Annotated in this window: 54 protein-coding genes, 1 tRNA gene, 2 pseudogenes and 1 riboswitch (2 of these 58 running past the window's edge); of the genes and pseudogenes, 29 read left to right on the top strand and 28 right to left on the bottom strand. The window is 72.0% G+C overall.

What is annotated here, in order from left to right; genetic code table 11:
* A protein-coding gene (locus ACH4SI_RS12195; protein WP_398295563.1) for a universal stress protein crosses the window boundary here: on the bottom strand, window positions 1-88 show its 5' portion. It extends 806 nt beyond the left edge of the window; only the first 88 of its 894 coding nucleotides appear in the window; it begins with the start codon at window positions 86-88; the stop codon falls past the left edge of the window.
* Window positions 89-403: 315 nt separating this feature from the next.
* Here ACH4SI_RS12195 and ACH4SI_RS12190 point away from each other — a divergent pair, with 315 nt between their 5' ends.
* Both ACH4SI_RS12190 and ACH4SI_RS12185 read left to right on the top strand, forming a co-directional pair.
* Complete coding sequence (locus tag ACH4SI_RS12190; protein WP_398295559.1) at window positions 404-1,618, top strand: DUF6777 domain-containing protein; 1,215 nt, start codon at window positions 404-406, stop codon at window positions 1,616-1,618.
* A gap of 104 nt (window positions 1,619-1,722) precedes the next feature.
* Entirely contained in the window at window positions 1,723-2,091 is a 369-nt protein-coding gene (locus ACH4SI_RS12185; protein ID WP_398295556.1) for a hypothetical protein, read from the top strand.
* A gap of 86 nt (window positions 2,092-2,177) precedes the next feature.
* Here ACH4SI_RS12185 and ACH4SI_RS12180 read toward each other — a convergent pair whose 3' ends face one another.
* Both ACH4SI_RS12180 and ACH4SI_RS12175 read right to left on the bottom strand, forming a co-directional pair.
* On the bottom strand, window positions 2,178-2,417 hold the full coding sequence (locus ACH4SI_RS12180; RefSeq protein ID WP_398295553.1) for a DUF6411 family protein: 240 nt from the start codon (window positions 2,415-2,417) through the stop codon (window positions 2,178-2,180).
* Between the two features lie 91 nt (window positions 2,418-2,508).
* Window positions 2,509-3,051: a GNAT family N-acetyltransferase gene (locus ACH4SI_RS12175; protein ID WP_398295550.1), complete on the bottom strand. Its 543-nt coding sequence runs from the start codon at window positions 3,049-3,051 to the stop codon at window positions 2,509-2,511.
* A gap of 47 nt (window positions 3,052-3,098) precedes the next feature.
* Between ACH4SI_RS12175 and ACH4SI_RS12170 the strand changes: the two genes are divergently transcribed.
* Window positions 3,099-3,689 carry a helix-turn-helix domain-containing protein gene (locus ACH4SI_RS12170; RefSeq protein ID WP_398295547.1) on the top strand — a complete coding sequence of 197 codons (591 nt, stop codon included), beginning with the start codon at window positions 3,099-3,101 and terminating at the stop codon, window positions 3,687-3,689.
* Here the strand turns inward: ACH4SI_RS12170 and ACH4SI_RS12165 are convergent, their stop codons facing one another.
* Window positions 3,690-4,127, bottom strand: coding sequence for a nuclear transport factor 2 family protein (locus tag ACH4SI_RS12165; RefSeq protein WP_398295544.1), 438 nt, complete (start codon window positions 4,125-4,127; stop codon window positions 3,690-3,692).
* Between the two features lie 105 nt (window positions 4,128-4,232).
* Between ACH4SI_RS12165 and ACH4SI_RS12160 the strand changes: the two genes are divergently transcribed.
* On the top strand, window positions 4,233-4,802 hold the full coding sequence (locus ACH4SI_RS12160; protein ID WP_398295542.1) for a PadR family transcriptional regulator: 570 nt from the start codon (window positions 4,233-4,235) through the stop codon (window positions 4,800-4,802).
* 65 nt (window positions 4,803-4,867) lie between these two features.
* Here the strand turns inward: ACH4SI_RS12160 and ACH4SI_RS12155 are convergent, their stop codons facing one another.
* The gene (locus tag ACH4SI_RS12155; RefSeq protein WP_398295539.1) at window positions 4,868-6,064 is read right to left on the bottom strand and encodes a hypothetical protein; all 1,197 of its coding nucleotides are present in this window, start codon (window positions 6,062-6,064) and stop codon (window positions 4,868-4,870) included.
* Window positions 6,065-6,220: 156 nt separating this feature from the next.
* Here ACH4SI_RS12155 and ACH4SI_RS12150 point away from each other — a divergent pair, with 156 nt between their 5' ends.
* The gene (locus ACH4SI_RS12150; protein WP_398295536.1) at window positions 6,221-6,691 is read left to right on the top strand and encodes a DUF3592 domain-containing protein; all 471 of its coding nucleotides are present in this window, start codon (window positions 6,221-6,223) and stop codon (window positions 6,689-6,691) included.
* A gap of 26 nt (window positions 6,692-6,717) precedes the next feature.
* Here the strand turns inward: ACH4SI_RS12150 and ACH4SI_RS12145 are convergent, their stop codons facing one another.
* The 3 genes from ACH4SI_RS12145 to ACH4SI_RS12135 all read right to left on the bottom strand — a co-directional run bounded on the left by ACH4SI_RS12145 (window position 6,718) and on the right by ACH4SI_RS12135 (window position 9,417).
* A complete protein-coding gene (locus tag ACH4SI_RS12145; protein WP_398295533.1) occupies window positions 6,718-8,082 on the bottom strand; it encodes an SGNH/GDSL hydrolase family protein in 1,365 nt (454 codons plus the stop codon).
* A gap of 101 nt (window positions 8,083-8,183) precedes the next feature.
* Window positions 8,184-8,330: a hypothetical protein gene (locus ACH4SI_RS12140; RefSeq protein WP_398295530.1), complete on the bottom strand. Its 147-nt coding sequence runs from the start codon at window positions 8,328-8,330 to the stop codon at window positions 8,184-8,186.
* Between the two features lie 124 nt (window positions 8,331-8,454).
* Window positions 8,455-9,417 (bottom strand): NADP-dependent oxidoreductase, encoded by a 963-nt coding sequence (locus ACH4SI_RS12135; RefSeq protein WP_398295527.1) that lies wholly within the window; start codon window positions 9,415-9,417, stop codon window positions 8,455-8,457.
* 132 nt (window positions 9,418-9,549) lie between these two features.
* Here ACH4SI_RS12135 and ACH4SI_RS12130 point away from each other — a divergent pair, with 132 nt between their 5' ends.
* Complete coding sequence (locus ACH4SI_RS12130; protein ID WP_398295525.1) at window positions 9,550-10,536, top strand: GlxA family transcriptional regulator; 987 nt, start codon at window positions 9,550-9,552, stop codon at window positions 10,534-10,536.
* Between the two features lie 15 nt (window positions 10,537-10,551).
* Here ACH4SI_RS12130 and ACH4SI_RS12125 read toward each other — a convergent pair whose 3' ends face one another.
* Entirely contained in the window at window positions 10,552-10,902 is a 351-nt protein-coding gene (locus ACH4SI_RS12125) for a hypothetical protein (protein ID WP_398295523.1), read from the bottom strand.
* A 52-nt stretch (window positions 10,903-10,954) separates the two neighbouring features.
* Here ACH4SI_RS12125 and ACH4SI_RS12120 point away from each other — a divergent pair, with 52 nt between their 5' ends.
* The gene (locus ACH4SI_RS12120) at window positions 10,955-11,314 is read left to right on the top strand and encodes a hypothetical protein (protein WP_398295521.1); all 360 of its coding nucleotides are present in this window, start codon (window positions 10,955-10,957) and stop codon (window positions 11,312-11,314) included.
* 106 nt (window positions 11,315-11,420) lie between these two features.
* Here the strand turns inward: ACH4SI_RS12120 and ACH4SI_RS12115 are convergent, their stop codons facing one another.
* From ACH4SI_RS12115 to ACH4SI_RS12100, 4 genes are all read right to left on the bottom strand, one after another.
* Complete coding sequence (locus ACH4SI_RS12115) at window positions 11,421-11,732, bottom strand: SCO5918 family protein (RefSeq protein ID WP_398295519.1); 312 nt, start codon at window positions 11,730-11,732, stop codon at window positions 11,421-11,423.
* 55 nt (window positions 11,733-11,787) lie between these two features.
* Complete coding sequence (locus ACH4SI_RS12110) at window positions 11,788-12,192, bottom strand: CBS domain-containing protein (RefSeq protein WP_398295517.1); 405 nt, start codon at window positions 12,190-12,192, stop codon at window positions 11,788-11,790.
* Window positions 12,193-12,238: 46 nt separating this feature from the next.
* Window positions 12,239-13,750 (bottom strand): DEAD/DEAH box helicase, encoded by a 1,512-nt coding sequence (locus ACH4SI_RS12105; RefSeq protein WP_398295515.1) that lies wholly within the window; start codon window positions 13,748-13,750, stop codon window positions 12,239-12,241.
* A gap of 313 nt (window positions 13,751-14,063) precedes the next feature.
* Window positions 14,064-14,267 carry a cold-shock protein gene (locus tag ACH4SI_RS12100; protein WP_063730458.1) on the bottom strand — a complete coding sequence of 68 codons (204 nt, stop codon included), beginning with the start codon at window positions 14,265-14,267 and terminating at the stop codon, window positions 14,064-14,066.
* Between the two features lie 569 nt (window positions 14,268-14,836).
* Between ACH4SI_RS12100 and ACH4SI_RS12095 the strand changes: the two genes are divergently transcribed.
* Complete coding sequence (locus ACH4SI_RS12095) at window positions 14,837-15,397, top strand: hypothetical protein (RefSeq protein ID WP_398295512.1); 561 nt, start codon at window positions 14,837-14,839, stop codon at window positions 15,395-15,397.
* Window positions 15,398-15,530: 133 nt separating this feature from the next.
* Here ACH4SI_RS12095 and ACH4SI_RS12090 read toward each other — a convergent pair whose 3' ends face one another.
* On the bottom strand, window positions 15,531-15,920 hold the full coding sequence (locus ACH4SI_RS12090; protein WP_398295509.1) for a MerR family transcriptional regulator: 390 nt from the start codon (window positions 15,918-15,920) through the stop codon (window positions 15,531-15,533).
* An 841-nt stretch (window positions 15,921-16,761) separates the two neighbouring features.
* Here ACH4SI_RS12090 and ACH4SI_RS12085 point away from each other — a divergent pair.
* Window positions 16,762-16,890 (top strand): annotated as a pseudogene (locus tag ACH4SI_RS12085) (ATP-binding protein); the annotation flags it as partial.
* A 99-nt stretch (window positions 16,891-16,989) separates the two neighbouring features.
* Here the strand turns inward: ACH4SI_RS12085 and ACH4SI_RS12080 are convergent.
* The 6 genes and pseudogenes from ACH4SI_RS12080 to ACH4SI_RS12055 all read right to left on the bottom strand — a co-directional run.
* Window positions 16,990-17,541 (bottom strand): annotated as a pseudogene (locus tag ACH4SI_RS12080) (response regulator); the annotation flags it as partial.
* The gene (locus ACH4SI_RS12075; protein WP_398295507.1) at window positions 17,526-17,993 is read right to left on the bottom strand and encodes a sensor histidine kinase; all 468 of its coding nucleotides are present in this window, start codon (window positions 17,991-17,993) and stop codon (window positions 17,526-17,528) included. The gene ACH4SI_RS12075 and the pseudogene ACH4SI_RS12080, both read right to left, overlap by 16 nt.
* 102 nt (window positions 17,994-18,095) lie before the next feature.
* Window positions 18,096-18,182: transfer RNA gene (locus tag ACH4SI_RS12070), tRNA-Ser, on the bottom strand.
* 57 nt (window positions 18,183-18,239) lie between these two features.
* Window positions 18,240-18,740: a tRNA adenosine(34) deaminase TadA gene (gene tadA, locus ACH4SI_RS12065; RefSeq protein WP_398295505.1), complete on the bottom strand. Its 501-nt coding sequence runs from the start codon at window positions 18,738-18,740 to the stop codon at window positions 18,240-18,242.
* Window positions 18,741-18,759: 19 nt separating this feature from the next.
* On the bottom strand, window positions 18,760-19,275 hold the full coding sequence (locus ACH4SI_RS12060) for a hypothetical protein (protein WP_398295503.1): 516 nt from the start codon (window positions 19,273-19,275) through the stop codon (window positions 18,760-18,762).
* Window positions 19,276-19,491: 216 nt separating this feature from the next.
* Window positions 19,492-19,689 carry a hypothetical protein gene (locus ACH4SI_RS12055; RefSeq protein ID WP_398295501.1) on the bottom strand — a complete coding sequence of 66 codons (198 nt, stop codon included), beginning with the start codon at window positions 19,687-19,689 and terminating at the stop codon, window positions 19,492-19,494.
* Between the two features lie 167 nt (window positions 19,690-19,856).
* Here ACH4SI_RS12055 and upp point away from each other — a divergent pair, with 167 nt between their 5' ends.
* Window positions 19,857-20,492, top strand: a complete 636-nt coding sequence (upp, locus tag ACH4SI_RS12050) for a uracil phosphoribosyltransferase (RefSeq protein ID WP_398295499.1) — start codon at window positions 19,857-19,859, stop codon at window positions 20,490-20,492.
* Between the two features lie 26 nt (window positions 20,493-20,518).
* Here the strand turns inward: upp and ACH4SI_RS12045 are convergent, their stop codons facing one another.
* Window positions 20,519-21,190, bottom strand: a complete 672-nt coding sequence (locus tag ACH4SI_RS12045) for a LytR C-terminal domain-containing protein (protein ID WP_398295497.1) — start codon at window positions 21,188-21,190, stop codon at window positions 20,519-20,521.
* Between the two features lie 113 nt (window positions 21,191-21,303).
* The gene (locus ACH4SI_RS12040; RefSeq protein WP_009716657.1) at window positions 21,304-21,600 is read right to left on the bottom strand and encodes a type II toxin-antitoxin system VapB family antitoxin; all 297 of its coding nucleotides are present in this window, start codon (window positions 21,598-21,600) and stop codon (window positions 21,304-21,306) included.
* 164 nt (window positions 21,601-21,764) lie between these two features.
* A riboswitch (TPP riboswitch) is annotated at window positions 21,765-21,938 on the top strand.
* A 47-nt stretch (window positions 21,939-21,985) separates the two neighbouring features.
* Here ACH4SI_RS12040 and ACH4SI_RS12035 point away from each other — a divergent pair.
* Window positions 21,986-23,470, top strand: a complete 1,485-nt coding sequence (locus ACH4SI_RS12035) for an SDR family oxidoreductase (RefSeq protein ID WP_398295494.1) — start codon at window positions 21,986-21,988, stop codon at window positions 23,468-23,470.
* A 449-nt stretch (window positions 23,471-23,919) separates the two neighbouring features.
* Here ACH4SI_RS12035 and ACH4SI_RS12030 read toward each other — a convergent pair whose 3' ends face one another.
* The 3 genes from ACH4SI_RS12030 to ACH4SI_RS12020 are packed head-to-tail and all read right to left on the bottom strand — an operon-like array spanning window position 23,920 to window position 26,837.
* Window positions 23,920-25,167 carry a cytochrome P450 gene (locus ACH4SI_RS12030; RefSeq protein WP_398295492.1) on the bottom strand — a complete coding sequence of 416 codons (1,248 nt, stop codon included), beginning with the start codon at window positions 25,165-25,167 and terminating at the stop codon, window positions 23,920-23,922.
* 52 nt (window positions 25,168-25,219) lie between these two features.
* The gene (locus ACH4SI_RS12025) at window positions 25,220-26,614 is read right to left on the bottom strand and encodes an NAD(P)/FAD-dependent oxidoreductase (protein ID WP_398295490.1); all 1,395 of its coding nucleotides are present in this window, start codon (window positions 26,612-26,614) and stop codon (window positions 25,220-25,222) included.
* Window positions 26,604-26,837 (bottom strand): ferredoxin, encoded by a 234-nt coding sequence (locus ACH4SI_RS12020; protein ID WP_398295488.1) that lies wholly within the window; start codon window positions 26,835-26,837, stop codon window positions 26,604-26,606. The genes ACH4SI_RS12025 and ACH4SI_RS12020 overlap by 11 nt, the downstream gene beginning before the upstream one ends.
* Before the next feature lie 319 nt (window positions 26,838-27,156).
* On the opposite strand from ACH4SI_RS12020, the gene ACH4SI_RS12015 reads away from it, so the two are divergent.
* The 8 genes from ACH4SI_RS12015 to ACH4SI_RS11980 all read left to right on the top strand — a co-directional run bounded on the left by ACH4SI_RS12015 (window position 27,157) and on the right by ACH4SI_RS11980 (window position 38,216).
* Window positions 27,157-28,350 carry an acyltransferase family protein gene (locus tag ACH4SI_RS12015; protein WP_398295486.1) on the top strand — a complete coding sequence of 398 codons (1,194 nt, stop codon included), beginning with the start codon at window positions 27,157-27,159 and terminating at the stop codon, window positions 28,348-28,350.
* Window positions 28,351-28,524: 174 nt separating this feature from the next.
* Window positions 28,525-30,747 carry a germacradienol/geosmin synthase gene (locus ACH4SI_RS12010; protein WP_398295484.1) on the top strand — a complete coding sequence of 741 codons (2,223 nt, stop codon included), beginning with the start codon at window positions 28,525-28,527 and terminating at the stop codon, window positions 30,745-30,747.
* A 135-nt stretch (window positions 30,748-30,882) separates the two neighbouring features.
* Window positions 30,883-31,107, top strand: coding sequence for a hypothetical protein (locus ACH4SI_RS12005; RefSeq protein ID WP_398295482.1), 225 nt, complete (start codon window positions 30,883-30,885; stop codon window positions 31,105-31,107).
* Window positions 31,104-32,621 (top strand): sodium:solute symporter, encoded by a 1,518-nt coding sequence (locus ACH4SI_RS12000; protein ID WP_398295480.1) that lies wholly within the window; start codon window positions 31,104-31,106, stop codon window positions 32,619-32,621. The genes ACH4SI_RS12005 and ACH4SI_RS12000 overlap by 4 nt, the downstream gene beginning before the upstream one ends.
* 939 nt (window positions 32,622-33,560) lie before the next feature.
* Window positions 33,561-34,991: an amidase gene (locus ACH4SI_RS11995; RefSeq protein WP_398295477.1), complete on the top strand. Its 1,431-nt coding sequence runs from the start codon at window positions 33,561-33,563 to the stop codon at window positions 34,989-34,991.
* Window positions 34,992-35,132: 141 nt separating this feature from the next.
* The gene (locus ACH4SI_RS11990; protein WP_398295475.1) at window positions 35,133-36,281 is read left to right on the top strand and encodes a PucR family transcriptional regulator; all 1,149 of its coding nucleotides are present in this window, start codon (window positions 35,133-35,135) and stop codon (window positions 36,279-36,281) included.
* A 146-nt stretch (window positions 36,282-36,427) separates the two neighbouring features.
* A complete protein-coding gene (locus ACH4SI_RS11985) occupies window positions 36,428-37,672 on the top strand; it encodes an NAD(P)/FAD-dependent oxidoreductase (RefSeq protein WP_398295473.1) in 1,245 nt (414 codons plus the stop codon).
* An 85-nt stretch (window positions 37,673-37,757) separates the two neighbouring features.
* The gene (locus tag ACH4SI_RS11980) at window positions 37,758-38,216 is read left to right on the top strand and encodes an SRPBCC family protein (protein WP_398295471.1); all 459 of its coding nucleotides are present in this window, start codon (window positions 37,758-37,760) and stop codon (window positions 38,214-38,216) included.
* 40 nt (window positions 38,217-38,256) lie between these two features.
* On the opposite strand, the gene ACH4SI_RS11975 is transcribed toward ACH4SI_RS11980, so the two are convergent.
* Entirely contained in the window at window positions 38,257-38,679 is a 423-nt protein-coding gene (locus ACH4SI_RS11975) for a hypothetical protein (RefSeq protein ID WP_398295469.1), read from the bottom strand.
* A 74-nt stretch (window positions 38,680-38,753) separates the two neighbouring features.
* Here ACH4SI_RS11975 and ACH4SI_RS11970 point away from each other — a divergent pair, with 74 nt between their 5' ends.
* Window positions 38,754-39,521: an IclR family transcriptional regulator gene (locus ACH4SI_RS11970; protein WP_398295467.1), complete on the top strand. Its 768-nt coding sequence runs from the start codon at window positions 38,754-38,756 to the stop codon at window positions 39,519-39,521.
* An 89-nt stretch (window positions 39,522-39,610) separates the two neighbouring features.
* Complete coding sequence (locus ACH4SI_RS11965; RefSeq protein WP_398295465.1) at window positions 39,611-40,765, top strand: PP2C family protein-serine/threonine phosphatase; 1,155 nt, start codon at window positions 39,611-39,613, stop codon at window positions 40,763-40,765.
* A 14-nt stretch (window positions 40,766-40,779) separates the two neighbouring features.
* On the opposite strand, the gene gdhA is transcribed toward ACH4SI_RS11965, so the two are convergent.
* Both gdhA and nac read right to left on the bottom strand, forming a co-directional pair.
* Entirely contained in the window at window positions 40,780-42,123 is a 1,344-nt protein-coding gene (gene gdhA, locus ACH4SI_RS11960) for an NADP-specific glutamate dehydrogenase (protein WP_398295463.1), read from the bottom strand.
* Between the two features lie 145 nt (window positions 42,124-42,268).
* Window positions 42,269-43,177, bottom strand: a complete 909-nt coding sequence (gene nac / locus ACH4SI_RS11955; protein ID WP_398295461.1) for a nitrogen assimilation transcriptional regulator NAC — start codon at window positions 43,175-43,177, stop codon at window positions 42,269-42,271.
* Window positions 43,178-43,426: 249 nt separating this feature from the next.
* Here nac and ACH4SI_RS11950 point away from each other — a divergent pair, with 249 nt between their 5' ends.
* The 8 genes from ACH4SI_RS11950 to ACH4SI_RS11915 all read left to right on the top strand — a co-directional run.
* Entirely contained in the window at window positions 43,427-44,224 is a 798-nt protein-coding gene (locus tag ACH4SI_RS11950; RefSeq protein WP_398295459.1) for a LamB/YcsF family protein, read from the top strand.
* 1 nt (window position 44,225) lies between these two features.
* Window positions 44,226-44,939 carry an allophanate hydrolase subunit 1 gene (locus ACH4SI_RS11945; RefSeq protein WP_398295456.1) on the top strand — a complete coding sequence of 238 codons (714 nt, stop codon included), beginning with the start codon at window positions 44,226-44,228 and terminating at the stop codon, window positions 44,937-44,939.
* A complete protein-coding gene (locus ACH4SI_RS11940; RefSeq protein WP_398295454.1) occupies window positions 44,932-45,939 on the top strand; it encodes a biotin-dependent carboxyltransferase family protein in 1,008 nt (335 codons plus the stop codon). Before ACH4SI_RS11945 ends, ACH4SI_RS11940 begins: the two co-directional genes overlap by 8 nt.
* Window positions 45,940-46,047: 108 nt before the next feature.
* Entirely contained in the window at window positions 46,048-47,367 is a 1,320-nt protein-coding gene (locus tag ACH4SI_RS11935; protein ID WP_398295452.1) for an MFS transporter, read from the top strand.
* A gap of 54 nt (window positions 47,368-47,421) precedes the next feature.
* Window positions 47,422-48,165 (top strand): SDR family oxidoreductase, encoded by a 744-nt coding sequence (locus ACH4SI_RS11930; protein WP_398295450.1) that lies wholly within the window; start codon window positions 47,422-47,424, stop codon window positions 48,163-48,165.
* The gene (locus ACH4SI_RS11925) at window positions 48,166-49,377 is read left to right on the top strand and encodes an aspartate transaminase (RefSeq protein WP_398295448.1); all 1,212 of its coding nucleotides are present in this window, start codon (window positions 48,166-48,168) and stop codon (window positions 49,375-49,377) included.
* Between the two features lie 9 nt (window positions 49,378-49,386).
* Window positions 49,387-50,058: a 4-carboxy-4-hydroxy-2-oxoadipate aldolase/oxaloacetate decarboxylase gene (locus ACH4SI_RS11920; RefSeq protein WP_398295446.1), complete on the top strand. Its 672-nt coding sequence runs from the start codon at window positions 49,387-49,389 to the stop codon at window positions 50,056-50,058.
* A gap of 114 nt (window positions 50,059-50,172) precedes the next feature.
* Window positions 50,173-55,086: the 5' portion of a caspase family protein gene (locus ACH4SI_RS11915; RefSeq protein ID WP_398295444.1), read on the top strand. It continues 318 nt past the right edge of the window; only the first 4,914 of its 5,232 coding nucleotides appear in the window; its start codon is at window positions 50,173-50,175; its stop codon lies beyond the right edge, outside the window.

The raw sequence follows: 55,086 nt of genomic DNA, 5'->3' as shown, positions 1-55,086 counted from the left end.
ACTCCGCGGCCACCAGGCTGCGTTCTGAGCCGTCGACGCCCGCGACGACAGGCGCGACGGGGGCGACGGGGGCGACAGGGGCGGTCATCGCCTTCTCCCTCCCGGAGCGCGGACAGGGTTTTGCGTTTAGTCTAGATACGAGGGAAATATCCGCGATGTTCGGGGACGTTCGGGGATCCCTCCACAGAACCGCGAGGGGCAGCGGCCGCCCCCGGTCCGGGCCACCGGACCGGGGGCGGTTCTGCGTATGCCGGGTTTCGCGTGCGTCGCGTTCTGCGGGCCGCGTTCCGCGGATGGGGGCGCCGGGCACGTCCCCCGAAGGTGGGGGCGGATGTCGGGGGTTCGGGGGACGCGGCCGTGTGGGGGGCGCGCGCAGGATGGGGGCGAGGGAAGGGAAACGGACATGCGCTCGATCTCATGGCATCTCACCTCGCGCCGATCAGGACTTGCCGCCGGATCCGTCGCCGTCGTGTCCGCCGTGGCGGTCCTGGGGACGGTCACCCCCTCCGGGCGTGCCGCGGCGGCGGAATACCGCCGCGAACCGGTCGGGAAGACCTCTGTCCCGGCGTTCACCTCTGCCGTCGGTCACGACCGCAGGCATCTGGCCTCGCCCTCCAACGGGGGCCGGGCCTTCCAGGGCGATACCCCCGGCCTCTACGCCGGGGTTCCGGGCCGCCGGGCCTGCGACCGGCAGGAGCTGATCCGCGACCTCAACGCGACCCCGAAGAAGGCCGCCGCCTGGAGCCGGGTCCAGCACATCCGGCCGGAGCGCATACGGGCCTACGCCCACCGGCTCTCCGGCGTCGTCCTGCGGTCGGACACCTATGCCAGGACGTACGGCTACCAGGGCCGGGTGAAACCCGCGGCCACCGTTCTCCAGGCGGGCACCGCGGTGTTCGTCGACAGGAAGGGCATGCCGGTCGTGAAGTGCGCCTCCGGCAACCCCATCAGGGCGGCGAAGCCGCCGAAGGGCGCCGAGCCGACGTTCACCGGTCCCGAGTGGTCCGGCTTCTCCCGGAACGCGGTCACCGTCATCCGCCCGGCCCCTGACGCGGTCAAGCGGATCACCGTGGTGACGGTCGGCAAGTCGGAGCTGTTCCGGCGGGTGATAGGTGAAGCCAAGGGCAAGAAGGCACGGGACAAGGTGCTGTCCCCCGCCCACTACCCCAAGTACCTGGCGATGCCGGGCGAGCAGAACGCCCCGAACCTGGCGGAGGCGCCGAAGACGATGAAGCGTCACTCGCCCCTGGGCCTGGAGACCATCCCTCCGTCCGAGAACCCGTCAGCGGACCCGTCCCTGGAGCCGGATCAGTCCCAGCAGCCCACGGACCCGGGGCAGCAGCCGTCGGACCCGGGCCAGCAACCCTCGGATCCCGGGCAGCAGCAGCCCCCGCCCCCGCCGTCGTCCGACCCGGGCCAGCAGCCGCCGCCCAACCAGCCGCCGCCGTCTCAGCCGCCGTCCGACCCGGGCCAGCAGCCCCAGCAGCAGCCTCCACCGCAGCCGGACCCGAACCAGCAGAACCAGCAGCAGCCCCCGCCCCCGCCGCCGCCCCAGCAGCAGCCCCCGCCGCAGCAGCCGCCGCCCCAGCAGCAACCTCCGCCGCAGCCCCCGCAGTAACCCTCGGGGCCGCGCACGAAGAAGCCGTCCCTGCGCCCGGTCTCCCGGGCGCAGGGACGGCGTGCGCGCAAGGTCCGACGTTCCGGTTACGGCATGCTGTGCGCATGTCTTCCGAATCCATAGCCGCCTTACGCGAGGTCCACGACCTGATCGCGAGCTTCGACGACCCCTCCAGCATCCGCCGTGCCGCCGACGAGCTGCCGGGCGTCGCCGAGAAGCTCGTCTCCTGCGCCGCGGAGCTGGTCGACGTCACGCAGCCTGACAATCTGCAGCGGCGGCTCTCCTTCGCGGTCAAGGCCATCAGGGCCGCGGAGAAGGCGGCGCGGGCCCACCGCCGGAACCCGCTGACCCGCCCCCTCTCCCATGCGCGCTTCGCGCTGAACGCGGGCGCGGCCCGTGGCTGGCTCCAGGGGACGCTGGAGGAGCTGGACGGCGCCGCGAGCACGCCTCCGTCCCCGCCTCCGTCCTCCTGAACGGCGGCCTCAGGCGGTGATCGCCAGGTGCATCGCCCGGAGTTCGCGTACCGCGGCTCCAGGTATGGCGTCGTCCGCAGCCTTCGCTAGAACGGCATGTGGCCCCGGGCGCGCCGGCCGGCGGAGCCGCTGCGGGCAACTGCCTTGGAACTGCTGCGGAAGGGCTTGCTGAGGATCCGGCCCAGCATCCCGGGGGCCTTGCTCCCGGCGCGCGATCCGGCTCCCAGGGTGCGCTGGGTGCCCCGTTCGGGGTGACGGGACAGGCGCGGGACGAGGAAGGCCAGCACGGCCAGAACGACGCAGACGCCGACGATGGCGAAGATCATGACGAAGCACTCCTCTGTGAGGCGTTCCGGCCGGGTACCCGCCCCCCCCGGGCGCATGCCGCTCACATCGCTGCCCGTTGACAGGGTGGGGCTACTGCGCCGACAAGGGCCGCTGCAGCAGCACTGTGTCGACCCAGCGGCCGTGCTTGTGGCCGACGGCGGTCAGTCGGCCGGTGTCGGTGAAGCCGAAGCGCCGGTGCAGCGCCGTCGAGGCGTCGCTGCCGGTGGCGTCACCGGTGCCGTCGCTGCCGGTGTCCGCGATGACCGCGATCATCTGCCGCTTCCCGGCCCGCCCGGCCTCGGTGATCAGGCGGCCCAGCAGGGCGGTGCCCAGCCCCTGGCCGGTGGCGTCGGGGGCGAGGTAGATCGTGTCCTCCACCGTGTACCGGTAGGCGGGCTTGGGGCGCCACGGAGCGGCGTACGCGAACCCGGCGACGGCGCCGGACAGTTCGGCGACCAGGAAGGGCAGTCCCCGGACGGTGAGATCGCGCAGCAACTGCTCCCAGTCGGCGGCGGAGCGGGGCGTCTCGTCGAAGGTGATCACACTGTGGCGGACGTAGTGCGTGTAGATGTCGGCCACGGCCTTCAGATCGGCGTGGCCCGCCGGCCGGATGGCCGTTCCGGGGAGGGGCATGCGCGAACTCGTTTCGCTATAGAGAAATTAATCGCTATTATAGAGCAATGGACCTCGTGGCATTGGGCAGATGCATCCAGGGACTGCGGCGCGACCGGGACCTGACCCTTCAGCAGCTGGCCGACGCGGCCGAGGTGAGCGTGAGCATGCTGTCCTCGGTCGAGCGCGGCCAGAAGGCGCCCACCGTCGTCGTCCTCGCCCGCATCGCCGACGGGCTCGGCGTCCCGCTCGCCGAACTGGTCGACCGGCCGGAGGACCACCGGATGATCGTGCGCCGGGCCGCCGATCAGGACACCGTCGACGAGCCCGGAGGGTGGCGGCGGACCATCCTCACCCCCGTGGTGCCCGGCGTGAACTTCGAATGGATCCGCACCACCCTGCCGCCGGGCTGCGACGCGGGCCGGTTCCCCGCGTACGCCCCCGGCTCCCATGAGTTCATCGCCGTGGATTCAGGCACGCTGCGGCTGACCGTGGCGGACCGGACGGTGGACCTCGACGCGGGGGACTCGGTGTACTTCGCCGCCGAGGTCCCGCACGCCTACGCCAACCCCTCGGACGCGCCGTGCACGTACCACGTCGCCGCGCTCATCATGCGCCCCCGGACGCGGACCGACGCGGCCCGGGGGCACCGCCGTTGATCAGCGGTCGAGAGGGGCGGGGGCCGGGAGCAGGCCGTCGGCGACCAGTCCGTCGAGGACGGCCTCGCCCAGGGCGTGGACGGCGGACTGCGGCCGGACCATGACCGTGAACTCCTTGATCCGGCCGGTGTCGTCGAAGTGAAGCAGGTCGATGCCGTGCACCTGCTTGCCGCCCACGGTGGCCCGGAAGATCAGGACCGCCGAGGGGGAGACGCCGCCGTCGGCGCTCGTCTCGGCGGTGCCGTCGTGGTCGCCGACGTAGCGGAAGTCCTCGAAGGTACGCAGCAAGACCCCGAAGAGGCCCAGCACCATGGGCTTGCCCTCGAAGGGAGTGAACTTCACGGGGCTGTAGAAGCGGATGTCGTCGGTGAACAGCTCGTCCAGGGCTGCCAGGTCGCGGCTGTCGACGGCGGCGCGGAACCGTGCGGCTGTGGTCATGACTTCCACCTCATACTCATGAAAATGACTAATCAGAATCATGAGTATGATGAGGCGTTCCAGGGGCGGACGCAAGGAGAAGCGGCGCAAGAAGGAGGAGAGCCGATGGCATTGCGACACGCGGTTCTCGCGGCGCTTCTCGACGAGGAGTTGAGCGGATACCAGCTGGTCAAGGCGTTTGATCTCGGGGTGGCGAACTTCTGGCACGCGCAGCCGCAGCAGGTGTACGCAGAGCTGACGCGACTGGAGAAGGACGGACTGATCACCGGCCGGGAAGTGGTCCAGGACACCCGGCCCAACAAGCGCCTGTTCCAGGTCACCGACGCCGGCCTGGCCGAACTGGACCGCTTCGCGGCCACCGCGGCCAAACCTTCCTTCCTGCGCGACGACTTGATCGTCAAGGTCCAGGCCGCCGATCACGTCGACACCCCGACGCTGATCGCGCGGCTGACCGAGCGCTCGGCCCTCGCGCAGGCCAAGGTCGAACTGTTCGGCAAGATCCTGCGCGGCATGCGGGGCGATCGCACCGAAGAGGAGTTCCTGCGCCACGGCGAGCGTATCGGCCCCTATCTGACCTGCCTGCGCGGCCTGGCCTTCGAGCAGGGCAACCGCGACTGGTGCGAACGCACGATCACCGTCCTCCGGGAGCGGGGCGATGCCGATGTCCCCCGGTGACCCGGGCTACCCGCAGACCGAGACCGCATGGCACGCGCGTCCATGAGCGCAGCGCGCCGCGGGTCTCACCAGTAGGCCCGGTCGTCCCAGGGCTCGAAACCCGCGTGCTCGACGGGGTCGTCGTCCTCGTCCAGCGCTGCCAGCCCCTCGGTCACGAAGGTGCCGCGCTGCCAGGCGAGGAGTGCGTCGACGAGGCCGTGGTCCCATGGCCGGCCCTGTGGGGCGTGGCGGGGCCAGACGATCAGGGGCCAGGCGTCGGGGTCGTCGTCCTCGGTGAGCCAGCCCAGGTAGTCGCCGTCGATGGAGTTGGCGAAGGGCAGAAAGCCGCCGGGCTCGGGCCACATCGGGAGGGGAAAGTCCTCCGGGTACTTCTCCTTGAGCTGCCCGTAGCCGTCCAGGGTCGACTCGACGTGCCGGCCGAAGCCCCGGCCTGCCGGGCGCAGCGGGGTGTGGAAGCGCAGCCAGCCGCTCCAGCACCCGGCGCCGTACAGCGTCAGGAGGGTCACGTACTCGCGTGGCAGCCGCGTGCCCAGCTCCTCGAAGAGCCCGTCCCAGGTGCCGCTGCCCAGGTACGGGGCATCGGGCGGCGGGGAGAGCAGGCGCAGGGCGTCCAGCCCGGTTCCGGTTTCCAGGGCGACGCGGCGTTCGGCGTCGGTGAGGCGGGGGACGGTGGGCTCGGGCGGCGTCCACGGACCGGCCTCGCGGAGAAAGGCCGTGCGGGCAATGGTGCCGGGGAGCAGCATCAGGGGGCCGGGCGGGGAGGGGAGTTCCCAGCTTTCGCGGACCATGTGCCGCAGGTAGCCGGTGAGCGTGAGGTCGTACCGGTGCCAGGGGAGGAGCCCGCTGCCGGGGACGGGGCCCAGATGCCTGACCACCACCGTCCACTGGTTGGGGTCCTCCGAGACGGAGGTGTCCCAGAACAGCACGTCGCCTCCTCGGGTCCTGCCCCAGGCGAGGAGTCCGCCGGGGGCGGGATGGAGGTCCGGCCGTTCCGGCTCGGGCAGCGCGCGGGCCTGGATGCGGGCTTCCCGGTGCGTTTCGCGCAGCCAGTCCCCGTAGTCGAAGCTGTTCCCCTGGGCGCAGGGCACGTGGATCCACAGGTACTCGCCGAAGTCCAACGGCCCGCGGGCGTCGGCCAGCCGCTTGTAGTCGTCCGGCAGCGACACCCCCAGCCACGCCTCGACCGCCGCCCAGTCGACGGGAACCGCCGCGGGCGGCCGCTCCGGGCTGGGGGTGGTGAACGCGGCGATGTCCAAGGTCACGTGGGGTCCTCCGGATCGGACGGTCGGGCCTCCATCGTCGCCGCCGAGCCTCCACGTCCGCCTCGCGGGTACGCCGAAGGCCGCCCGGGGCGGGCACGCATTGGCCGGGCACCTGGGATAGCGTCCCTCTCAGTCCGGACGGGGGAGAGGGATTTCGTGCGACTTCAGGTGCGTGGGCGGGGCGCCCGCCGGTGGATCACCTTCGGGGCGATCGCCTTCGGAACGGTGTTCCTGGCCGTCGGGTTGATCATGGCCGGGGCGTCGGTCTCGTTTCTCAAGGATGCGGACCGTGCCCCGGGCACGGTGGTGGCGCTGGAGTGGCGGAACGACGACAGCGGCACATCCCGCAGGTCGAGGGAGCACGACGAGCCCGTGGCCTACCCGGTGGTCGAGTACAGGCCGACGGGCGGCACGCGGACGACGTTCCGTAGCTCGGTCGGTTCCAATCCGCCGTCGTACGAGCGGGGCGAGCGGGTCGGGGTGCTGTACCACGCCGATTCCCCCGAGGACGCGCGGATCGACGGCTTCGCCTCGCTGTGGCTGATGCCGCTGATCTTCGGCGGGATCGGGCTGGTGTGCGCGGGGATCGGGACGGCCGTCGCCGTGGTGGGGCGGCCGCGTTCCTGAGGTGGCGCCCGCTCCCGTTGCGGGTCTCAGAGGACGCCCAGGTCCACGGCGGAGGCGATGGCGTGGAACGCGGCTTCGTTGGGGTGCAGGCCGTCCCGGAAAACGTAGCCGGGGCGCGGCAGGGCGGCATCGGCCGGGTTCGCGAGGGCACGGTCGACGTCGAGGACGGCGTCGTACGCGCCGCTGGTGCGGATCCAGCGGTTGACGGCGGTCCGGACCTTCTCGCCCTGCTCGCTGTAGACGGGGAAGAGCGCGCCCTTCATGGGCAGGATGGTTGCGCCGACGGCCCTGACGCCGCGGGCGTGGGCGGCGCGGATCAGCTCCTTGTGGGCGTCGATGATCCGGCGCGCGGTCACGTGGGGCGCTGCGCCCATGCAGGGATCGTCCATCTCGGGGGCGCCGATGTCGTTGGCGCCCAGGTGGATGATCACCGAGCGCACGCCGGGGCGGTCGAGTACGTCGCGCCGGAAGCGGTCGGTGGCCTTGTCCCCGTAGCAGGAGGAGCCGTTGAGGATGCGGTTGCCGCCGATGCCCGCGTTGACCACGCTCAGCGGGCGGCGCGCGGCGACGAGGCGTTCGGCGAGCTTGTCCGTGAAACGGTCGTCGGCGCCGGGCGTGGCCCCCGTCCCGTCGATGAGCGAGTCGCCGAAGGCGACCACGGTGCCGCGCCGCGGGGAGGCGGCACCGGAGACTTCCACACCGCTCAGGAGGTACCAGGCGTTCGTGGACTCCTTGAAAGCGCCGCCGCCGGAGTCGGCGAGATGGCGCCCGGAGGCGCGGTACGAGGTGGCGGTGGTGAACCGGTGGAACGTGGCCGGGCCGGTGCGGTCGGCGAAGTAGAGGGTGACGGTCAGCTTTTCCAGCGGAGAGGTGCTCAGGGCCGCGGCATCGCTCACGACGTCACGCCCGGGAGCGATGGTGGTGCCCTGGCGGTCGCCGAATGTCAGCCTGCGCGCCGTGCCGGGCCAGACCTGGGCGTCGCCGGCGGACCGGCCGACGGTCGCGGCGGTGATCCGCAGTGGTGTGGTGCCGTACGAGTGGGACAGCCTGATCCTCAGCCGGGAACCGCCGGTCGCGACGCGGACGACTTGGCGTACGGACTGGTCGGCGAAGCCCTGTCGCGACCAGTTGGGCCCCCAGTCCTCGCTGCCCTCGACCGGCCGCTGCATGGCCGTGCCCCAGGCCCCGGTCCACACCGGCCCTTTGGCGGCGCGCGGCTGCTGTCGCGGCTGCCGCGCGTCCTCGTGTGCCTCGTGTGCCACGGCTGTCGCCGAGACGACGAGGGCGGTGAGCACCGCCGTCATGGCGGCGAGCATGCCTCGTCGTCCCGTCTTCGTCCACGGGTTCCACGGGTTCCACGGGTTCCACGGGCGTGGCGTTGCTGGATGCATCGGGGATCTCCTCGGTGAAGCGTGATGAGGAAATCTCAGCGTCCTTCGAGCCCGAGATCATCGGGGCTGTCCCCCGAATCCGTCCTCGGGCCGGCCCCATGTCATCCCGCGGCGGTGCCGTCCCATCCGGTGGTGGTCAACCAGTCGCCGAAGGCGGCGAGTTCGGGGTGCAGGGCGCGCAGGGTCGGCAGGTCACGGTCCCGGGAGAGGAGGTCGCGGTCCTGGAAGAAGGCGAACATCGCGGCCACGTCGTGGCCGATCCCCGGCAGGGACCGGCCACCCGTACGACGGTGCCGGGCCGTGCGGCGAGGGCGCGGACGACCCGGGCGCTCGTGGTCCCGGTGCCCCCGACCACGAGCCCGGTTGTCGACGTCACCGCGCCACCTCCAGCACGAGCTTGCCGCGGGTGCGGTTGGTCTCGCCCAGCCTGTGCGCCTCGGCGGCCTGTTCGAGGGCGAAGCTGCGTTCGACCTCGACCCGGACCGCGCCGGATTCGACCAGGTCGGCGATGGCCGTCAGCGCTGCGGCGTCCGGCTCGACCAGCAGCGGGCTGGTGCGCACCCCCGCCTGTCCGGCCGCAGCTGCCAGGCCGTCCGAGACACCGCCCGGGATGGAGACGATCAGGCCGCCGGGCCGGGTCACCGACACCGATCGCACGTCGGTGTCATCCGCGGCGCCGATCAGGTCGAGGACGACATCGACGTCGCCGGTGGCCTCCTCGAACCGCTGCCGGGTGTAGTCGATCGTCTCGTCCGCGCCCAGTTCCCCGAGCCAGGTGTGCCGGGGCTCGCGGGCGGTCGCGATCACCTCTGCGCCGAGGTGCTTGGCGAACTGCACCGCCAAGTGCCCCACGCCACCGGCCGCGGCGTGCACCAGCACCCGCTGCCCGCGGGTGACGTGCGCCGTGTCGACCAGGGCCTGCCAGGCGGTGAGCGCCGCGAGCGGCAGGGCCGCGGCCTCGACGTGCGAGAGCGAGGCCGGCTTGCGGGCGAACTGGCGGGACGGTGCCGTGACGAACTCGGCGTACCCGCCGGCCGGGCGCGGGAACCACGGCATGGCGTAGACCTCGTCGCCGGGGGCGAGCGTGGTGACACCGAAGCCGGCCTCCTCGACGACGCCGGAGACGTCCCAGCCGAGGATCAGCGGCAGCGTCTGCAGCCCGGCCATGCCGTGGCCCGCGCGGGTCTTCCAGTCCACCGGGTTGATTCCGGCGGCGTGCACGCGCACCAGCACCTCGGTCGGCAGCGGCGCGGGGCGCGCGACCCGGTCGGCGGTCAGGACTTCCGGTCCACCGAACTCCTTGACGGTGACAGCGCGCATCGTCTGCTCGCTCATACTCTCCTCGCTCGTATCCGCATCGCATGTTCTTCGGCCCGAGGCCGGGAGCCCGGGCACGTGCTTCCAGCCTCGCCGATGCCCAGAGGCGTCGTGAGTGGCCGGAGGGCCACCTGTCGTTCCATTCCGGCCATGCCGCATCGTGTTGCCGTTCTCGCCCTCGACGGGGTCATGCCGATGGACCTGGGCATCGCGTCCCGGGTGCTCAACGAGGCCCTCGATCCGGCCGGGGCACGGCTGTATTCCGTGACGACCTGCTCGCTCGGCGGCCGGCCGGTCCGCACGAACGAGGGCTTCCGGATCGTCGTCGACGACGACGAGTCACTCCTGGAGGGTGCGGACACCGTGGTGATCGCCACCCAGGAGCCCGGCGCACACCTGCTGGCCACCGGCGAGCTGCCCACCGGGGTCGCCGCGGCCATCAACCGGATCGGGCCCGAGACCCGCATCGTCAGCCTGTGCACCTCGTCGTTCCTGCTGGCGGCGGCCGGTCTGCTGGACGGGCTGCGGGCCACCACCCATTGGGCGCTGTGCGGCCAGTTCACCCGGCTGTTCCCCGAGGTCGAGGTCGATCCGGACGTGCTGTTCGTCGACAACGGACGCATCCTGACGGCCGCCGGCGGGGCGGCCGGCATCGACCTGTTCGTCCACCTGGTCCGCAGGGACCACGGCGCGACCGTGGCCACCTCCGCGGCGCGACGATGCGTGGTGGCTCCCTGGCGCGAGGGCGGGCAGGCGCAGTTCATCGAGCACCCGGTGCCGAAGGATGCCGACCGTTCCACCTCGGCCACCCGCCAGTGGGCCCAGAGCCGCCTGGCCGAGCCGCTCACGCTGCAGGACATGGCCCGCCACGCCCACATGAGCGAGCGCACGTTCACCCGGCGGTTCCGCGCCGAGGTGGGCACCAGCCCGCTCCAGTGGCTGGTGCAGAGCCGGCTGATCCAGGCGCGCCGCCTGCTGGAGTCCAGCGATCTGACCGTCGCGCGGATCGCCACTGCCTGCGGCTTCGGGGATCCCGTCGCGCTGCGCAAGCACTTCCACACCCACCTCGGCCTGTCCCCACTGGCCTACCGCCGCGCCCACCGCGTTCCAAGTCCCCTCGCACCGCCCGGTCTTTGAGCCGGGGGAGCCAGGTCAGCCCGCAGTGCCGTCGAGCAGCCAGTTGTGGCGCATCCGCAGCGCCCGCTCCGCATCCCGGGTGACCTGTTCGGCAAGCTGAAGGATCAGGAGAACCACGCCGATGACGAGCACGATCACCGAGAGGAAACCGAACCAGCGGCTCAGTGCGGGGTGCGACCGGTCGAAGCGCCCGCGGCGCCCCTCGGCGGAGGCGGGGTCCGGGATGAGCTGGAACTCGGACCCCTCGGCGGTGACGTAGTGGCAGCGCTTGAGCCCGAAGCCGCTCGCCCTTACTTCGACGGTCGGGGGTGCCGTTCCCCCGCCCCGCGTGGTCCTCGTCTGCGCAGTTCGGTCTTGCATCTTCATGTAGCACCACTGCTTCAGCTGCCCGGACGGCCGGTGATTAAAATCGTCTCTCATGTCGAAGCCTGACGAACTGCTCGTTGACGTCGCCGCCCTGGTGGAGTCCGGGCACAGCAATCAGATGTCTCTGACCGTGGTCGCGGGCGGTGCTGTCATTACGGGGCGGCTGGCTCCGGAAGCCGTGTGGAGGCAGCGGGTGTCGGAGGTTTTGGCGGACTCGGCCCGCCTGAGCGATTTCTCCGCCGTGTTCACCGCTGCGACGCGCGAGGCGGAACCGCCCACGCATCTGCATTTCCATGTGGCGCGGATTCTGCAGGGCGCGGTGGGGATCCCTGAGACGGGTGGGATGTACCGGGTGGCGATCGAGGACGTCAGTGCCTGGACCATGGGCGACTTCAGCTACTCCGACCGCTGACCCACTGCGGCGCCGAGAATCCCCCGTTACGCGGTGAGGGTCCGACCGGCGCATTCCGGTCGGACCCTCACCGCTGCTTTGATGGCGGCTCGCGCCCGCCCGTCGGTCAGATGGCCGCGGGGGCGCCGAGCATCGCGGAAGCCTGTTGGAGCGGGTTGAGAGCGCGTGTGGGCGCGGCGGCCTGGGGAAGGCCGCGGCAGGTGAAGCCGAGCTGGGTCATGGCCCGGAGGACTTCGCCGGCACTGAAATCGCGGCGGTCCTGGCGCGTGATGACCTGGCCGACCTGTTTGACGGGGTAGGTGTGGCGGCCGATGGTCACGGACTCGCCGAAGATTTCCTCGGGCTTGACGCCCTTCATGGATTCCAGGACGCCGCTTTTGGTGAGGTCGAAGGGGAAGCGGGCGATGACACAGCGCATGATGCCTCACAGGGAGAAGAACGAAGGGGGATGGTTCTGCTGCGGTTGAGACGGTTCACCGGGCAAGGGCGAGGACGCCCAAGGCGCTGCCGTGTTCGTCGACCACAGGCAGGGCATCGAGGCGGCGGTAGCGCATCGCGTGCTGGGCTTCGGCCATGGTGGTCACGGGAGAGGTGAACGGGCCGCGGTCGCCGAGGACGTCGCGCAGCTGGATCCGGTCCGTGTACGCGGAGCTGTCGCGGACTGCGGTGAGCTGGGCCAGGGTGAGCAGACCGGTGCACAGGCCGTCGTTGTCGCTGACGAGGAGGTGCACGGTGCGGGCGCTTGCCATGACAGACAGGGCGACCTCGATGGTCATGTCATCGCAGACCTGCGGTCCGGCGGTGTCCATGGCGTCGGCCACCGTCCTGTGCACGGGGGTGGCATTGGCCGAGCGGGGCTGCATCTGAATCAGCGTCACAATGTGCCTCCTGTAGGGGTGGGTCATTTTCCTGATCACGAAGGTTCTAGGCCGCCGCGTCGAACGAGGACTTCCGCGCGGTCGCGCGCCGGGCAGCCGAAGCGGGGCTGCGTCGGCCGCGTGAGGCCGCGCTGCGCTTACGCCGCTCGGCCACCGGCGCGGTGATCGTCACGGGGATGCCGGAGGGAGTCTGGGCGCCGGTGATCCGGCTGAGTGCCTCTTCGCCGGAGCGGACCTGGGTGGTCTGGGGCACGATGCCGCCAGCCGCCATAAGGCGGGTCATGTCGCGGCGCTGGTTGGGGGTGACCAGGGTGACGACGCTGCCGGACTCCCCGGCCCGCGCGGTACGGCCGCTGCGGTGAAGGTAGTCCTTGTGGTCGGTCGGCGGGTCGACGTTGACGACGAGATCGAGGTCGTCGACGTGGATGCCGCGGGCCGCGACGTTCGTGGCCACGAGCACGGTGACGTGCCCGGTCTTGAACTGGGCCAGGGTCCGGGTGCGCTGCGGCTGTGACTTGCCGCCGTGCAGGGCGGCGGCCCGGACACCGCTGTTCAGCAGGTCCTGCGTCAGCCGGTCGACGGCGTGCTTGGTGTCCAGGAACATGATCACCCGGCCTTCGCGCGCTGCGATCTGCGTCGTCGTCCGGTGCTTGTCGGCGCCGTGGACGTGCAGCACGTGGTGCTCCATCGTGGTGACCGCGCCTGCGGACGGGTCGACGGAGTGGACGACGGGGTCGGTGAGGTAGCGGCGGACCAAGCGGTCGACGTTACGGTCGAGGGTGGCGGAGAAAAGCATCCGCTGGCCTTCGGGGCGGACCTGGTCCAGGAGCGCGGTGACCTGGGGCATGAATCCCATGTCGGCCATCTGGTCGGCCTCGTCCAGGACGGTGATCGCGACCTGGTTCAGCCGGCACTCACCGCGGTCGATGAGGTCTTTGAGGCGGCCCGGCGTCGCGACGACGACCTCGGCGCCACCGCGCAGCACATTGGCCTGCCTGCCGATCGGCATTCCGCCGACGACGGTGGCCAGGCGCAGCTTCACCGAGCGGGCGTAGGGGGTGAGCGCGTCGGTCACCTGCTGGGCCAGCTCACGCGTCGGCACAAGGACAAGGGCCAGCGGCTGGCGGGGCTCGGCGCGCTGTCCGGCGGTGCGAGCCAGAAGAGCCAGGCCGAAGGCGAGGGTCTTGCCGGAACCGGTGCGTCCGCGTCCCAGGGCGTCGCGGCCCGCGAGGGTGTTGGGCAGGGTCGCGCCCTGGATCGGGAACGGGACGCTCAAGCCTTGCGCGGTCAACGCTGCCAGCAGCTGCTTGGGCATGCCGAGGTCGGCGAACGCCTCGACCGCGGGCAGCGCGGGAGTGATCGTCTCCGGCAGGGCGAACTCGCCCTGCACCGTGGCGGGCCGGCGGCCGTGGCCGCGCGAGCGGCTCTGACCGCCGGAACGGCTAGGTGCGGGCGAGCCGAAGCGGGCGCCCCGCCTCGAACCGGTGCTGGAGCCGAAAGCGGGGCTGTCGGTCCGGCGGGGGCGGGAAATGCGGCCGTTCGTACGTGTGGGGTTCATTCAGAACCTTCCTTGATACGGCACGCATCAAGGAATTCCCGCAGCAGAAGAGTAGCGCGGGGAATCACAAGAACGGGCCGAATAGAATGCGAAAGCGAATCTGGCTTGCAGCGAATCTGGTGCGGGCGCAGGCGATGAAATGTGTGACGTCATGTGGACGTGAAATCCAGGACGTCGACCGGTATAGCTCCGAAGAGGCCCGCTCCCCGGAGAGGGGGCCACGGGCGGCGCCATCCCACAGGTGAAACCTCGGAGAATGCCCGTAGCTGGGCCCGCGCCCCGAGGGGTGCCGGCCCCAGCTACAAAGTGCGCGTCAGGCGAGAACTATGTTCTCGGCCGTCGGACCCTTCTGGGTCGGCGCGATATCGAAGGTAACCCTCTGGCCTTCGAGCAGCTCACGGAAGCCCTGTGCGGCGATGTTCGAGAAGTGGGCGAACACGTCAGGGCCGCCACCGTCCTGCTCGATGAAGCCGAAACCCTTGGCTGTGTTGAACCACTTCACGGTGCCTGACGCCATGTCATATCTCCTTTGGGGCAGTACGCCGGGACCCGCGGTGCACGGATACCGGGTCGCCGCGATGATGCCCCGTCCGGAAAATGACCGGCAACACGAAAACGCTTCCGATGGCTGAAAATGCCGGCGAAGGCGCTTGAAGCTTTGGGAACCACAACTGCAACTGAGATCGACAGTAGCATGGAATGGTGGCCCGTGTACGGTTTTTTTCACTCTGTTAGTTGCGGTAAAAACGCTCCCCGCACGGCGCGTTTAACCCTCACTTCGCGGTCATAGATATTGGCCCACCCGGAGCGCAGCGTTTCAGGAAGAGAGGCTGTTGGAGTGAGCAGGCGACGGTAGGGCCTGCGCGGGGCAGCCGTACCCTCCGAGGGCGGGCGGGAAGGTCGGACAGGGCTGATGTTCTCGGCCTGGGGTCCTTCTGGCCCTGGGCTCTCTCGCCTCCGTGTGGACTCCGGCCCCTTGGTCTCACCGCGAATTGGGCCACCCGAAGCCGAGTAGATCGGCTGGTCGTGGGAACGATCAGGGCTTCCGAACGGGCATCTCCGCTCGCCTACTCGTAAGGATCGTCGATGCTTCCTGAGGTCCGTCCCCACGTATCCGACCCCCTCACAGACCAGTTGGAACACCAATTGGGCTTGGCTCCAGACCTCGAAGCCGGCCATCTCGATGTGGAGCGCGTCGCAGGCATCGCAGTCGTCGCAGCTGCCCACTCCGGTGGCTACGCGGCCCTCGGCCATCTCCTCGGACTGCTGGCCGCGCTACCTGCCCCCACCAAGGCAGGCGAACGCTTCTGGTCGGACCTGTGGAGGTCCTCCGGCACCGCCTACCTGCTACCCGCCAACATCAAGGCTGAGGTACTGCAATCCATGGCAGGCGAAGGGACCGCCCTGGCCCGACAGATCCTCTCAGCTGTCGATGAGATGACCCCGCCCCAACGCTTCGCGGCCGGGGAGGTGATCGGTCAAGCCCTCGCCGAGTCCGACCATCTTCCCGACCTCAAGACACAGGTCATCGGAGAACTGTGGCTCCGAGATCTCGAACTCACCGCCTGGCGCGTCTTGCACGCCGACCGCAGGTCGGACGACCCCGCTGGACGGAAAGCCTTCCTCGATGCCTGGACGAGCGTCTAAACGTCTGATCCTCCAACTACACTGAAAGCACGGCTCTCACGGGCGACGGCAGCTACCGGACGCGGTGTGCGCGATCCATTGGGCAGGGTCTTCCGCGCGTTGCGGGAAATCACCATGGGGAACGACCCATGCGTCACGCCCTGACATGTGTGTGCCGGGGCCCGTCGGTAGCCGGCGGGCGCACCGTCTCAGGCCGGGGGCGGCCGGACGCTTCGGCGGTGCGGCGGTATTCGGCGTTGATGCGCTGGGCTTCTTCGAGCTGGTCTTCGAGGATGATGATGCGGCAGGCGGCCTCGATGGGAGTGCCCTGGTCGACGAGTTCACGTGCGCGGGCCGCGATGCGCAGTTGGTAGCGGGAGTAGCGGCGGTGGCCGCCCTCGGAGCGGAGCGGGGTGATCAGGCGGGCTTCGCCGATGGCGCGGAGGAAGCCCTGGGTGGTGCCGAGCATCTCGGCGGCCCGGCCCATGGTGTAGGCAGGGTAGTCGTCGTCGTCGAGACGGCTGTACGAGTCGTCTGCTGTCATTGCACCTCTCTGTGGAACGCGTGGAGGGGCCCTGGTGCCATATGGCACCAGGGCCCCGAAGGAACTGCTACACCATCTGCCGACCCTGGTACTGCGCCGGCCTTCTGTTTTCGCAGACCCGACCTGAATGCTGTCGGGGGTGCGGGGATCGCGGTTGCTTGACCGGAGACCACCTCACTATCGATGTCCCGCGGTACCCGGGCTCAAGACTTCCGCCCGGGCGATCCTGATGGCGCTCAACTCCTCCGTTCTTTCCCTCTGGATGAACTACTTACCAAACGGGAACCGCATACTGCTCGTGGCCTCGAACAGCGCCACTCTTCGGCAGCCAGCCCCGTCGCCGTCCTGCATCTGCTCTGGCTTGGGACCCCACTGCCGAACCTCCCGGCACGCGCGCCCGCAGCCGACGCCTTTGCCGAGGAACCACTGACAACCGCAGTGCTGTCGCACTTGCTGAGCTGCCACTGCGGTACTGCTCACGGCGGCCCCTGATCACTGCGGGCCACCCGGTCCGGTCGTCAGCCTCGTCGCCGTCTTGCACAACTCTGGCTTCGAAGCTCCACCACCGCACCGTCCTACGAACTGCAGCTGCGTGTACTGCTGCCCGGCAGTTCATCTCTGCCGGGCCCTGCTTGATCTCGGCTACGAGAGAAACCATAACCACACCACCACCCAATGTCTACTCCGGCCGACGCAGATTTCCGTGCGCTGGCCAGAGAGATAGTCGACCTCGAGCACAGAACGGCGCGTGGTGGCCCCGCTCCAACCACGGACACCTGCTTTGAGCAGCGACGTTGCGCCGGCCTCGATGCCGCGAACCCACAGCTTCCCTGCCTGACATCCGCAGGCACCGCGCATGCGCACCCCGGACCTGAACGGCGGGACGGGAGGCTCCGGCCGGCCCATGGTCAACCGCCTCGCCCGCACCACCGCGGTGACCCGCCGGACGGCTGGCGGCAAGGTCATAGCCGGTTCGGCGGGCGCGAGCAGGACCTGGCCGCCGCCGGCTTCGGCACGGCCGCCTGACCCGCGGCCGGGCCGGCATCACGACGCCACGGGCCGGACGGAGCCGACCGATGGCGCTCTCGCTGAGAAAGAGGCGGCGGCCGATGGCCTGGTTGGACAGTCCCTCGGCAATGAGGGCCAGCACGGAGTACTCGCGTTCGGTGAGCCGTTCGAGTCCCGGGATCGGGGAACTGCTGGACAGCAGTTTCGCGATGACGGCCGGGTCCATGGCGGTCCCGCCGCCCGCGACGCGCTCCAAGGCGCCGATGAACTGGTCGGCGTCGAACACGCTCTCCTTGAGGAGGTAGCCGACGCCGCCGGAGCCGTCGGCCAGGAGCTCACGGGCGTACGACTGCTCGACGTGCTGGAAGAGGATAAGGACCGGCAGTCCGGGCATCTCGCTGCGGGCGGCGAGGGCTGCCCGCAGGCCCTCGTCCGACTGGTCCGGTGGCATGCGGACGTCGATGACGGACACATCCGGGCGTCACGTCCGCAGCGCGTCGAACGTTTCAGGTCCGGTGGTCGCTGTCGCCACCACCTGGTGCTCGTACGCCTCGATCAGGCGGACCATCCCGTCACGCAGGAGGTAGAGGTCTTCGGCTACAACGATTCGCATGGCAGCGCCATCCTGACGCGGGTCGGGCCGCCCGGTGGGCTGGTGATCTCCAGGGTGCCGTCAAAGACCGCGAGGCGGCGGCGCTGGCCTGCGAGGCCGCTGCCGACTCGCTCGTCGGCCCCGCCCCGGCCGTCATCTTCAACCTCGACAACGAGGTCGGCCTCGTCCCTGGCGAGGCCGACGAGCACCCGCGACGCGTGGGCATGTCGGACCGCGTTGGTCAGCAACTCAGCGACGCCGAAGTAGACGGCCGACTCGATCGGCGGGTTCAGGATCAGCCGGCCGTCAGCGCTGACGGCCACGCCGAGTCGATCTGCCTGCATGAGGGTGGCGACGTCGGCTTCGCAGGCACGTCGGCTGTTCGTCGTTCCCAGAAGCTGAGGGGCCGATGGGTCGGATCCCACGGTAGGCGCCTTCATCGACGGCCGTTTCAGCAGGCCAGTTGGGGTCATGCGGGACTCACGTGCCGGGACGTGTCCACGCAACTGGTGGACGTGTCCACACGCAGAACACCCCTCTGCCCTGCGTTTCCGCAGGACAGAGGGGTGTAAGAGCGGTAGCGGTGGGATTTGAACCCACGGAGGAGTTGCCCCCTCACGCGCTTTCGAGGCGCGCTCCTTCGGCCGCTCGGACACGCTACCGAGGCAGAGCCTAGCGGACGAAGGGCCGAGATCGAAAATCGGTTCCGGGCAGGGGGATCAGGAGGTGCGGAAGAAGGCGATGAGGGGGGCCGCGCACTCGTCGGGGAGGACGTCGTGGATGACCTCGGGGCGGTGGTTGAGGCGGCGGTCGCGGACGATGTCCCAGAGGGAGCCGACGGCGCCCGCCTTCTCGTCGATCGCGCCGTAGACGACGCGGTCGAGCCGGGACAGCACGATGGCGCCGGCGCACATGGCGCACGGCTCCAGGGTCACCACCAGGGTGCACCCGGTCAGCCGCCAGCCGCCGAGGCGGCGGGCCGCGGCGCGGAGGGCGAGGACCTCGGCGTGGGCCGTGGGGTCGCCGTGGGCCTCGCGCTCGTTGCGGCCGCGGCCGAGCACCGTGCCGTCCGGGCCCAGCACGACGGCGCCGACCGGGACGTCTCCCGTCTCCGGTGCCCGTACGGCTTCCTCCAGCGCGAGGCGCATCGGGGCGCGCCAGGGGTCACGCAGGGGGTCGGGGTCGGGTCCGGGCAGGATGCCGGTCAGCGGATCGGTCATGACACCAGTGTGGCGGCGGTCAGCGCACCGCCTCCAGGCTCTCCATGCTGCAGCCCAGCATGTCGGCGATCGATTCGAGCGCGTCCCCGTCGAGGGCCTTCAGCTCCTTCTCCTCCATGCCCAGGTCGGTCAGGATGTCGCCGTCCCCGAGCGGGCCCACCGGGACCGGGGCGTCGGGGTCGGCGTCGTCGTCCTCATCGGGCTCGCCGTCCTCGGTGCCGTCCAGGTCGACGAGGCTGTCCAGGTCGTCGTCGGGGTCCTGGCCGAGCAGCTCGTCGGTGAGCATCGAGCCGTATGAGGTGCGGGCGGCCGCGGCCGCGTCCGATACGTAGATGTGCGGGTCCTCCTCGCCGTCCACGCGGACGACGCCGAACCACGCGTCTTCGTGCTCGATGAAGGCCAGAACAGTGTCGTCGTCCTTGGCGGCCCCACGAGCCAGATCGATCAAATCGGTCAGAGTCTCCACGTCATCGAGCTCTGTGTCGCTCGCTTCCCACCCTTCTGCGGTGCGCGCGAGCAATGCGGCGAAGTACACCGTGACTCTCCCACTGGTCATAGGCGTGCCGGGGCGGGCGGGACAATGTCCAGCCCCAATCGGAATCGTGGCAGAAACCGTCGCTTCGCGAGAGGTCTTCCACGCTGCGTCGTGCACCAGTCCAAAGAGATGTGGCTCACGTGAAACGAAACAGACAGACCTGATCGCTCCATCGGCGGTGCATCGGGGTCGGTTACGGGTTCGGGTACGGGTTCATCAGCGGAATGTACGCAGCAGTATCGCCTCGCGCATCCGGGCGGCGCGGGTCAGCCGCGGCCGCACGGCGTCGCGCACCTGCCGTGCCTGGTTCAGCGCGCGCAGGAAGCGTTCGCGACGGCGGCGGCGCTCCGCGGCGCTCTCGCGTGCGGGCCCCTCGCCCATCGTCCTGCCGGCGGGCATGTCGGTGTCGGCCATGGCCTCACCCCTCGTGCCGAGGTCTCCGCCCGGACTGGGGGCCCGGGCGCTCCTGCCCACTTTCCCTCGAAACAGCGCTTTGATGCCAGTACAGCGACAGACTGTCGGCGCGTGCCGGGGGTTACCGGCGGGAGCTGCGGCCGGAGGGCTCCGTTAGTGTCATTGCCATGCGGATCCACGTCGTCGACCACCCGTTGGTGGCGCACAAACTCACCACGCTGCGCGACAAGCGCACCGACTCCCCCACTTTCCGGCGGCTCGCCGACGAGCTGGTGACCCTGCTCGCGTACGAGGCCACCCGCGATGTGCGGACCGAGCAGGTCGACATCGAGACCCCGGTGACGGCGACGACCGGGGTGCGGCTGTCGCATCCGCGTCCCCTGGTGGTGCCGATCCTGCGGGCGGGCCTCGGGATGCTCGACGGCATGGTGCGGCTGCTGCCGACGGCCGAGGTGGGCTTCCTCGGCATGATCCGCGACGAGGAGACGCTGCAGGCGTCCACGTACGCCACCCGGATGCCCGACGACCTCTCCGGCCGTCAGGTGTACGTGCTGGACCCGATGCTGGCGACCGGCGGGACGCTCATCGCGGCGATCCGCGAGCTGATAGCGCGGGGCGCCGACGACGTCACCGCGCTGTGCCTGCTGGCGGCGCCCGAGGGCGTCGAGCTGATGGAGAGCGAGCTGGCGGGAGCCCCGGTCACGGTGGTCACCTCGGCCATCGACGAGCGGCTCAACGAGCACGGGTACATCGTGCCGGGGCTCGGCGACGCGGGCGACCGGATGTACGGGACCGCGGGCTGAATCTCGTTACGGGCGCCCGGGCCCGCTCAGCAGGGCGAGCCCGACGGGCGGGGTGAGGGCTTGGTCAGCGCGGTGAGCGCCTTGTCGGCGTCCTGCTGCTTGACCAGGTCCTTGAAACCCGAGCCGATGATCAGATCGACATCCTTGCCGCGGCGGCCGTCGTTCTTGGCCTGGGTCCCGGCGAGCTGGGTCGAGAGCACCCGGAAGGCCCCGTCGGTGGAGCCGGGTGCGCCCAGGAGTATCCCCGGGGCCTTGACCTTCTTGTCGTACGGGTTCGGCGCGTTCCCCACGTCCCCGATCTTGAAGCCGCGCTTCTTCAGCTCGTCGGCGGTGTCCTTCGCGAGCCCCGAGCGCTTGGTCGCGTTGTAGACGTTGACGGTGATGTCGGAGGGCTTCGGCAGCTTCTTCACCGCCGTACGTGACGACGACCCGGAGCCCCGGTCGCGGCCCTTGCCGGGCTCGCGCTTGCAGTCCGTGCTGCCGCGGGCCGCGCGCACCGTGTCGCCGCCCTTGCCGCCGCCACCGGAGAAGACGTCGATGAGCTGAAGCGTTCCCCAGCCGGCCAGGCCGAGCGCCACGACCGAGCCGAGGGCCGCGAACGCCAGGCGCCTGCGGCTCCGGGGCCGGCGCATGCGCGGGTAGCGGTCGCCCGTGATGCGGTACTTTCCGCCCATGCCAGGAGGGGTCAGCATGCTCATGTGCGCAGCGTAGTGCGGCCTGGTGAAGATGCCTACTAAATGATCAATGGTTGGTGTGCAGTCCAACCCGAAAGGGCCAACGCGAAGGCCCCGCGACCCCTTACGGGGTGACGTCAGTCGAGCTCCAGGACGCGTGCGTGCAGCACTTGGCGCTGCTGGAGCGCCGCGCGCACCGCGCGGTGCAGCCCGTCCTCCAGATAGAGGTCGCCGTCCCACTTCACGACGTGGGCGAAGAGGTCCCCGTAGAACGTCGAGTCCTCCGCGAGCAGCGTCTCCAGATCGAGCTGCTGCTTCGTCGTGACCAGCTGATCAAGACGTACCGGGCGTGGGGCGACGTCCGCCCACTGGCGGGTGCTTTCCCGGCCGTGGTCGGGATAGGGCCGACCGTTTCCGATGCGCTTGAAGATCACACGGAAAGCCTACCGGGCAAGCGGCTTCCGGCGCAGCCAAGGCGCGGGAGTGCCGGGACCGGTGCCCGGAACGGGGCTCCGCGACGCGCTGGCAAAAGGGTGAAAAATTCTCGAAAGGGGACTAGTCGCCCAAGGAGGTCAGGAGTAACCTGAAAAACAGCCTGCGGGGCGAGCGAGGGAGCTCGACCGGAGAGGCGTTCAGGACAGAGGACCTTGCGGTTCTCCGGAACGTCTCGTTGATGGCCGGGCTGAGAGGCCGGAAGGTCGGGGAGACCGGAAGGCGACCTCCACAACCTGATCCGGACAATGCCGGCGAAGGGAGCCCACCTCGCAGGTTTCGCGCTGCCCGCTTGCGGGGGCGTCCGGTGCGTTCGAGCATGGCCGCATGCGCTGTCTGGTCACCGGTGCCACCGGGTACATCGGCGGCAGGCTCGTGCCCGAGCTGCTGGGCGCGGGGCACGCGGTGCGCTGTGTGGTCCGTTCCCCGGGGAAGCTGCGCGGTCACCCCTGGGCGGGGCGGGTCGAGATCGTACGCGGCGATGTGACCGACGAGGAATCCGTCGGGGCGGCCATGGAGGGCGTGGACGTCGCGTACTACCTGGTGCACGCGCTGGGCGGCGGACCCGGCTTCGAGGAGACCGACCGGCGCGCCGCCCGCCTCTTCGGCGAGCGGGCGCGGGCCGCCGGGGTCCGGCGGATCGTCTACCTCGGCGGGCTGGCCCCGGCCGGGGTCCCGGACGAGGACCTCTCCCCCCATCTGCGCTCCCGCGCCGAAGTGGGCCGCGTGCTCCTGGAATCCGGGGTGCCGACCGCGGTGCTCCGGGCCGGTGTGATCATCGGGTCCGGCTCGGCGTCGTTCGAAATGCTGCGCTATCTGACCGAACGGCTTCCGCTCATGGTCACCCCCCGCTGGGTGCGCACCCGCACCCAGCCGATCGCCGTCCGCGACGTGCTCCGGCTGCTGGTGGGCTGCGCCACGCTGCCGTACGAGGTGAACCGGGCCTTCGACATCGGCGGCCCCGACATCCTCACCTACCGGGACATGATGCGGCGGTACGCGGCCGTCGCCGGGCTGCCCCGGCGCGGCATCCTGCCGGTGCCGGTGCTCACCCCCAGGCTCTCCAGCCTCTGGGTCGGCCTGATCACCCCCGTACCCGGCACCCTCGCGCGACCCCTCGTGGAGTCCCTGCGGCATGAGGTGGTCTGCGCCGAGCACGACATCACGGCCTACGTACCCGAGCCGCCGGGCGGCCCCCTCGGCGTGAACCGGGCCCTGGAGCTGGCCCTGCGGCGGATCCGCGAGGCCGACGTGGCCACCCGCTGGTCCTCCGCCGCGACCCCCGGCGCGCCCAGCGACCCGCTGCCCACCGACCCCGACTGGGCGGGCGGCACCCTCTACACCGACCACCGCCGCCGCGCCGTGAACGCCTCCCCGGAGGACGTGTGGCGGGTCGTGGAGGGGATCGGCGGCGAGAACGGCTGGTACGCCTTCCCCCTCGCCTGGGCGCTGCGCGGCTGGATCGACACCCTGGTGGGCGGCGTCGGCCTCCGCCGCGGCCGCCGCGACGCGGCCCGGCTGCGGGTCGGGGACAGCCTCGACTTCTGGCGCGTCGAGGAGGTCCTGCCGCCCCGTCTGCTGCGGTTGCGGGCCGAGATGCGGCTGCCGGGGCCGGCGTGGCTGGAGATGCGGGTGGACCGGGACGCGGAGGGCCGGACCGTCTTCCGCCAGCGCGCCGTCTTCCACCCGCGCGGGCTGGCAGGGCACGTCTACTGGTGGGGCGTCTCGCCGTTCCACGCGCTGGTGTTCGGCGGCATGGCCCGCAAGATCGCCGCCAGAGCGGAGGCAGCCCAGTCGGCTGGGTGCCGTTGACCGGGCTGCCGGGTGCGCTGTTGCCTACGGCCGGTGGTTGCTGTTCCCCTAGCCCGCCCCTTCCCGAAACCGGGGCTCTGCCCCGGGCCCGGAGGGCCCGGTCCGCGCCGCACGAGAAGCGGCCATCGGCCACTGCGCCGACGGGGTATTGCGGGGCCGGGGTGCCGTGCGGGCGGGTGGCTACGGGGACTCGGCGTGGGCGTCTGGCGGCTGCTCACCGGGCGGGCGCGGGGGTGTTCGGGCGCATCGTGTGCTGGGGCTGCCGGTGCTTGCGGTGGCTCGCGCTCCGGGACGACGTACGCGGCCCGGCCTGGGCGGGCGGGACGCTGCCAGGCCGGGGCCCGGGGCAGAGCCCCGGTTCGGGAAGGGGCGGGGCTGGGGAACAACGGCCGCACCGCCCACGGCCAGCTGCTCGCCAGGTGGGGCGGGGCCCGGTTTCGCCGCGCCGCTCAGCGCAGGCCGTCCAGGGTGAGGGGGAGGTGGCGGGGGCCGCGGAGGACGGCGTTGCGGCGGTAGGGCGGAGGGTCTTCGAGCAGGCGGGGGTTCTCCAGGCGCCGGGCCAGCGCGGTCAGGGCCAGCTGGGCCTCCAGGCGGGCCAGCGGGGCGCCGAAGCAGCTGTGGATGCCGCTGCCGAAGCCGAGGTGCTGGTTGTCGCGGCGCCGGGGGTCGAAGCGGTCGGGGTCGAGGAAGCGCTGCGGGTCGCGGTTGCCGGAGGCCAGGACGAGCCAGACGGAGGCGCCCTTGGGGATCGTCACCCCGGCGATGTCGATGTCCGAGAGCGGGGTGCGCTGGGGGAGCAGCTGGACGGGCGGGTCGTAGCGCAGCAGCTCCTCGACCAGGGGAACGGCCAGATGGGGCTTGGCGCGCAGCCGGGCCAGGACGTCGGGGTTGCGGAGCAGGGCGAGCATGCCGTTGGTGATCAGGTTGACGGTGGTCTCGTGGCCCGCGACCAGCAGCAGCGCGGCGGTGCTCAGCAGCTCCGTATGGCTCATGCCGCCCTCCGGGCCGTGCCCGGCGACCAGGGCGGAGAGCATGTCGTCGCCGGGGGAGCGGCGGCGTTCCTCGATCAGTTCGGAGAGGTAGCGGCCGAGTTCGGTGCGCGCCTGCTGGGTGATGCGGCGCCGCGTCGCGGCGTCCTGCCCGGGGTCCGGGTCGAGGCTCGCGGCGAGGGTGTCGGCCCAGGCGTGGAAGCGGGGTTCGTCCTCGCGCGGCACGCCCAGCAGCCGGCAGATGACGGTGACCGGGAAGGGGTACGAGAAGTCGTCGACGAGGTCGATGCGCTCCCGGTCCCCGAAGCCGTCGATCAGCTCGGTGACGATGCGGGACAGCTCGCCGCGCATGGCGTGGATCCGCCGGGGGGTGTGCGGCGGGCCGAAGGGCGTCATGGCCAGGCGGCGCAGCCGGTCGTGCTCGGGAGGGTCGAGCTTCAGGAAGGCGGGCGGCAGCCCGGGGTCGTCCTCCTCGGCCTCGCTCTCGGCGTCGGCCGGTTCCCCGGCGGCCCGGGGGTCGAGGTTGCGCGCGTCGGAGCTGATGCGCGGGTCGTGCAGCAGGGCGTGGATCTCCCAGTAGGTGCTGATGATGTACGGGCCGTCCTCATCCTGCACCACGGGTGTTTTGCGCAGTTCCGCGTAGATCGGGTACGGGTCGGCGCGGTTGGCGTAGTCGGTGATCTTCCGCAGGAGGGGGCCGTGGGCCATGGCGGAGTCCTTCCGGGATCAGGGCCGCGGAGCAGGGCCGGGGAGCGGGTGGTCACACGCGCGAGGGGGTGAAGACGATCCGCCGGTCGGCGGGCGAGTAGCCGCTGAGCGTGACGGTCGGGCCGTGGGTGGGCAGCGTGGGGTCCGGGAAGCCGGCCGGGACCGGGCGCAGCCCTTCGGCGCGGCGGTCGACGGTGGTGAACGGCGGCGGGAAGGGGGCGGCCGTCTCGATCAGTCGCTGGTAGAACGCCAGCCACTTGGTCTGGTCGAAGGTGACGGCGGCGATGACGCGCCCCTGGTATCCGTAGACCGCGGTGAAGCGGCGCTCGGCGAGCGACCCCTGGGCGATCAGGACCTCCTCGCCCAGCGACGGCACCCCCACCGACTTGATGTTCACCCCGAACTGGGAGGACCAGAAGGCCGGGACCCACAGATGCGGCCGGCGGTCGGCGCTCGCGCTGATCATGTTGTGGGCGGCGATCCCGGCCTGGGCGACCGCGTTGCCCCAGTGCTCCAGGGACAGGAACTGGTAGCCGAAGAGCGGATGCGGGGAGCGGGCGACGTCCCCGGCCACGAAGACGTCGTCGGTGACGATGCCCGTCACGTCGAAGGCGCGGCAGCCCGCGTCGCAGGCGATGCCGCGGGGCCCGGCGGCGAGCCCGGAACCGGCCAGCCATTCGATGTTGGGGGTGATGCCGAGTGAGACCACCGCGACATCGGCGTCGAGGGCGGTGCCGTCGGACAGATGGGCCCGCCGCAGCCGCCCGGCGGCGTCGCCTTCCAGGCCGGTGACCATGACACCGCAGCGCAGGTCCACGCCGTGGGCGCGCTGAAGCCCTGCGGCGACCTCGCCGAGTACGCCGCCGAGCGCGCCGACCAGGGGGGTGGGGCCGCGTTCGGCGACGGTGACCGGCAGCCCCCGCTCGCGGCACGCGGAGGCGATCTCCGAGCCGGTGAAGCCCGCGCCGATGACCAGCACCCGGCGCGGCGCCGCCGACAGCCGGCGGTGCAGCGCGGCCGCGTCCTCGCGGGTACGGAGCACGAACACGCCGTCCAGCTCGGCCTCCAGGGGATGCGGCCAGGGCCGGGCGCGCACCCCGGTGGTGATGAGGAGCCGGTCGTACGGGACCTCGTCGCCGTCGGCCAGCCGCACCCGCCGGGCCGTCATGTCCAGCCCGGTGGCGGCGACGCCGAGCCGCCACGTCGCGTCCACCGCGCGGCGGCGGGGCAGTGCGGTGTGGTCGGCGGGGGACCGGCCCAGCAGCACCTGCTTGGACAGCGGTGGCCGGTCGTACGGCTCATGGGGCTCGTCGCCGATCATCGTGAGCGACCCGGCGAACCCCTCCTCGCGCAGCGTCTCGGCGGCCCGCAGCCCGGCCAGCGAGGCGCCCACGACCACGATGCGCCCCTCGCGCGGCGGCGGGTGCGGCGCGCCGTCAGCGGACACCGGACAGGTCCTCGTCGCCGGCCGGCCCGTCGGCCAGTTCATCGACCAGGATGGCCTGGACCGGGCAGGCCGCCACCGCGCGCGCCACGTTCTCCCGCTGGGATTCCTCCGCGCGCGGGGTGTAGAGCAGCGCCTCCTCGCCGTGCAGGGTGAAGACGTCGGGGGCGAGGAACGCGCACTGCGCGTATCCCTGACAGCGGTTGAGATCGACGACAAGCCTCATCGGGGCCCTGCCCTTCGCACGCCTTGGGTCGCCGGGTCGCCCCCTCCTGGGCCCAGCATGGGCGAGGCGGCCGGGGACCGCGCGCACAGCCGGGCCAATGGGGCGATGCCTCACCGCGACGGGGCTCGGCGGCGGGTGCGGGGGCGCAGTGTGACAGTGAGGGCGGGGGCGTGAACCGTCGTGCGCAAGAGCTGAGCCATTCCGCCCGTGGCCGTCTGGCCGCCACTACTGTGCGTGGAATGTTCCACTCCGCAGCCCTCTCCTCAACCCCACAAAGAGGCGGGATCGCCGCTGTCGGTTCCACGAGGTGGCGTATGTGATGAGCATCTCGTCCTTACGTCGCGCGCAACGCGCCCCCGCTCCCACGCCCGCCTCGCCGCCTCCCGAGGCGGCCCCGCCCTCCGCCGCCCCCCAGCAGCGTGACGCGTTCTTCGACAACGCCAAGTACCTGGCCATCGTGCTGGTCGCGATGGGGCATTCCTGGGAACCGCTGCGGGACGGCAGCAGAGCGGCATCCGCCCTCTACATGTTCGTGTACGCCTTCCACATGCCGGCGTTCATCCTCATCTCCGGCTACTTCTCGCGGAACTTCGACCTCCGGCCGGATCGGCTGAAGCGTCTCCTCACCGGGGTCGTCGTCCCGTACGTGATCTTCGAGAGCGCGTACAGCCTGCTCAAGGGCTGGGCGAGCGACGACCCCTCGTACCCGATCAGCCTGCTCGACCCCTGGTACCTGACCTGGTTCCTGGTCGCGCTCTTCGTGTGGCGGGTCACCACCCCGGTGTGGCGGATCGCGCGCCATCCCGTGCCGCTCGCGCTCGCGATCGCCGCGCTCGCCTCGTGCTCGCCCGACATCGGCGACGATCTCGACCTCCAGCGGGTGCTGCAGTTCCTGCCCTTCTTCGTGGCGGGACTGCACATGCGGCCGGAGCACTTCCGGATGGTGCGCCGTCGCGCGGTGCGGCTGATGGCGGTGCCGGTGACGGTCGCCGCGCTGGTCTTCGCGTACTGGGCGGTGCCGCGCATGAACGCCGGGTGGTTCTACCACCGGGACAGCGCCCAGGAGCTGGGGGCGCCGTGGTGGAGCGGCATCGTGATGACGTTCGCCCTCTTCGGCTGCTCCATGGTGCTCACCGCGTGCTTCTTCGCCTGGGTGCCCGGGCGGACGATGTGGTTCACCGCGCTCGGCGCCGGAACGCTGTACGGGTACCTGCTGCACGGCCTGCTCATAAAGGGCTCCCACTCCGCGGGCTGGTACGACCCGTCCTGGCTGCACACCCCGGCGGGCGCGATCCTGGTCACGGTCATCGCCGCGGTGGTGGTGACGGCGCTGTGCTCCCCGCTCGTCCAGCGGATCTTCCGCTTCGCGATGGAGCCGCGGATGGAGTGGGCCTTCCGGCCGGCGGCGGGCGGGTCGACGGCGGAGAGTTCCGGGGCTGCCGGGGCCGTCGTGTCCCGGTCCGCCTCGACGCCGCAGACGGCCGTCGTCCCGTCCCAGGCCACGAGACCGTAGCGCGATCCGCTGTTTCCGGCTCCGCGCGGCGGGGCCGGAAACGCTCGCACGCTTATGCCACTCGTCGGACTGTCGGATAGGCCGTCAGGACCCTGGGTAGGGCCGAGCCGATCAGCCCGTAGGCCCTGCTCACGGCCGCGGGCAACCGTCGCACGGAGAGGTGCCGGCCCACCAGTGACACAGCCCTTTCAACTCCCCGACTTCTACACGCCGTACCCGGCGCGGCTGAATCCCCATGTCCAGGAGGCGCGGGAGCACTCCACCCGGTGGGCCCGCGAGATGGGAATGCTCGAGGGCTCCGGGATCTGGGAGCAGGCGGATCTCGACGCCCACGACTACGCCCTGCTGTGCGCCTACACCCACCCCGAGTGCTCCGCCGCCGAGCTGGCGCTGATCACGGACTGGTACGTGTGGGTGTTCTTCTTCGACGACCACTTCCTGGAGCGGTTCAAGCGCTCGCAGGACCGTGCGGGCGGCAAGGCGTACCTGGACCGGCTGCCGCTGTTCATGCCGATGGAGCCGATGGGTCCGGACGCCGTCGTGCCGGAGGCGGTCAACCCCGTCGAGGCGGGCCTGAAGGACCTGTGGGCGCGTACGGTGCCCGCGATGTCGCCGGACTGGCGGGCCCGGTTCCGGGAGTCCACGGAGAACCTGCTCAACGAGTCGCTCTGGGAGCTGTCCAACATCAACGCAGGGCGGACGCCCAATCCGGTGGAGTACATCGAGATGCGCCGCAAGGTCGGCGGCGCCCCGTGGTCGGCGGGGCTCGTGGAGCACGCGGCGGGGGCCGAGGTCCCGGCGGTGGTCGCGGAGTCGCGGCCGCTGCGCGTGCTGCGGGACGCGTTCTCGGACGCGGTGCATCTGCGCAACGACCTCTTCTCGTACCAGCGGGAGATCGAGGAGGAGGGCGAGCTGAGCAACGGGGTGCTGGTCCTGGAGACGTTCCTGGGCTGCACCACCCAGCAGGCGGCGGATGCCGTGGGCGACCTGCTCACCTCGCGGCTCCAGCAGTTCGAGAACACCACGTTCACCGAGCTGGCCCCGCTCTTCGCCGAGCACGGCCTGGACGCGGCGGCCTGCGCGCGCGTCATGGCGTACGTCAAGGGGCTCCAGGACTGGCAGTCCGGCGGCCATGAGTGGCACATGCGTTCCAGCCGCTACATGAACGGCGGAGGGGCCGGGAGCGAGCCCGCCTGGTCGCCGTTCTCCGTCAGCGGTCTCGGCGGCAGTGGTCTTGGTGTATCCGCTGCTGACGTACGGCTCACCACCGGCCGGGCGGAGCGGGCCAGGGCGCGCACTTTCAGCCATGTGCCGTACCAGCGGGTCGGGCCGTCCCGGCTGCCGGACTTCTTCATGCCGTTCACCGCCCGGCTCAGCCCGCATCTGGGCCGGGCGCGCCGCAATCTGGTCGAGTGGTCGCACCGGATGGGCATCCTCGGGCCGCAGCCCGGCGTTCCCGACTCGGACGTCTGGGACGAGCGTCGGCTGCTCGCCGCCGACCTGCCGCTGTGCGCGGCGGGGATACAGCCGGACGCGTCCCCCGACGATCTGGACCTGACGTCGGGCTGGCTCGCCTGGGCGACGTACGCGGACGACTACTATCCGCGGGTCTTCGGCCGGAAGCGGGACCTCACCGGGGCCAAGGTGTGCAACGACCGGCTCAAGACCTTCATGCCGGTCGAAGCGGGCCCCACCCCCGTCCCGGCCAGTGGCCTTGAGCGCGCCCTCGCCGACCTGTGGGCGCGTACCGCGGGGCCGATGGAGGAGGGCGCGCGCCGCGCGTTCCGCACGACCGTGGACGACATGCTGGACAGCTGGCTGTGGGAGCTGGCGAACCAGGCGCAGCACCGCATCCCCGACCCGGTCGACTACATCGAGATGCGCCGCCACACCTTCGGCTCCCACCTCGTCATGAGCCTGCGCCGGCCGGCCATCTACCGCAGCGGGCCGGTCCGTTCGCTGGAGAACGCCGCCATGGACTACGCCACACTGCTGAACGACGTCTTCTCGTACCAGAAGGAGATCGAGTTCGAGGGCGAGGTCCACAACGGCGTCCTGGTCGTGCAGAACTTCTTCGACTGCGACTATCCGAGCGGGGTGGCCATCGTGCATGACCTGATGGCCTCGCGGATGCGGCAGTTCCAGCACATCGCGGCCCACGAGTTCCCGGTCCTGTACGAGGACTTCGAGCTGTCGGCGGAGGGCCGGGCGGACCTGGAGGGGTACGTACGCGACCTCCAGGACTGGATGACCGGGATCCTGACCTGGCACCGGGAGACCGCCCGGTACCGGGAGGAGGAGCTGCTGCACGAGGCGGGTGGGGCGCCGCGGCAGCTGTTCGGGCCGACGGGTCTTGGGACGTCGGCCGCGCGGCTTCCGGTGGGCGCGCGCCGGTAACGCACCACGATGTGGTGCCCCGCCTTGTCCGCGCGGACAAGGCGGGGCCGTCGCATGTTGGCCGCTGGTGACGAAGCCGGGCGCGGCGCCGGGTCTGTTGAATGCCGCGCAGTCCCCTCGCGCCCTGGAGGTACCGTGTCGTGGCGCAAACTTCTCCTGCTTCTGCCCGTGGTCCCTGCGCTGGCCCTGCTCGCGTCGGTGTGGCTGCCGTTCGTCAACGCCGAGCGGCTGTGGTTCGGCATGCCCTCGCTGTACGTATGGGTCGGCGGCTGGGTGCTCTCGCTCACCCCGGCGCTGGCCGCCGTCGAGTGGGGGCTGTTCCGGCACCGTGAGCGGGCGATGGCGGGTGAGGGACAGTGAGCGTCGTCCTCGCCGTATCGCTGCTGGGCATGTGCGCCCTCGCCCTCTGCGGCTTCCTCGGCCGGCGCGGGCGCTCCGCCGACCTCGCCGAATGGGCCGTCGGACGGCGCAACTTCGGCACCGCCGCCATGTGGTTCCTCCAGGCGGGCGAGGTGTTCACCACCTTCAGCTTCCTCGGGGTCGCTGGGGTCGCGTTCACCGGCGGCAACGCCGCCACGTACGCCGTCGTCTACCTGGCGCTCGCCTTCCTGGGGCTGTACTTCGTCCAGCCGAGGCTGTGGCGGCTGGGCAAGGAGAACGGCTACCTCACCCAGGCCGACTACTTCGCCGACCGCTACCGCAGCCCGCTGTTCGGCAAGGTCGTCGCCGTCATCGGGCTGATCTTCCTGCTCCCCTACATCCAGCTCCAGCTCACCGGGCTCGGCATGGTCGTCGGGCTGGTCACGGGCAGTACGGCGTCGGGGCGGCTGAGCATGGTGCTGGCCTCGGCGCTGACGGCGGCCTTCGTGCTGTGGTCCGGGATCCGCGGGCTGAAGAACAGCGCCTACTTCAAGGACGTGCTGACGGTCGGCGTCATGGCCGTGCTCGCCGTCGTCATCCCGCTGCACTACGTCGGCGGCGGTGTGGGCGAGGTCTTCCAGCGGGTGCACGAGGCGCAGCCGCAGATGCTGACCGTGCACGGCGGGGAGCAGGACCAGGTGTGGTGGACCACCAGCGTGCTGGCCTCGGCCATCGCGGGCGGCATGATGGCGACGCCGCACCACTGGCCGCCGTTGATGGCCGCGGGCGGGCCGCGGGCGATCCGCACGAACAACATCTTCATGCCGCTGTACCAGGTCGCGCTGATGATCCCGATCATGGTCGGGCTCACCGGGGTGGTCGTACGGGCCGACGGGGACGGCGACGGGGTGCTGCTCACCCTCGCCCAGGGCGCCCTGCCGGACTGGGCCACCGGGCTCGTCGTGGTCGCCGCCGCGGCCTCGGCGATGGTCCCGGCCGGGGCCATGTGCATCGGCATCTCCACCCTGGTCGCCCAGAACCTGCTGCCCCCGGGCCGGGAGTCGGCCCGGATGCGGGTCAACCACAGCGTCGTCGTCCTGGCCATCGGCCTCGCCCTCACCCTCGGCATCCTGCGCCCCGGGCTGCTGGCCGACCTGCAACTGCTCACGGTGAGCGGCTTCATCCAGCTCGTCCCCGGGCTGCTCGCCGTCCTCGGCGGCCGCCGCCTGCTCACGGCCCGGGCCGCCCTGGCGGGGCTGGCGGCGGGCGAGGCCGTGGTGACGTGGCTGACGCTGGCCGAGGTGGACGTGCGGCACGTGAACGCCGGGCTCGTGGGGCTGGGGGTGAACGTGGCGGTGGCGCTGCTGGTGCGGCTGCTCTTCCCCCACCCCGCCCCTGCCCGAACGGAGACCCCCGCCCCGGGTGCCGCGGCCCCCGGGCCCCACGGTGCCTCGGCCCCGCACGCCGCCGCGGCCACCGCCCCGCGGAACCCCGACGCATCCCCCCGCGGATAACCGCCCGCCGCGCCCCGATGCCGCTCTCCCGCCCCGGGAAGGCCGCCCGCCACACGCGCGGGCGGCCTTCCCGGCGGCGCCCGGAAGCGCCGTTCGGCACCGCGCCACCTCGCGCGTGGGGTCTGCCGGCGGTGCCGATGCGGCGACGCTGTGGCTGCGGTTGTTCCCCACCCCGCCCCTTCCCGAACCAAGGGCTCCGCCCCTGGACCCCGCCCCGCTGCAACGCGCCGTCGTCCGGCCCGCCGACGCCGCTGCGCCGTGCGCCGCCGCGCCGCCGCACGGCGACGCTCACCCCCGAACGCTGGATCGGCAGCGGCAGCAGTGCCAGGGCGTTCCCCTCACGCCGGGGTGGCGGGCGGCCCGGCGGCGGCCGGTCGTGGTCCCGCCGGGCCTCACCATGCCCCAGCAGCCGCCTGCCGCTGCGCCGCGTCTGCGGGCCGTGGAAACCACGCCACGGCCGCCCGCTCCCGGACTCTGGGGCGGCAGCCCCGCGGGTCCAGGGGCTTGCCCCTGGTTCGGGAAGGGGCCGGGTGGGGGACCAACCCCGGCCGCCTGCTCCCCTGCGCGGGTGGTTTCGCGCACGGGGCGCAGGAGTGCCCGATGGCTTCGTTCGCGACGCGGGGCCGGAGGCGGCAGCCGGTGCGGGACGGCGCCCGGAGGGGTGGGATGGGGACCAACCCCGGCCGCCTGCTTTCCGCTGCCGCGCGGCGTCGACCGTGCCCCGGCTGCGGAGGCCCGACGACGCCTGCGGCCACGCCGCGTGGGGCCACCCGTACCGCGCCCCGGGACCTCCGGCTACGCCGGGTCGGGCCGGTCCGGGAGCGGGCGCCCGATGGCCCCGCCCGCTGGGGCGGAGCCCCGTGGGGTCCAGGGGTTGGCCCCTGGTTCGGGGAGGGGCGGGGTGGGGGACAATTCGGCAATCTACGAGAGCGAGCTACCGTGACGGACCACAACGACGACCTCTGCTACAAGACCGCCCTGGAGCTGAGCGCCCTGCTCCGGCGTCGCGAGCTGTCCGCGCGCGAGGTGGTGCGGGCGCATCTGGACCGGATCGAGCGCGTCAACCCCGGGGTCAACGCCATCGTCACCCTCGTCGCCGACCGCGCGCTCGACGCCGCCGCGGCGGCCGACGAGAAGATCGTGGCGGCGGGGCCGGACGACGTGGGGGTGCTGCACGGGCTGCCCATCGCGCACAAGGACACCCACAACACCGCGGGCATCCGCACCAGCCACGGTTCGCCCCTCGCCGACGGCATACCCGACCAGGACGACCTGATCATCGAGCGGATCCGGGACGCCGGGGCGATCACCCTGGGCAAGACCAACGTGCCCGAGTTCGCCGCCGGTTCGCACACGTTCAACCCGATCTTCGGCGCCACCCACAACCCGTACGCCCCCGACCGCAGCGCGGGCGGCAGCAGCGGGGGCGCGGCCGCCGCGCTGGCCGCCGGCATGGTTCCGCTCGCGGACGGCAGCGACACGGGCGGGTCGCTGCGCAATCCGGCCTCGTTCAACAACGTGGTGGGGCTGCGCCCGTCGCCCGGGCGCGTCCCGACCTGGCCCGCGGCGAACGCGTGGACCACGCTCTCGGTCAAGGGCCCGATGGCCCGTACGGTCGCGGACACCGCACTGCTGCTGTCCGCGATGGCGGGCCCCGACCCCCGGTCGCCGATCGCGCTGGAGGAGCCGGGCGCCCGGTTCGCCCGGCCGCTGGACCGGGATCCGACCGGGCTGCGGGTGGCCTGGTCGCCGGACCTGGGCGGGCTGGTGCCGGTGGAGCCGGAGGTGGCGGCGGTCGTGGAGGCGGCGGCGGGCGTCTTCGAGGACCTCGGGTGCGCGGTGGAGCGCGCGTGCCCGGACCTGTCGGAGGGCGAGGAGGTCTTCCGTACGCAACGGGCCGCGCTGTTCGAGGTCGCGTTCGGCCCGCTCATGGACCGCCACCCGGAGGGCCTGAAGCAGACCATCCGGGAGAACGCGGAGGTGGGGCGCCGCCTCACCGGGCCCGAGGTGGCCCGGGCCGAGGTGCTGCACACCGCCCTCTTCCACCGCGTCCGCGCCTTCTTCGAGCGCTACGACGTGCTGCTGCTCCCGGTCAGCCAGGTGCCGCCGTTCGACATCGGCATCGAGTACCCGACCGAGGTGGCGGGGGTGGCGATGCGGGACTACCTGGAGTGGATGCGTTCCGCGTACCTGGTCACGGCGACGGGCAGCCCCGCCCTGTCCGTCCCGGCCGGGTTCACCCCCGCCGGGCTGCCGGTGGGGGTGCAGATCGTCGGACCGCACCGGGCGGACTTCGCCGTCCTCCAGGTCGGCCACGCCTTCGAGCAGGCCACCGGGTACGGGCGGCGGCGCCCGCAGGCGATCGGGTAGCCACGGCGAGGACGGCGGAGGAGGATTACCGGCCGCCAGGCCATGGATAATCTCCGCCTCGGAGCTTCGACGGAGCTTCGATACGGCCCGGCCCGGGTAGGCGCCCCCGGAACCGGCGGCGCGCTCATGAGCGGAGGAGCCATGTACGACGACTCCCCGGACGACCTCCTCGCCCTGGCCAACAGCATCGCCGGGCTGGTCGGCGCGCCGGTCACCATCGAGGACGACGCGTCCGAGCTGATCACCTACTCGCCCGGCCAGGAGAACTCGGACGACGCCCGCGTCGCGATGATCCTCAACCGCCGGGTGCCCGAGCGGTACCGGCCGCTGCTGCGCAACGACCGGCTGGATGTGCGGCTGGCGGGCTCGTCCGCCCCGCTGTACGCGGACTTCCGCGCGTCCGGGGTGCTGCCGCGGGCGATCATGCCGATCCGGGTGGACGACCTGTCCGTGGGGTCGATCTGGGCGATCGTGCCGACCGCGCCCTCCCCGGAGCAGCGGGCGGCGCTGGAGGAGTCGGCCGCGCTGGCCGCCCCGGTGCTGGCCCGGCGGATCGCCCGTCGGCGCGGCGAGGAGGCGCGGCGGGCCGCGGCCGTACGAGCCCTCCTGGGCGGCGGGGCGGCGGCGGTGGAGGCCGCCGCCGAACTGCCGCCGGCGCCCGGCCCGCTGGCCGTCGTCGCGCTGCGGCCATCGGCCCCGGCCCCGTCCGGCGAACCGCTGCGGCGCGCGCTCGCGGGGCTCGACGGGCTGACCGGGGAGATCGACGGCGCGGGCTACGCCGTGCTGCCGGTACGCGACGAACAGCGGCTGGCGCGCGTGGTCCGGGAACTTCACGACCGGACCGGGCTGGTGGCCGGGGTGGGCCGTACCGTCCCAGGGCCCGAAGGGCTGGACCGTTCACGGGCCGACGCCGACCTGGTCGTCCGGCTGCTCACCCGGCTGGGCGGCACGGGCGGCGCCGCCGCGCACATCCGCGACGTCCACCTGGACGCGCTGCTCATGCAGACGGTCGACCTGGCCGACGAGGCCGGGCACGACCCGCTGGGCGCGATCGCCGACCTGGAGCGCTACGACCGCGAGCGCGGCACGGACCTGCTCGACAGCCTGGCCCGCTATCTGGCCGTCGGTGAGGACGCCCGGCTGGCCGCCCGGCAGCTGCACATCCACCCCAACACCCTGCGCTACCGCCTGCGGCGGGCCCACGAGATCGCGGGGCTCGACCTCGCCGACCCGGCCGCCAAGTTCGAGATCCAGCTCCGCCTGCGCCTGCGCGCGCTACGTCTCCCCTAGGCCGTACCCCACCGCGGTCTTGTGCCGTACGACAACGCCCGGCCCCGCGCAATCGGTCCCGCGGACAGTGCGTCGGGCGCCCCCGTCCGCCCATGATGCGTACGCAACCGGGGAACCATGGGAAACAGGGGAAGGGGAACGCCACCGTGTCCACACCACGCAGCGCCGTCGTCGTCGGGGCCGGGATCGTCGGGCTCGCCACCGCCTGGGCCCTGCAGAGCCACGGCGTCGAGGTCACCGTCGCCGAGCGGCGGCGGCCGGCGGCCGGGGCCTCGTGGGGGAACGCGGGGTGGCTGACGCCGGCGCTGGCCATGCCGTTGCCCGAGCCCGCCGCGCTGCGGCACGGGGTGCGCAGCCTGGTCACGCCGACCTCGCCCGTCTACATACCGCCCCGGGCCGATCCGCGGCTGGCGCGGTTCCTGCTGTCGTTCACCCGGCACTGCACCCCGCGCCGCTGGCGGGTGCTGGCCACGACGTTCGCCGGGCTGAACCGGCACGCGCTCGCCGCGTACGACGACCTCGCGGCGGGCGGTGTCGCGGAGCCGACCGTCCCCGTCGACCCGATGCTGCTCGCTTTCAATACGGCGGCCGAGCGGGCGGCGATGGTGGAGGAGTTGGAGCACGCCCGGGCGGCGGGCTACGAGATTCCGTACGAGACCATCGACGGCGACCGCGCGCGTGACCTGGAGCCGGTGCTCAGCGACGCGGTCGGCGCGGGCATCGCGCTGCACGGGCAGCGGCGGCTGAACCCCGGGAACTTCGTGCGGGCGCTGGCGGAATCGGTCCGGGAGCGCGGCGGGCGGATCGTGGAGCGGGCCGAGGTGACGGGGATCCGCGATCTGGGCACGGGCGTCGCGGTCGGCACGTCCCAGGGCGACCTGCGCGCGGACGTCGCCGTCGTCTCGACCGGGACGTGGCTGAACCGGCTGGTCCGCCCGTTCGGGGTGCGGGTGCCCGTGCAGTCCGGGCGCGGCTACAGCTTCAGCGTCCCCGCCGCGGGCGCGCCGGCGCGCCCGACGTATCTGGCCGGCCAGAAGGTCGTGTGCACCCCGCTGGGCGACGGCCGGGTGCGGGTCGCCGGAATGATGGAACTGGCGCCTCCGGAGCGGCCGGTCGATCCGCGCCGCATCCAGGCGATCATCGGTGCGGCCCGTCCGCTGCTGCGGGACGTCGACTGGGACGCCCGCCGTGACGAGTGGGTCGGGTCGCGCCCGTGCACCGCCGACGGGCTGCCGCTGGTCGGCCCGACCGCCTCGCCGAGGGTGTACGTGAACGGCGGCCACGGCATGTGGGGCGTGGCCCTCGGCCCCCTCACCGGACGGCTGCTGGCCGACGCCATCGCGACCGGCACCGCCCCCGCCGAACTGGCCGCGCTGCATCCGCTGCGCTGAGGCTCTGCGGGCACGCCTTGCGGGCACGTTTTACGGGCGCGGTCCCGGTTACCCGGTGCGGTGACAGCGTCGAAAGGAGTCACCCATGAGCACCGTGCGGGAGACCGTCGAGGTTGAGGTTCCACTGCACACGGCCTACAACCAGTGGACGCAGTTCACCGAGTTCCCGCGGTTCATGGAAGGCGTGGACCAGGTGACGCAGGTGGACGACCGGCACAATCACTGGTCGACTTCGATCGCCGGTGTGCACCGTGAGTTCGACACCGAGATCGTCGATCAGCTCCCCGACGAGCGCATCGCCTGGCGCACGACCTCGGGCGAGGTGCAGCAGCAGGGCCTGGTGACCTTCCGGTCCCTGGACGACAACCACACCGAGGTCAAGCTGGCCATGGTCTTCGAACCGACCGGGATGGCGGAGAAGGCCGCCGACATGACCGGGACGCTCGACCGCCGGATCAAGGGCGACCTGCACCGGTTCAAGGACTTCATCGAGCACCGGGGCCAGGAAGAGGGCGGCTGGCGGGGCCGGATCAGCCCCGGCTGACCGCCGCACCGCCTTCCCCCGGTCCGAGGGCGCCGGCCGACTATCCGGGTCGGTCGGCGCCCTCGTCGTGCGGAGCCGGCGCCCCCGCCGCCGCCCGGTACTCCCGGGTGACGGCGTACGTGCCGCCGCCCAGCAGGACCGCCCCGGACAGCACACCGCTGACGAACGGCACCCAGTCCACCGCCGGGGTCGCCGCCATCGCCAGCCCGGCCGCTCCCAGCACGGTCAGCGCCGCACCGGGCACGGCGATGCTGCGCTGCTTCCAGACCGCCATCAGCACCAGGAAGTGCGCCCCCCGCCGCCCCACCAGCACCATGATCGCCACGAGCCCGGTGAGGGCGGCCAGGGCCAGCACCCGCAGCGCCGTCCCGGCCGCAGGGGCCAGCGGGGCGTGGGCGTTGGCGAGGACGAAGACCGTTCCGAAGACGGAACCGATGAGAATCCCCGATAAGCGTCTCGGCATCCGGCGAACCTGGCAGCCGCGCCCGCGGGCGATACGCCCTTGCCCGGCCGCCGTACCGGGCGCAAGCTGGTCATATGGGTACTCCAGGAGGCCCTACGCTCATCACCTCCGTGCAGCGAGCCTTCCGCCTGATGGAGGCCGTGGGCGCACATGAGGGCGGTGCGCCGGCGAAACGGCTGGCGCGGGAGGCGGGGCTGCCGCTGGCCACCGCGTACCACCTGCTGCGGACCCTCGTTCACGACGGCTATGTGCACCGGCTGCCCGACGGCGGCTTCGTCGTCGGCGACAAGCTGCACACGCTCCAGGGCGGCAGCCGCGGGCAGGCGCTGCTCAACCGGGTGCGGCCGACGCTGGCCGGGCTGCGGGACGAGCTGTCGGTCGCCACGTATCTGACCTTCTACGAGGACGGCGAGATCCGGGTCGCGGAGATCGTCGACAGCCCCCGGGCGCCACGGGTGGATCTGTGGGTGGGGTTCGAGGACGCCGGGCACGCCACCGCGCTCGGCAAGTGTGTGCTGCGCGAGCTGGACGACGAGGCCCGCAGCGAGTACCTGTCCCGGCATCCGCTCGCCGATCTCACGCCCCGCACCGTCACCAGCCCCGCCGAGCTGCTGCGGCGGCTGGACGCCTCGGCCGCCGACGCGCCCGTGACCGACCTGGAGGAGTACGCGCTGGGCACGGTCTGCCTCGCGGTGCCCGTCTACAGCGGGGACCGGCTCGGCTCGCTCGGGGTGTCGTTCCAGGCCGGCCGGACGGGCCGGGACGCGCGGCTGGAGGAGATACGGGAGCGGCTGCTGCCGACGGCCGACCGCGTGACCAGGGGCCTTTCGCTCACTATCTGAAATCCCGGCCCTTGTCGCTCACCGCGAACCGCTGGTTCTCTGGACGAAACGGACAGCCCAGTGAGCGAGAGAGAGCAGCAGACCCGGACATGATCCAGGCCCGCACCCATCTGGACCAGCCCTATCCCCCCGCGCCGTTCGCGGCCGGAGTGCCCGTACTCATTCTGGCAGCGGTGGCGGTCATCGCCTTCGTCACCGGCGACGGGTCGAGCTGGCTGCCGCTGCTCGCCGTCGGCCCCGCGCTCGCCGCCGCCGCGTGCCGGCCGTGGGGGGTGTTGCGGATCGGGTTCCTCGCCGTCGCGCTGGGCGCGGTGCTCGGCGCATGGCTCGACGCGCCCGTCCACGACCAGGCGGTCGCCCTGTCCACGCTCGGCGCCGTGACGCTGGCGAGCTGCCTGGCCGGCGTGTTGCGCAGGCGCCGGGAACGGGTGCTGGCCGCGGTCCGCTCGGTCGCCGAGGCCGCGCAGAACGCGCTGCTGCGACCGGTGCCCGCCAGGGTCGGCCGGTTCCAGGTGGCGGTCCGCTACAGCGCCGCCGCGGCGGAGGCCCGGGTGGGCGGCGACCTGTACGCGCTGGCGTCCACCCCGTACGGGGTCCGGCTGATCGTCGGCGATGTGCGGGGCAAGGGGCTGCCCGCCGTGTCCACCGCCGCGCTGGTGCTCGGCGTGTTCCGGGAGGCCGCGTACGACGAACCGGACCTGCTGGACGTCGTCGGCCGCATCGAGCGCAGCCTCGCCCGGAACCTCGCCCCGGACGACTTCGTCACCGCCGTCGTCGCCGGATGCCCCGCCGGCGGGCGCATGGAGATCGTCAACTGCGGCCACGCGCCGCCGCTGCTGATCGGCCCGGCCGGGACCGTCGTACCCGTCGAGCCGGTGCGCCCGGCGCCGCCGCTGGGCCTGGCCTCGCTGGGCGGCGAGGCGCCGAGCCTCCAGGTGGTGCCGTTCGCCGACGGCGACCAGATGCTGCTCTACACCGACGGCGTCATCGAGGCGCGCGACCACGGCCGGGCGTACTTCCCGCTGGCCGAGCGGGTGCCGGGGCATCTGTGCGACGAGCCGTCCCGGACCCTCGCCGGGCTGCACGACGAACTGCTGGCGCACGTGGGCGGTCGGCTGCACGACGACGCGGCGCTCCTGCTGCTGCGCAAGCCGGCCACGGACCGGGCGGACCGGGCGGACCGGGCGGACCGGGTGCTCGACGCGACCTCCGACACGACCGCCGCCGACGCCACGGGTGTGTGACCGCCGGTCAGGGTTCAGATCACCCCGTGCGCGTCCATGGCCTCCGCGACCCGCAGGAACCCGGCGGCGTTCGCCCCCAGGGCGTAGTCGTCGGGATCGCCGAAGCGGTCGGCGGTGGTGCGGCACAGGGTGTGGACGTCGGACATGACGGTGGCCAGGGCGGACGCGGTCCGCTCGAACGGCCAGCTGTCACGGGAGGCGTTCTGCCGCATCTCCAGGGCGGAGGTGGCGACGCCGCCCGCGTTGGCGGCCTTGCCGGGGCCGAAGAGGACACCGGCCTCGCGCAGGATCTCGACGGCCGCCGGGGTGCACGGCATGTTGGCACCCTCGGCGACGGCCAGCGTGCCGTTCTTCACCAGGGCGACGGCGTGCTGGTCGTCCAGTTCGTTCTGGGTGGCGCAGGGGAGGGCGATGTCGCACGGGACGTCGAAGACCGAGCCGCGGACGGAGTGCGTGGCGGTCGGCCTGACCTCGGCGTAGGCCGACAGCCGGGCGCGGCGGTTCTCCTTGATCTCCTTGAGCAGCTCCAGGTCGATGCCGTCGTCGTCCACGACATAGCCGCCGGAGTCCGAGCAGGCCACGACGCGGCCGCCGAGCGCGTGGACCTTCTCGATCGCGTACACGGCGACATTGCCCGAGCCGGACACCACGACCCGGCGGTCCGCCAGGTCCTGGCCGCGGGTGCGCAGCATCTCCTGCGCGAAGTGGACGGTGCCGTAGCCGGTGGCCTCGGTACGGGCGTGGGAGCCGCCCCAGCCGAGGCCCTTGCCGGTGAGGACACCGGCCTCGAAACGGTTGGTGAGCCGCTTGTACTGGCCGAAGAGATAGCCGATCTCCCGGCCGCCGACGCCGATGTCCCCGGCCGGGATGTCGGTGTGTTCGCCGAGGTGGCGGTGGAGTTCGGTCATGAAGGACTGGCAGAAGCGCATGATCTCGGCCTGGGAGCGGCCCTTGGGGTCGAAGTCCGCGCCGCCCTTGCCGCCGCCGATCGCGAGCCCCGTCAGCGCGTTCTTGAAGATCTGCTCGAAGCCGAGGAACTTCACGATGCCCAGGTTGACGCTGGGGTGGAAGCGCAGGCCGCCCTTGTAGGGGCCGAGCGCGCTGTTGAACTCCACCCGGAAGCCGCGGTTGACCTGGACGACGCCGTGGTCGTCGACCCAGGGCACCCGGAAGATCACCTGGCGTTCCGGTTCGCACAGCCGCTCCACGATGCGGGCCTCCAGATACTCCGGATGCGCGGAGAGCACCGGCCCCAGGTTCTGCAGCACCTCCCGCGCCGCCTGATGGAACTCCGCCTCGCCGGAGTTACGCCGCACGATCTGCGCGTAGACGGCTTCGATACGAGCGCTGACGTCCATGGATTCCCTTTCTGGCCACGTGCGGAAAGACGTTGATGAGCGCGGGGTGCGCCAACAAAAACGTGTTTCGCGTGGCCCGATCGGCCTTCTTGATACCTGCTTCTTCGGCACCAAGGGCCGATCACTGGACCGGCCACCGGACCGATCACGTCTCGCCGAAGCCGGCGATCAATTCATGGAAGAGATCGTGCACGGCATGGGCGGGCTCCGACAGCGGCTGGCTGTCGGACGTACACAGGGAGAGCTTGACCGGGATGGCCGGGTCGACGATCCGCCGGACCACCAGGTTCCGCACGTCGAGGATCGCGCGCGCCGCCGACCACGGCAGCACCGTCGCCCCCAGATCCGCGCCGACCGCGCTGACCAGCGTCAGGACGGACTCGACCTCGCCGATCACCCGCGGCTGGAGCGAGGCGTGCTGGAACGCGGCGTCCACGACCTGGCGGATGGTGTGGATCCGGCTGGGCAGCAGCAGCTCCACGTCCGCCAGCTCCTCCAGCGGGACATCCGCGCCCCCGCCCGGCTCCGTCGTCCGGCCCGGCGCCGCGATCAGGAACAGGTCCTCGGTGCGCAGCGGCTCGAACTGCACGCCCCGCAGCGGCCCCGCCCCGTAGATGAACGCCATGTCCATCCGGCCGGTCATGATCGCCTCGCTGATCACCCCGCCGAAGTTCTCGTTGATGTGCAGCACGATGTCGGGGTAGCGCTCGCGCACGCTGGTGAGCAGTGGCAGCGCGAGCGCCGCGCCCATGCTGTACGGGGCCAGGCCCACCGAGACGCTGCCGGCCGGCGCCCGCCCGGACACGTCGACCGCGGCCTGTGCCAGCTCGACCTGGCGCAGGATGAGCTGGGCGTGCCGGTACAGGGCTCGGCCCGCCTCGGTCGGCGCCACCCCGCGCTTGCTGCGGATCAGCAGCTGCTGCTTGAACTGGGTCTCCAGCATCGAGAGCTGCTGGCTCAGCGCCGGCTGCGCGATGTGCAGGATGTCGGCGGCACGCGTGATGCTCCCGGCGTCGACGATCTTCACGAACGAGTACAGACGCCTGGTGTCCATGCGTGGCCCTCCAGCCTCGGGGGCCTCATGGTAGGCACCCCGCCGGCCGTCGCCCGGCGGGGAATGTGGCCCAGGTCATAACCAGAGCCGATCGCGTCACATCCAACGCGTATTTGCCGCCTCCTCGCGTTCGGATTACGTTCACCGGAACGCGAATTTCTCTCCCCGCGAAGCTCCCTCTCGCATAGAGGCGACGACGCCCGCATAGAGGTGACGACGCCGCTTTCTTTCCTTTTCCCGGAGGACGTCATGACGCATGCGGTCGATCTCGTGGCCGATCTCGGCGAGGGATTCGGCGCCTACACCATGGGCGACGACGAGGCGCTGCTGGACGTGGTGACATCGGCCAATATCGCGTGCGGATTCCACGCGGGCGATCCGAGAATCATGGACGCGACCGTCCGCCGCTGCGCCGAAATCGGTGTCGCGGTGGGCGCGCATCACAGCTTTCCCGATCTCGTCGGATTCGGCCGCCGCGCGATGGATCTGACCCCGGACGAGGTCCGCACCGACACGCTGTACCAGCTGGGCGCGCTGCACGCCTTCGCCACCGCGCACGGCACCCCGGTACGGCACATCGCGCCGCACGGCCGGCTCGGCAACCTGGTCGCGACCCGCCCCGACTACGCGGAGGCGGTGGCCGGGGCCGTGGCGTCCTTCGACCGGTCCCTGATCGTCCTCGCCCAGGACGGCGAACTCGCCGATGCCGCCCGCGCCCTGGACCTGCGGGTCGGCATCGTCGGCATCGCCGACCGGGCCTATCGTGACGACGGCACGCTGGTGCCCCGGAGCGAACCCGGCGCCGTGCTCCACGACGCGGGCGAGATCGCCGAACGGACGGTCCGGATGGTCACCGAGGGCGTGATCCGCTCCGTCGGCGGCCGTGACCTCCCGGTCGCGTGCGACACCGTCCTGCTGCACGGCGACACCCCCGGCGCCATCGCGCTCGCCCACCGGATCCGCGGTGAACTGCTCGGCGCGGGCGTGCGGATCGCGCCGCTCACCGAGGTCCTGGACCTCAAGCCCACAGCCGTGGGGAGTGCCTGACATGACGGGCGAGGTCACCATCGCGGACTGCGGCGACTCGGCCGTCGTGGTCAAGGCTTCGGGGATGCCGCCGGATCGGGCCTGGCAGACCGTCCACGCCCTGGCCGACGCGGTCGCGGCCGCCCAGCCCGGTGGGGTGTACGGCATCGTGCCCACGTACGACACGCTGCTCGTCGAGTTCGACTGCGCCACCACCGACCACCTCACGCTCCGGCGGCTGCTGCGGTACGAGAGCGGCCGGCTCGCCGAGGACACGCGCCCCGGCCCCGCGCCCCGGCGCTTCGTCGTGCCGGTGGTCTACGGGGGCGAGTACGGCCCCGACCTGCCCGTCGTCGCCGGGCAGCTGGGGCTGACCGAGGACGAGGTGGTGGAGCTGCACTCGCGCGCTCCCCTCACCGTCCGCTGCTTCGGCGCCCCGGCCGCGGCCCCGATGATGGACGGCCCGGCGTTCCCGCGGCCCGTGCCGCGGCTCGCCTCGCCGCGGACCAGCGTCGTACCCGGGTCGGTCGCGGTGGCCGGACGGCAGGCCGTCATCTCCCCGATGCCGTCCCCCGGCGGCTGGCCGCTGCTGGGCCGCACCCCGCTGCGGGTGCTCGACCTCGACGCCCGGCCGCTGACCCCGTACCGGCCCGGTGACACCTTCCAGTTCGTACCGATCGTCCCCGAGCAGTGGGACGAGCACGCGGGCGCACCCCTGGCGGCGTGTCATGACTGACACCCTCACCGTCCACCGGGCGGGCCTCGCGACCGTGCAGGACCTCGGCCGGTTCGGCCACTCCCGCTACGGCCTGCCGGTCAACGGCGCGCTCGACCAGCACTCCGCCCGCGTCGCCAACGTGCTGGCCGGGAACGACGAGGGCGAGCCGCTGGTGGAGATCACCGCCCTGGACTTCGCCTGCACCCCGTCCACCGACATCCTCATCGCGGTCACCGGCGCACCCGCCGACGTCACCGTGGGCGGTGTGCCACGGCCGCAGTGGGAACCGCTGCCGGTACGGGCGGGCGAGACCATCGCCGTCACCGGCATCCGGCTGGGACTGCGCGTCTACCTGTCCGTCCTCGGCTCGGTGGACACCCCGTCGCTGCTGGGCAGTTGCGCCCCCGACACGATCCTCGGCTTCGGACGCACGCTGCGCGACGGCGACGAGCTGGCCCTGCGGGCCTCCTGCCCGCCGGTCGCCCATCCGGTGTTCGGCATCCCGTTGTTCCGGGTGCACGCCCCGGCGGCGCGCTTCGCCGAGTCCTGGACGATCGACGTGACCGACGGCCCCGACCTCGCCGAGTTCGGCGACACCGCCGAGCGGCTGTTCCGGTCCCCGTTCACCGTGACCCCGCGCAGCAACCACATCGGACTGCGGATGAGCGGCGACGTACCGCGGCGGGTGGCGACCGGCGAGGTGCTCTCGCGCGGTGTGCCGGTCGGCGCGGTCGAGGTGCCCGCGGGCGACGAACTGCTCGTCCTGCACCGCGGCCGCGGCGTCACCGCCGGATACCCGGTGCTCGCCGTGGTCACCGCGACCGGTCTGTCCGCGCTCGGGCAGGCCCGGCCCGGTCAGCCGGTCCGGTTCCGGCACCGGACGGTGGACGCGGCGGTGACCGCGTACCGGTCCCAGCGCCTCGCCATCCGCGCCCTCGCCGCCCGCGTGCGCACCGTCTTCGACGAGCTGCGCATCCCCCTCCCCTCTTCCGACGGGCCCGTCCCGTCCGCTGTCTGAATTCCCGTCCCCGCCGTCTGAATTCCGGTCCCCTCCGAGTCCTGTCCCCTTCCCCGCTGTGAGTGATCCCGCCCCACCTGCCTGATCCCGCCACAGAAAAGAGACATCATGACCGCCGTCGCCGCCGCCCGACCAACCCCCAACGTCGTCGATCCGAGAACCGCGCGGAAGGTGACCCTCGCCGGATGCGTGGGGATCTTCGCCGAGCTCTACGACAACGGCATCTTCGGTTTCATGGCGGGCACCCTGGGTGTCGTCTTCTTCCCCGACGCGTCCAACGCGGTCCAGGTGCAACTCGTCTTCCTCGGCTACGCCGTCTCGTTCTTCTTCCGCCCCCTCGGCGGCATCATCTGCGGTCACCTCGGCGACCGCATCGGGCGCCAGCGCATGCTCGTCTTCGTGATCATGCTGATCAGCGTCGCGACAGCGGCGATCGGCATGCTGCCGTCGTACGCGAGTATCGGCATAGCGGCACCCGTCCTGCTGATCCTGCTCCGGGTGCTCCAGGGCTTCTCGGTCGGCGGTGAGGCGTCCGGCGCGATGAGCTTCCTCGCCGAGCACGCCCCCGAGGGCAAGCGCGGCCTCTACACCAGCTACGCCCAGATCGCCTCGTTCCTCTCGCTGCTCACCGGCACGCTGGTCGCCGCGGGCATGACGAGCGGCCTCGGGACGGACGCCATGAACTCGTGGGGCTGGCGCGTCCCGTTCCTGCTCGCCGTCCCGCTGGGCGTCACGGGCCTCTACATCCGCAGGCGCATCAGCGACACCCCGAACTTCAACCGGCTGAAGGAATCGGGCGGGCTGGCGAAAAACCCGCTCAAGGAGGCGTTCACCTCCTCCGAGCACCGCCGCGCGATGCTGCTCGCCCTGTTCATCCCCCTGATGAACGGCTCCGGCTACTACGTGCTGTTCGGCTACATGCCCACGTTCATGAGCACCGAGCTGCACTTCAGCAAGGTGCAGGGGCTGCTCGTCACCTCGGCCAGCCTGGTGGCCATCTCCCTCGCCATCCCGTTCATGGGCAGGCTGTCCGACCGGATCGGGCGGAAGAAGGTCCTGTCGGGCGCTGCGGTCGCCATGGCCATCCTGGGCGTTCCCTGTTACCTGCTCATCGGCACCGGCAACGTGGGCCTGGCCATTCTCGGCGCGAGCCTCATGGCCATCGTCTTCGCGGGCCACACCGGCGTCATCCACATCCTGCTGGTCGAACTCTTCCCGACCCGGGTCCGCTACTCCGCCTACGGCCTCGGCTACAACATCTCCTCGGCGCTCTTCGGCGGCACCGCGCCGCTGCTGATGACGTACCTCATCGCCGAAACCGGAAACGTCAACATGCCCGCCTTCTACGCGGTCATCACCGCTCTCGGCACGCTCATCGCCGTATCCCGGGTATCGGACAGGGCCCACCAGCCGCTGCGCGACGCGTAGCCCCGTCCGTAACCCCTGCCACCCCTCACACCGAAACAGAGGAGCGCAGTTCCGATGCCCTTTTCCGACTACAAGACCGCACTGGTGACCGGTGCCTCCACCGGAATCGGCGCGGTGGTCGTCGAGCGGCTGGCCAAGCAGGGCCTGGAAGTTCACGCCGTCGCCCGCAACGCCGACCGGCTGGACGACCTCGCCAGCCGCACCGGCTGCATCCCGCACGCCCTCGACATCACCGACACGGCCGCGCTCACCGCGGAACTGCGGGACCTCAAGGTCGATGTCCTCGTCAACAACGCCGGGGTATCGCGGACCGGAAACATCCTCACCGCCGACGAGTTCGCCGTGGACGAGCAGATAGCCGTCAACATCCAGGCGGTGCTGCACCTGGTGCGGCTGGTCATGCCGGGAATGGTGGAACGCGACCTCGGCCACATCGTCAACGTCAGCTCCATCGCCGGCGTCTACAACTTCGGCGGAAACACCATCTACCACGCCACCAAATCGGCCGTGCACACCCTCTCCCGCCAGCTGCGGGTGGACGGATACGGGCGCCGGATCCGGGTCACCGAAATCTGCCCCGGGCGGGTCGAGACGGAAATCTTCGGACGGCTGCTCGGCGACATGGAAGAGGCGCAGCGCCGGTTCTACGACGGCTACGAATCGCTCAAGCCGGAGGACATCGCCGACGCCATCGAATTCGCCATCGCCTCGCCGCGCCACGTCAACGTCGGCCACATGGAGCTGCTGCCCACCTTCCAGGTGCCGGGCGGCCTCAACTTCGAGCGGAGGGCCGACTGAATGAGTACCGCCTTGCGTACGGCACAGCGCGTCGGCCGCATCAAGCCCTCGCCCAGCACCGCGGCCGCCCAGCGGGTCCGCGAACTGAAGGCACAGGGCCGGGAGATCCTCGATCTCACCGTCGGCGAACCCGACTTCGACACCCCCGGCCATGTGAAGGACGCCGCGATCGAGGCGATCCGGCAGGGCGACACCAAATACACCCCGGTCAACGGCACCCCGCAGCTGCGCGCCGCCATCGCCGACCGGCTCCGGCGGCGCCACGGACTGGACCACCCCGGCGAACGAATCGCGGTGGGCGGCGGCGGGAAGCAGATCATCTTCCTCGCCCTGATGGCCACCCTGGACGCGGGCGACGAGGTCGTCATCCCGGCCCCGTACTGGGTCTCGTACCCGGACATGGTGCTGGCCAACGACGGCACCCCGGTCATCGTCCCCTGCCCGGAGGCCGACGGTTTCAAGCTGACCCCCGACCGGCTGGCGTCCGCCCTCACCGACCGCACCCGCTGGGTCGTCCTCAACTCCCCGTCCAACCCGACCGGCGCCGTCTACACGGCGGACGAGCTGCGCGCCCTCGCCGAGGTGCTGCTCGACCACCCGCACGTCCACGTGCTCACCGACGAGATCTACGACGAGATCTTCTACGGGACGGGCCAGGTCCACAGCCTCGCCGCGGTCGAACCGCGCCTCGCCGACCGGGTCTTCTCCACCAACGGCGTCTCCAAGACGTACGCGATGACCGGCTGGCGCATCGGCTACGGCGCGGGCAACGCCGAGCTGATCCGGGCCATCAACACCCTCCAGTCCCAGATCTCCTCCTGCCCCTCCTCCATCAGCCAGGCCGCCGCCACCGCCGCGCTCAGCGGCGACCAGACGTTCGTCCGCGACAGCGTCACCGTCTACCGGGCGCGCCGGGACACCGTCGCCAAGCTGATCAACGACATCCCCGGGCTGTCCTGCACCCCGCCGGACGGCGGCTTCTACGCCTTCGTCAACTGCACCGGCCTTCTGGGCACCCACACCCCGTCCGGCCAGGAGATCCGCACCGACGAGGACGTCGCCGCCCATCTGCTGGAGGCGCGGTCGGTCGCGGTCATCCACGGCGCCGCGTACGGCTCGCCGGGCTACTTCCGCATCTCCTTCGCCACCTCGAACGACGTCCTCACCGCGGCCTGCGAGGCCATAGCCCGCGCCCGCGCCGTTCTCTCCTGAGGGGATCACATGATCCGCGTCAACACCGCCTTCGACCGCCCCGACCCGGACCTGGTCAAGCGCCTGAGCGGCTACTCCGCCGCCACCATCCACGAAGCCCAGGGCCGCCTCGGCGCCCTCGACTCGACCATCAAACCGGTCGACCCCGCGATGTCCCTGTGCGGCCCCGCCTTCACCGTGCGCTGCGCGCCCCGCGACAACATCATGCTCCAGGTCGCCATCGCCCACGCCCGCCCCGGCGACGTCATCACCGTCTCCGCCGGCGCATACGCCGAGGCGGGCTCCTTCGGCGACGTCCTGGCCAACGCCTGCGTGGCCAAGGGCCTGGGCGGCCTGGTCACCGACACCGGCGTCCGCGACACCCGCGAGCTGAAGGAACTCGGCTTCCCCGTCTTCTCGTACAGCGTCTGCATGAAGGGCACGGTCAAGGAAACCGTCGGCCCGATGGCCGAACCCGTCCTGATCGGCGGCGAGATCATCCGCCCCGGCGACGTGGTCCGCGCGGACGCCGACGGCGTCGTGGTGGTCCGCCACGAGGACCTGGCGGACGTCATCACCACATGCCAGGAGCGGGTGGAGGCCGAGGACGCCTTCATCGCCGCCTACCGCTCCGGGAAGAGCGTCATGGAGGTCTGCGGCCTCGAACCGGTCCTGAAGGCCAAGGGCCTGGTCATCGACTAGCCGCCGGCCACACCCCGTTGCGCTTCCGGACACGGGTTGCGATCATCCGGCTACGGTTCTTGCGAGGCACGGCAGGACGCAGGCCGGAACGCGACGGCAGTGGGGGAAGCGGCGGTGGGGCTGCAGGTGGGGCGGCGATTCTTCATAGCGCTGGGCAGCGGGCGGTACCGCCATCTGCCGGAGGAGGAACAGCTGCCCCGAGTGCCCGGGGATGTCGCCGCGATGACCGGGCTGTTCGAGGGGTTCGGCTACGAGGCCGTCCTGCCGGGGCTCGGCGGCTACGACGGCGCCGAGCAGATCCGGCAGAAATTGCGCCACTGGTCGGCCGACACCCGGCTCACCCCGGACGACGTGGTGGTCGTCTACTTCGCCGGGCACGGCCTCGTCCACGACCGGGACCGGCACTATCTGCTGTGCTGGGATTCGCAGGACGACGACCCGGCCACCACCGCCCTGGCCACCGAGGACCTGGTACGCATCCTGTGCCGGGGCGAGCTGCGCCATCTGCTGATCGTGCTGGACACCTGCGGCGGCGGCGCGGGCAGCGCGGACGCCGCCGGGCTGGCGCTCCAGTCGATCGCGTACCGGCACGGCGGCACCGCGGCCTCCGCCGGGCTGTGGTTCCTGGCGTCGGCCCGCCGCAAGGATCTCGCCGAGGACGGCGCGTTCGTGGCGGCGCTCGGCTCGTCCGTGGAGGTCACCAGGGAACGTACCGGGCAGCGGCAGCAGTACCTGGACCTCACCGAGCTGGTGAAGGCGGTCAACGAGTGCTTCGACGGCGCCGGCCGCGGCCAGCGCGCCGAACTGGCCGGCGGCCTGGTCACGGGCCTGGCGCCGTTCCTGCCCAACGACCGCTACCGCGATGAGCTGCCGCCGCTGGGCACCGACCTCGAAGTGCAGCGCCGGGTCGCCGAACGCGACCTCACCGAGCACTTCGGCCCCCGCGCCCGCGGTGTCGAGTTCGAGTCCGAGCAGGGCCTGTACTTCAGCGGCCGGGAGCGGGTGCTGACCGAACTCGTCGCCTGGCTGACCGCCGAACACGGCGACGGCAAGGGCCGCGTCGTCACCGGAAGCCCCGGCTGCGGCAAGTCCGCGGTCCTCGGCCGGATCGTGGCGCCGTCGGACCCCGCGTACCGGGCGAAGTTCGACCTGACGGGCGCCGATCCGGCGACCGTGGTACCCGAGGGCTGCGTCACGGCCGCGGTGCACGCGCGCCACAAGCGGCTGGAGGAGGTCGTCGAGCGGATGGCGACCGCGCTCGGCACGCCCGCGGACGGTACGGCCGCGCTGCTCCAGGAGCTGACCCGGCGCGGCCGTCAGGGCCCGCCGGTCGTGGTCGTCGTGGACGCCGTGGACGAGGCGGGCTCCGACACCGCCGCCGACGCGGGCGGCCACGGCGAACCGCGCCGCATCACCCGCGAACTGCTGCGCCCCATGTCGGAGATCCAGGGCGTACGGCTCCTGGTGGGCACCCGGCATGAGCTGGTCCAGCCGCTCGGCCCCACCTTCACCTGCCTCGACCTGGACCGCCCCGGCTACCGGGCCGAGGAGGCGGACGTCGCCGGGTACGTCGCCAAGGTGCTCCTCGCCATGGAGGAGCCGGAGGTCCGTACGCCCTACCGGGATCGGCCCGCGCTCGCCGCGACCGTCGCCCGGGGCGTCGCGACGAAGGCCGCCGGGGTCTACCTCTACGCCCGCACCACCGCCCGCACCCTGCGTTCCGACCGGGCCGCCGTGGACGTGGCCCACCCCGGCTGGGCGGACCGGCTGCCGAGCGAGGTCGGCGAGGCGTTCGACGACTATCTGGCCCGGTTCGGCCCGGACGAGCCCCGGGTGCGCCGGATGCTGCTGCCGCTCGCCTTCTCCGAGGGCAAGGGGCTGCCCCGCGGCCAGGTGTGGACGACGCTCAGCTCGCGGCTGTCCGGCACCGACTGCACCGAGGAGGACGTCTCCTGGCTGCTGGACGTCGCCGAGGCGTACGTCGCGGAGGTCATCGACGACGACCGCCGCTCGGTCTACCGGCTCTACCACAAGGCGCTCGCCGAGCATCTGCGCGCGACCGCCGACCGGCCGTCCGTCGAGATCCAGAAGTCCGTGGTCGAGGCGCTGGTGTCGGTCGTCCCGGCCGGGCCGGACGGCCGCCCGGACTGGTTCGCGGCGCCCCCGTACGTATGCCGGCACCTGGCCACCCACGCGGGGGCGGCGGGCCTGCTCGGCGGGCTCATCGAGGACCCCGGTTTCCTGCTGGCGGGCGAACCGCTCGGCCTGCTGCGCGCGTTCGCCTCGATCGACGGCGACGGGCCCCGGCGCGTCCGGACCGCCTACGAGCAGGTAGCGCACCGGCTCACCCCGGACCGCCCGCTCGGCGGCCGGGCGGCCGACCTCCAGCTGTCCGCGCGCCGCTGCCAGGCCGACGACCTCGCCGACGCCATCGGGCGCCTCGGCGTGACCCTGCCGTGGACGGCCCGCTGGGCGTGGTGGTCGGCCACGGGTGCGCACCGGCTGCTGAGCGGCCACACCAAGGCGGTCGACTGCGTCGCCACCGGGGACCTCGACGGCCGGCCCATCGCGGTGACCGGCGGCGTCGACCGCACCGTCCGCGTCTGGGACCTCACCAACCAGCGGCAGATCGGCGAACCGCTGACGGTGTCCACCCCGGTCAGCGCGGTCGCCATCGGCGACCTGGGGGACTACACGGTCGCGCTCACCGGCGGCGTCGACGGCACCGTGCGGGTGTGGGACCTCTCCGCGGGCCAGGAATACGGGCAGCCGCTGACCGGGCACACCAACCGCATCGAGGCCATGGAGATCGGCGCCATCGACGGCCGCCCGGTCGTCCTGACGGCCAGCCAGGACGGCACGGCCCGGATCTGGGACCTGGCCGCCCGCCGCCCGCTCGGCCGCGACCTGGCCGTGCACCAGCGCACCGTGCTCGACGCCGGCTTGGGTGAACTCGACGGCAGACCGGTCGCGGTGACCGGCGGCGAGGACAAGACCGTGCAGGTCTGGGACCTGAGCGAGGTCCTGCACGGCGGCGACGCCCGGATCGACGGCAGCCCGCTCATCGGCCCCGCCGAGGCGGTCACCGCCGTCTGCCTCGGGCGGCTGGACGGCCGTACGGTGGCCCTCGTCGGCGACAAGTCCGGCATGCTCAGCCTGTGGGACCTGGCCGAACGCCGCCAGCTCGGCGAACCCGTCACCGCCCACCGCTACTTCCAGCGCAGCGGTGTCGCCTCCGCCGTCATCGGCGAGTTCGAGGGCCGTCCCGTGGCACTGACCGCGGGCGTGTGGGAAACCCGGCTGTGGGATCTGCGCACCCTGCGCCAGGTCGGCCACTCCCTGCGCGGCCACGTCGGGGACATCACCGCGGCCGCCCTCACCGGCGGCGGCACACCGCTCGCCGTCACGGTCAGCCGCGACCGCACCGCCCGCATCTGGGACCTGTCGGCCGACCAGCCCGCCGAGGGCCACACCGGCCAGGTGTCCGCGGTCGCGTTCCGCGACGTACGGGGCCGTCCGCTCGCTGTCACCGGAGGCCAGGACGGCACCGCCCGCCTGTGGGACCTGCGCACCCGCGCCCAGGTCGGACGGCCCATGGAGGGCCACCGGGGCGAGGTGCTCGCGGTCGCCCTGGAGCGGATCGACGGCCGTCCCGTCGCGGTCACCGGCGGCTCCGACACCACGGTCCGCCTCTGGGACCCGCTGCGCGGCGAACCCCTGGGCCCGCCGCTGTCCGGTCACACCAACGTGGTGCGCTGCGTGGCCACCGGCGCCCTGGCCGGGCAGCCGGTCGTGGTCAGCGGCGGCGAGGACGGCACCGTGCGGATCTGGTCCGCGGCCTCCGGCGAGCCCGCGGCGCCGCCGCTGGCCGGACACATCGGCGGCGTCCGCCACCTGGCGGTCCGGGGGACCGCCCGCGGCCTGGAGATCGCCATCGCCACCTCGCTCGACCACGCTTACGTGTGGCGGGTGGACCGCGCCGGTGCCGCACCGTCCGGACCGGCCGCGCACTTCAACGTCGAGGATCTGACGCTGTCCATGCGGGCGGTGGGTGTCGCGTTCCACGGGGACCACCCGGTGGTGCTGTCCTCGGACGGGAGCAACGGCCTGTACGTGCACGACATCACCACCCGTACGGCGGTCGGCCGCCCGCTGCCCGGCCACACCGGCTTCGTCGTATCGGGCGCCCTGGCCCGGACCGGCGCCAGGACTCTGGTGGCGACCATGGGCTACGACGACACCGCACGGGTCTGGGACCTGGGGACGGGTACGCCTCTGGGCGACCCGCTGGAAGGGATGACCAGGATCGGGGCGGATCCCCCGGCCCCGGCCCTCGGGGTGGTGGACGGCACCCCGGTGGCCATCACCGCCTTCCCCCGGCAGGTGCGCGTCTGGGATCTGACCGCCACGCGCCCGGTCGGGGAGCCGCTGTGTGGCGTCAACCACAGCCTGATCTCGGCGAACGTCGTCGAGGTGACGGACGGCAGGACCGTCGTGGTCACCGGCGGGCTGGACGGCACGGTGCGCACCCACGACCCGCGGGACGGGCGCCAGGTCGCCGCCCACATCGTGTCGTCCGGGGTGCACACGTCCTGCACGACCGCCGCCCGGGTGGGCGGCCTGTCCGCCGTGGTGCGCGGTGACTGGCAGAGCGGGGACGTCTGGAGCCTGGAGCCCCGCCGCCGACTCGCCGTACGGCCGGGCGCCGCCGTGCACATCGCCCTGTACGCCCTGGACGGCAGGCCCCTGGCGGTGTCGGCCGACGAGCAGCACACCCTGCACACCTGGGACCTGCGCACCCAGGCGCCCGTGTGCCCGCCGATGGCCGGGCACACGGCGAACGTGCAGGGCCTGCGGGTGGGCCGGGCCGACGGCGTGGACCTCATCGCCAGCGCCTCCCTCGACGGCACGGTGCGGCTGTGGGACCCGCGCACCGGAGAACCCCGCCGGGAACCGCTCACCGGCCACTCCATGGGGGCGCACTGCGTGGACTTCATCGACCTGGGCGGGGACGTCCTGGTCGTGGGC

The sequence above is a fragment of the Streptomyces sp. NPDC021212 genome, from assembly GCF_044332925.1.
In the GTDB taxonomy this organism is placed as follows: domain Bacteria; phylum Actinomycetota; class Actinomycetes; order Streptomycetales; family Streptomycetaceae; genus Streptomyces.
This window is presented reverse-complemented; position numbering and strand designations above follow the sequence as displayed.

Coding starts and splice junctions, on each gene's coding strand:
- ACH4SI_RS12120 (WP_398295521.1), top strand. CDS start 10,955: ATGTCGAAGCCTGACGAACTGCTCGTTGACGTCGCCGCCCTGGTGGAG.
- ACH4SI_RS12185 (WP_398295556.1), top strand. CDS start 1,723: ATGTCTTCCGAATCCATAGCCGCCTTACGCGAGGTCCACGACCTGATC.
- ACH4SI_RS11975 (WP_398295469.1), bottom strand. CDS start 38,679: ATGCCGAGACGCTTATCGGGGATTCTCATCGGTTCCGTCTTCGGAACG.
- ACH4SI_RS12100 (WP_063730458.1), bottom strand. CDS start 14,267: ATGGCGTCAGGCACCGTGAAGTGGTTCAACACAGCCAAGGGTTTCGGC.
- ACH4SI_RS11940 (WP_398295454.1), top strand. CDS start 44,932: ATGACTGACACCCTCACCGTCCACCGGGCGGGCCTCGCGACCGTGCAG.
- gdhA (WP_398295463.1), bottom strand. CDS start 42,123: ATGGACGTCAGCGCTCGTATCGAAGCCGTCTACGCGCAGATCGTGCGG.
- ACH4SI_RS12165 (WP_398295544.1), bottom strand. CDS start 4,127: ATGACCACAGCCGCACGGTTCCGCGCCGCCGTCGACAGCCGCGACCTG.
- ACH4SI_RS12160 (WP_398295542.1), top strand. CDS start 4,233: ATGGCATTGCGACACGCGGTTCTCGCGGCGCTTCTCGACGAGGAGTTG.
- ACH4SI_RS12105 (WP_398295515.1), bottom strand. CDS start 13,750: ATGAACCCCACACGTACGAACGGCCGCATTTCCCGCCCCCGCCGGACC.
- ACH4SI_RS12135 (WP_398295527.1), bottom strand. CDS start 9,417: ATGAGCGAGCAGACGATGCGCGCTGTCACCGTCAAGGAGTTCGGTGGA.
- ACH4SI_RS12020 (WP_398295488.1), bottom strand. CDS start 26,837: ATGAGGCTTGTCGTCGATCTCAACCGCTGTCAGGGATACGCGCAGTGC.
- ACH4SI_RS12175 (WP_398295550.1), bottom strand. CDS start 3,051: ATGCCCCTCCCCGGAACGGCCATCCGGCCGGCGGGCCACGCCGATCTG.
- ACH4SI_RS12170 (WP_398295547.1), top strand. CDS start 3,099: ATGGACCTCGTGGCATTGGGCAGATGCATCCAGGGACTGCGGCGCGAC.
- ACH4SI_RS11970 (WP_398295467.1), top strand. CDS start 38,754: ATGGGTACTCCAGGAGGCCCTACGCTCATCACCTCCGTGCAGCGAGCC.
- ACH4SI_RS11950 (WP_398295459.1), top strand. CDS start 43,427: ATGACGCATGCGGTCGATCTCGTGGCCGATCTCGGCGAGGGATTCGGC.
- ACH4SI_RS12145 (WP_398295533.1), bottom strand. CDS start 8,082: ATGCATCCAGCAACGCCACGCCCGTGGAACCCGTGGAACCCGTGGAAC.
- nac (WP_398295461.1), bottom strand. CDS start 43,177: ATGGACACCAGGCGTCTGTACTCGTTCGTGAAGATCGTCGACGCCGGG.
- ACH4SI_RS11920 (WP_398295446.1), top strand. CDS start 49,387: ATGATCCGCGTCAACACCGCCTTCGACCGCCCCGACCCGGACCTGGTC.
- ACH4SI_RS11945 (WP_398295456.1), top strand. CDS start 44,226: ATGACGGGCGAGGTCACCATCGCGGACTGCGGCGACTCGGCCGTCGTG.
- ACH4SI_RS11965 (WP_398295465.1), top strand. CDS start 39,611: ATGATCCAGGCCCGCACCCATCTGGACCAGCCCTATCCCCCCGCGCCG.
- tadA (WP_398295505.1), bottom strand. CDS start 18,740: ATGACCGATCCGCTGACCGGCATCCTGCCCGGACCCGACCCCGACCCC.
- ACH4SI_RS12130 (WP_398295525.1), top strand. CDS start 9,550: ATGCCGCATCGTGTTGCCGTTCTCGCCCTCGACGGGGTCATGCCGATG.
- ACH4SI_RS12095 (WP_398295512.1), top strand. CDS start 14,837: ATGCTTCCTGAGGTCCGTCCCCACGTATCCGACCCCCTCACAGACCAG.
- ACH4SI_RS12075 (WP_398295507.1), bottom strand. CDS start 17,993: ATGACCCCAACTGGCCTGCTGAAACGGCCGTCGATGAAGGCGCCTACC.
- upp (WP_398295499.1), top strand. CDS start 19,857: ATGCGGATCCACGTCGTCGACCACCCGTTGGTGGCGCACAAACTCACC.
- ACH4SI_RS11980 (WP_398295471.1), top strand. CDS start 37,758: ATGAGCACCGTGCGGGAGACCGTCGAGGTTGAGGTTCCACTGCACACG.
- ACH4SI_RS11990 (WP_398295475.1), top strand. CDS start 35,133: ATGTACGACGACTCCCCGGACGACCTCCTCGCCCTGGCCAACAGCATC.
- ACH4SI_RS12090 (WP_398295509.1), bottom strand. CDS start 15,920: ATGACAGCAGACGACTCGTACAGCCGTCTCGACGACGACGACTACCCT.
- ACH4SI_RS11925 (WP_398295448.1), top strand. CDS start 48,166: ATGAGTACCGCCTTGCGTACGGCACAGCGCGTCGGCCGCATCAAGCCC.
- ACH4SI_RS12030 (WP_398295492.1), bottom strand. CDS start 25,167: ATGGCCCACGGCCCCCTCCTGCGGAAGATCACCGACTACGCCAACCGC.
- ACH4SI_RS11935 (WP_398295452.1), top strand. CDS start 46,048: ATGACCGCCGTCGCCGCCGCCCGACCAACCCCCAACGTCGTCGATCCG.
- ACH4SI_RS12190 (WP_398295559.1), top strand. CDS start 404: ATGCGCTCGATCTCATGGCATCTCACCTCGCGCCGATCAGGACTTGCC.
- ACH4SI_RS12180 (WP_398295553.1), bottom strand. CDS start 2,417: ATGATCTTCGCCATCGTCGGCGTCTGCGTCGTTCTGGCCGTGCTGGCC.
- ACH4SI_RS12115 (WP_398295519.1), bottom strand. CDS start 11,732: ATGCGCTGTGTCATCGCCCGCTTCCCCTTCGACCTCACCAAAAGCGGC.
- ACH4SI_RS12045 (WP_398295497.1), bottom strand. CDS start 21,190: ATGAGCATGCTGACCCCTCCTGGCATGGGCGGAAAGTACCGCATCACG.
- ACH4SI_RS12035 (WP_398295494.1), top strand. CDS start 21,986: ATGCGCTGTCTGGTCACCGGTGCCACCGGGTACATCGGCGGCAGGCTC.
- ACH4SI_RS12055 (WP_398295501.1), bottom strand. CDS start 19,689: ATGGCCGACACCGACATGCCCGCCGGCAGGACGATGGGCGAGGGGCCC.
- ACH4SI_RS12125 (WP_398295523.1), bottom strand. CDS start 10,902: ATGAAGATGCAAGACCGAACTGCGCAGACGAGGACCACGCGGGGCGGG.
- ACH4SI_RS11930 (WP_398295450.1), top strand. CDS start 47,422: ATGCCCTTTTCCGACTACAAGACCGCACTGGTGACCGGTGCCTCCACC.
- ACH4SI_RS12015 (WP_398295486.1), top strand. CDS start 27,157: ATGAGCATCTCGTCCTTACGTCGCGCGCAACGCGCCCCCGCTCCCACG.